Genomic DNA, 57,374 nt, shown 5'->3' with positions numbered 1-57,374 from the left:
CATATTTCAATTTGCTGAACATGTGGATGAAATTGGCAAGCAGGAAATAAAGGGATCTCAAGCCCAGAATCGCGAATATATTGGAAGTATAAAGGATAAATGGATCATCCGGGGCTATGGCAAAAATCGCCGGAATGGAATCCACCGCAAAAATCAAATCTGTGAATTCTATCACTGCCAACACCACCAAGAGTGGTGTCGCCATCTTCACTCCGTCTTTGATCACGAAAAACTTATCTCCATGATAATCCGGCGTCACTTTGAAATACTTATAAATCAATCGAGCCCCGGGGTTTTTGGTGTAGTCTTTTTCTCCTTCCTGTTCTTTGCCTGCAAACCAGGATTTGTACCCCGCATAGACTAGAAATATCCCAAACACTGTCAATACTACATTGATTTTGACGCTTCGCTCCAGAATGGTCATCTCAGGCAGGTAGGTCATTCCGATGATCCCCACGCCAGCAAAAATGAAAATCGCACGCATCACCAATGCGCCAAGGATTCCCCAAAAGAGCACCTTGTGGTGATATTCTCTCGGCACATTGAAAAAACCAAACACCAGAATAAATACGAAGAGATTATCGACAGAAAGTGCTTTCTCAATCCAATAAGCCGACTGAAACTGAGAAAACTTCTCCAGTCCAACCTGATCCACTGTGACGATGTAGATGAAAATACTGAAAATCATGGAAAGCCCAATCCAGAATACCGACCATATGGCGGCTTCCTTATTGGAAATGATATGGCTCTTTTTGTTGAAAATGCCCAGATCAAGGAGGAGCATAAACGCTACCAATAGGGCAAACCCGATAAGAATACCGGGATGGTTGATTAATGAATCCATAGGATTTGGATGAATAATTTTGGTTGGTAAATGAATGTTTCAGGCCGCTTGGCCGAATTTTAAAGGATTGCTTTGCACGCGAATCCCTAATCTACCATGTCTCAAAAAATGCCTCCAAGAGCAGAATTGTATTGAAAAAGGAAGCTGTTGGATTAAGGTTTAGCTTGTTTTCAAAAAGAGAGCTTTCCTTCACCTTGAAATTAAACTGAAAATCAGCTGCCAATCCCTGTAACTCCATCCCAAAATAAATTTGGGAAATACCCGTCAAAGAAGTGTTTCGCTGATGCAGTTCGGGAAAAGCATCCTGACTTATAGAGCCGGAATTTTGATCGGAAACATGATAATCCGGAATTGGAGGGAAACGGCAAATCAATGAAAGTCCTACAACCCAGCTTAAAAATAAAAGCGTAAAGAGTGCCTGCTTTTTCATGGATTAATTAAGACGGATCAAAGGTAAAACAATTGAAAGGCTTATTTAAAATAGGCTCGAAAATCTTTTATGCAAGTTGGGTTGGGAAATAGCGATCGAAATCCTCCGCAATCAAGTCTCCAAAATGTGCCTTTGCCAGTCGGTTGGCACGTAGTTCTGTCCAATAGCATTGATGCCTGCCAGCAAATGCTGGGATTTGATTGATGAAAGGCATTAAATTGAACAAACTTGGAAGGCCAATCTTGAAATAGAATCCCAATAAGCCAGATTTCAGAAGCTTTTTTCGATCTCCATCGAGTCCAAATTTATAATCCAAAAAATGTCCGTATTCATGTTGGATGATTCGCTTTTTTGAATTTTCAGGAATTTTGGAATGGATAAAAATCCCGATCCCGGGCAGGCAAATTCCAGTTCCCTGAAGAATCCAAGTGGTTTCGAAAACCCGAATTCCATTTAATTTTGGGATATTTTTGATTTCTTGAGTCAATTGATAAAATGAAAATTGTTGATTATGTGCATCCGTGAACTCGCATGTAGCCATTGAAATATTGATTGGGGGACAGCTATGCTAAGCTATAGACTATAGACCATAGACCATAGACCATGGACGAGGATCCGCAACTTACTGGGCCAATTTTCAAACATCGTACATCCTTGCGGATACTCATAAAATAAAATTAGGGTTGACAGTATTTGCATTCGGACGGCATTTTGCTTCAATTTGATGCCTTAAAAGTTCATCAAAACTTTTTCTTCTCTTCAAATGAAAAAAATCCTCTCCGTACTTGTCCTTCTATCCTGCATTTCCTGCGGAAAAAAAAATCGCCCTCAAGTAATTGAACATTGGCTGACTGACCCTGTAGCGAATGTGCTTTTTGAAAAGCAAGAAGATGTGGACAAAACCAATGAAAGTGAACTGGTCATTGCTGTAGATGCTGAGACAAGCTTTCAGTCAATGGATGGTTTTGGCTTTACACTGAGCCAAGGCAGCGCCAAGCACTTGTTGGGAATGGGCGAAGCAGCGCGTGCAGCATTACTTAAAGAACTATTTGGCAATGGAGAGAAAGATATCCGAATCTCTTATTTGCGACTTTCTGTGGCCGCTTCTGACTTGAATGACTTCCCTTTTTCCTATAATGATCTCGAGGATTCACTTGCGACAGATTCTACATTGACCCAATTCTCTCTGGGACCGGATACTTTAGACGTATTGCCAGTTTTGAAACAAATCCTGAAAATCAATCCCAATATCAAGCTGATGGCCTCACCATGGTCGCCGCCCAAGTGGATGAAAGACAATAAGGATACCCGGGGAGGTTCACTTTTAGAGGAATTCGAGGGGATTTATGCTTGCTACTTGGTCCAGTACATTAAGGCCATGAAGGAAAAAGGCTTTGAAATCGATGCCCTAACCATTCAAAACGAGCCGCTTCATCCGGGAAATAATCCATCACTTTTGATGTTTGCTGATCAGCAAGCAAGGTTCATCGGTGTTCATTTAGGCCCGGCATTCGCCGAAAATGGAATCAAAACCAAAATCCTGATCTATGATCATAATGCAGATCGTCCGGATTACCCCATTGCAGTCCTGAATGATTCACTGGCAAACCCATTTATCGACGGCTCGGCTTTTCACCTCTATGCCGGAGAAATTGCCGCATTGAGCAGGGTCCATCAGGCCTATCCCGACAAAAACATCTATTTCACCGAGCAGTGGATCGGAGCTCCGGGAAATCTGGAAGGAGATATGCCTTGGCATGTCAAAAATCTGATCATCGGTGCCACACGAAATTGGGCAAAAACTGTCCTGGAATGGAACCTGACTTCAAACCCAGAGCTTACTCCATTTACAGATCGCGGGGGCTGTGATCGATGCTTAGGAGCTGTAACAGTTGATGGCGATTCAGTCACGCGTAACCCTGCATATTATGTTATAGCGCATGCCAGCAAGTTTGTGGATCCGGGATCGGTGCGAATTGACAGCAATCTTTTTGAAGGACTTCATAATGTGGCTTTCCTCAGGCCTGATGGAAAAAAGGTGTTGATTGCCCTGAATGACGCAAAAAAACCAATCAGCTTTCAAGTGAAGGACAAGGGAAAAACCTTTTTTGCCGAACTCAACCCAGGTGCAACGGGAACTTGGATTTGGTGATTTTTTTTCACCGCGGAGACGCAGAGGCCGCAGAGATTTTGGACATTTTCCCAATTGGTTCAAGTTTTCAAACTTGAACCAACAATTATGCAGTCTTTGGACTGCTTTTTAATATCACCTGAATATTTAGTGAAATATTTATACTGAAAAAGGTATTAAAACAAAAAAATCATAAAACCACAAAGCCTCAGGGCGCCACATAGCAAGACCTAGAGGTAATTAAGTCATACTTATTTTCTTTGTGTTTCCCTTTGTGTTAAAAATCAAGAAAGTGCTATGTGACTCTATGCTACTATGTGGTAAAACAAAACTAAAACCCTTTGACCAGTTGAGAAAATTAAGATCATTAATCAGGGTCAGCAATCTTTCTTTTTAAATCTTTGCGCCTTGTTGACTTCGTGGCAAAAAATCCCCTTTAGCTATTCAGTAGTTTATTTTAGGCTCAATCCACATCAACCCCAAACTCAGCAGCAACCCAATCAACCAAATCCAATTAGATACCTTGACATAAATTTGGTGATTTTCAACACTTTCGATGTCCGAATTGTAAGTCAATGGCCTGATCAAAGCCTGTGCATGGAGACTGGGAAATTCTTCCTGAGAATAAACAAAAACCGACAAATCCTCCCCGAAATCCACCCAACCTACAGAATCAACCTGAACGCTTCCTTTGGCCAAAAAGGGATTGGTCAGCTGTCTGATCAAGTTGACCGAGTCTTTGCCGAAGTAAATCCATTCCGGTAAACTGTCTCTTTTGTTGAGCTGAAAATCGGATGAAATTCCGGATAAAACCGGTGCAGACACCTTCCAGGATTGCTGTTCTGACGGCTCCAATTCCCCGAAAACCTCACCCCAAATGGACTCATATTCTTTCTCTTTCCTCTGAAGAAAAAGCGGAAAAGTTGCCTGATACAAACTGATTGCGATTTGCATCTCTCCTACCCGCTGAACTGCAATTGCATCCTTTCCAAATACTTTCTGCCGGGATTTTTCCAGCCACGAATATGGGGCCGCTTCTAGCTGATTGTCCAAAACTCTGCTTTCGCCCTGCCCGCTACGCTGCAACTGAAAATCAGTTCCGAATAAACGGTTAACCCGACTGATCGTCTCTAATGGTTCAGTCAAATTCATCACCACCAAAGCCCCAACCGAGTTTTTCGCCCAGTCTTGAATTGCTTTAATTTCCAACTGACTCGGATCAATCAGTTGAATTTGGAGAGAGTCAACTGAAGTTTCTCCACCTTCCAAAATCATCCCGCGGGAAAGCCGAATTTCCTGACTCACCTTCTCGCCTTTGCTTTCCAGCCACTGACTCAGCACCCTTACTTCCTGACCCGGAAAGGCAAACTGAAAATGGTATTTTTTTGGTGTAGCCGGGCCAATAAAGTATCTCAAAACAGCCAGCGAATCTCCGTCGAACAAAAGTGGCACCTCAGTCCTTCCCAATCCGGCAGTCTCAAAATCGAGTTCTCCTTCATTCCAACCCTTCTTCAAATCTGTACTTGCCAAGGTTGTTTCTCCCTGCTTGACCTGAAGTTTCGCACTGTCTCCTTCGGAAAAAAACCGATAATTCATCCGCTGCTTTTCACCTTTTCGGACAAAACCTTTCCAACTCAACTCAGAGATTTCGCGATTCTTTTCCGGCAAAATCCATCTTGGATTAAGATCGTGGATTGGATACAAATTTTCTTTCGAAAAGCCTTTTCCCAATAGCAGCACCCGGCTTCCATCCGGTTGGAAATCAGCGATTGCTTTGGTTTTTGTTATCCCCAAACTATCCTTCCAATATTGGATTTCTGCTTGTTCCACTTCCTCTGAATAAACCAAAACCACAGCTTTATCGGAAGAAATCTTTCGACTGGGTTGAAGGAGAAAAAGACTCAAAAACAGTCCAAAAAGAAGCAATAGCCCAGTTTTGATCAGGATTTTCTGTGCAGAAACTCCACTTTCCCAATTCAGAAAAATCGGAATTCCTCCACTCAAAAGTGTCATTCCCAAAATCAGAAACAGGAAAGGCCAAGGTACCAAAGGAGCAAACTGTATCATTTTAATTTCCTCCAAAATGCGTCTTTCAATGAGTTCGGAGCCAAATAGGATGCCCCGGTATTTTTATAGCTGCCGGCAAAAGGATAAAGCTTTTCTGCCAGAACCGCTCTCCCTTGCACGTCCAACTTGCCCGACTCCAACTCCTGTAAATGCAACAGCAACTTTAAGTCTTTCAATCCGGTATATTCCATCCGCCGACTCCAAATCTCCCCAAGTTCACGGACAGTTTGGCGATCAGCAGCGGAAAGCTCGGACTTTACAAGTATGCCAAGAACCTTTGCGGCATATGGCTCGATTTGTTTTTCCAATTCAATCAATTCCCTTTTCATCCGGGCATCCAAGTCTTTCAATTCTCCGGTCAGGCGCTTTTCCTTCTCCTTAATCGGTGGCGGGTCATAGCTAGTCCGCTTTACATAGACTCTGGATTTTTGCTGCACAGTCTTCAGGTATTCCAAGGCTTTAAGCTGAAATGGAAGTGACTTCTCCGGCTCGAAAAGCCGCAAATAGAGTTCCGCTTGCCACATTTGCTCCAAAGCCGCTTTCAGGGCGCCTTTTGTCGATTGCTCAAAATAGGTATTGACCTCCTCCGAATCATGGGAATGCATGTACTCGCTCAGCAAGCTTTCGATCCCTGTGCCAGTGGTAGTTTCGGCCACTTCTTCTTCCGCATGGGAATGCCCTGCATGGGATTCGCCTGCCTCGATTTCGTTTTCACCTTCCTGATCATGAAGGTGCATGTAACCACTCAGTAGGTTTCCTTCTTCGACTTCCATACTTCCACCACCTGCACTTGATTCAAATTCTTCCCCCATGTACTGCCCGTAGCGCAGGCGAAGCAACTTTTGGTCATACCCTATTTCGTTGGAAGTATAGCCAAATTCCTTGGCTGTCTTCTTTGACTTTTCGGCAATCAACTTTTCGGTATCGATGATAATTTGCCGCTGACTGCGGAAGTATTCCGGTAAAAATTGGACCACCATCCCTTCCAAAGCCGCATCACTTTGGTCGTTTTCATCCACGTACTTGATGAAATAGGTGTCTGTTCGGGAAATATTCGCCTCGGGCTGCTTGTTGTCCACGGCTACCCAATAGTAATAGAGTTCATCTCCGGGCCGAAAATCCAAGGCTTTCAGATCCAACAGATAGCTAGCCTCTTTTTCTTTGAAAGCTTGGGTCAAAACCGGAAAGCGACTTTCTCGGAACTTGACATTTTCTCCTTTTCCACGAGCCAAAGTGGCGACAAGAAACACCTCATTCACCTGAAAATCATCGCTGATTTTAGCCTTTAGATTAAGTGATGTTGGGTTTTTTGGAAAATGGTAGCGGTAGACCTCCTTTTCCGCAGGAATGATTTGAGGGCTCTGATCTTCAATAGCCTCCAAGGTGTAAAAGTCACTTTCAAACACCTTCAAGCTATCCCGAAAGGCTTGAATCGAATAAATACCGGAACTGACCAACTGCTCAATCAACTCGAAACTTTTATTTTTTGGAGCAAACGGAAGCTTTTCTCCTACGGAATTAACCAGAAAAACTTCCAAATCAGACGCTTCTTCAAAACCTATGTTCCAGGTGAGCAAAGATCCTTTTACAGCTTTGGCCTCGAGTGCTTGTTGAGTGGAAACCGGAAGTTTGGTATACGCCGGTGGCTGGATTCTTAGCTGGGTACGATTTAAAAAGATGCCTTTTTCATTTGTGGCAACTGTGATAAATTCAATTTTTTCAAGGGTATTTTCTTGAATTACAGCACTTGAAAAATCAAATAGATTAAATCCTACATAAGCGGATATAGTTATAGCAAAACCAAGTATATACGGCATCAAACCACGCTGCACCACCCAAAGTTGAGGAGGGATCTGTCTGGAAATCCGATCAATCTGAAGTTGATCCGCAATGCTGAAGCTGGGCTTTTGCAAGAGTTCCAGGCTAAACTCCAATCCTTTGACTTCCTCATGCAATAGCTGAAGCGCCAAGTTTCTTCGACTATTGAAAGCCCCCAAAAGCCAGGCAAAACCAAGGGTTGCCACTGAAGCGAATCCTCCTGACCACACAAAATCCGAAGTGAAAACCCAAGCCAAAAAACCAATTCCAAGCCCCAAAACCAAGGCTTTGGCCAAGGCATTGAGCTGCAACTGCAACTCCAAAAAGCGTATGGATTGTTGAAGCTTTTTCACAGGTTGTTTCGATAGGCTAGGTAGCGCTCCAGACCAAATAAGGCCAGAAACAAAATCAACAGGATGAAATTCGAATTGGGCAAAATGGCCGTTTTGGATTCGGGGATTTTGATAAACCGCTGCGCCAACTGACTATTCGAAAGTCTTGCTTCCTTGGGATGAATACCCAAGAAGTCCACCAAAGGTTCGAGTATCAGGCCGGGCAAAAGTCCTTTTTCGATCACCTCATCCCAATTCATTCCAGCCCTATGCGCCAGAACGTTGACATTCCCGGGAAATATTTCCCGTACTGATTCGGAGATCAGATAGAGTTTATCTTTTGAAAAAGATTCTGGGATTTGATCCATCAAAACCACTAATTCACCATCCTCCACTTTAGAAAAAGACAAGCCATACACTTCCTCAATCGCTTCCAATGCCGCCAAAAACTGCGCTTGTGTTTCCTGATTTTCAGACAAAATCCGAAACTTAACCGAGCCTGAATAAACCGGATTTTTAACCGGAATTTCTGCCGGATCTGAAATCAACTGAAGTAATCCTCTTTCATTTACACCAAGAAATCGCCCGGAACCCAAGGCGATCCGAGCACTTGAATTTCTTCGATTATCCAAAGTCTGACTATGCAAAACCGGAATTTCGGGGACATAAAGCAATTCATTCCCAAATTCAGCGGAAAGCCCGGATGCATAAATATGAAGCGAGTCCAATCTTTTGGGCAATTGATCCAAAGCATGCTGAATCAAAGTTGGTTCAGCTTTTCCATCGGGTAAAACTCCCGCTTCATAGACCGGCAAGTTTTCAGCAAACCAATAAACCTGCTCCCCTTTTGTCAGCGCTTGTTCCAATTCAAACCGAAACTCGGCCTCGACACTCGGATTTGGAATAACCAAGTGTACTACCGGTTTTCCTTCATTTTTTCCCAAATAATCAAACCAAAACCCAACCGCAAGTAAAACCAAAACCAGGAAAAGAAGCATCCGAACCAGCAGCAAAAGCAATTGTTCCAACTTGATGGATCGGCTGGATTGAGACTCCTCTGTACTTAACCAATTCATTGCAGCCCAGTCCAAAACTTTTCCCCGTCGCCCATTCCACAAATGGATCAGTACCGGAATACTCAGTCCTAACAAACCCCAAAGAAATATAGGCTGCAGAGCTTCCATCAGGAGATTTTCTTAAGGTTGAGGATTTTTCGGGCTACCGTAGCCAAAGGCGTCTGCATAGATTCACGCAGTAAATGCACCTGAGGCTGTTGGAATTTGACATCCAGATGATTCAAGTAACCTTGGAAATTCTTTTGAAATTCAGCCTTCAATACCTGCCCATCCCGAACCAATTCCCGACCGCTTTCCAGATCCCGAAACACCAGATTTCCTTGCAGGTTAAAGTTCAGCTCCTGCTCGCCGAGAAGCTGAACAAGCATGAGTTCTTTGCGGGGATGACGGAAACTCTCCACCAAATTTTCCCACTCTTCATTTTTCTGAAGAAAGTCCGACACCCAGACGATCAACTCCCGATTTCGATCGATCGGTAGAGTTGGTTGGGGCACATCCAAAGGCCATGAACCACTGGCTTTTTCCTGCTCCAGGTAATACAAAATCCGATGAAAGCTCTTCGGAGTCGGAGCTACTTTTTGGGAAAATTCTCCTTCTTTCAGCGTATAATAACTCAGGGAATCCCCTTGCAAATAGCCCAAATAGGCCAGAGAGGCCAAGAGGTTTTTTGCATATTCGAGACGGGAAAAACCGCCATCCGAGTAATTCATCGAACCTGACAAATCCAAAATCAGACTGATGTGAAGATTGCTATCCGTTGTGGATTCCTTCACCATGTATTTACCGGAGCGGGAAAAATACTTCCAGTCAATCCGCTTGGGATCATCGCCCGGCTGATAGTGCCGATATTGCTCAAACTCGCTCCCCACTCCCACCCGGATGCCTGAGTGTATCCCCTGCCGCAGCTGTTCACTGATCAGGCGTGCGGAAAGACGCAGGTCCTTGAGTTTGATGATCTCCAGATTACTTGGCATGAATCGGAACCTGTTCGACGATTTTTGAAATGATGAAATCCGTGTCCAATTGCTCGGCCTCGGCTTTGAAATGAAGCGAAATTCGGTGTCTTAAAACCGGATAAACCAAGTATTGGATGTCCTCGGGAATCACCGAAAAGCGTCCTTTTACCAGTGCTCTCGCTTTGGCACAAAGGATCAGGGCCTGTCCTGCCCGGGTTCCTGCACCCCATTCCACATAAGATTTAACCTCCGCTACCTGAGTACTTTCCAAACGAGTCGCCCGGATCAATCGGGTAATGTAACCCAAAAGCGCAGAGTCCAAATGAACCTCACGTGTCAGTTGCTGAAGTTTAATGATCTCCTCAGCTGTGATCATTTTGTTGATTTGAGCTTTGTAGGTGCCCGTAGTCTTTTCAAGAACTTCCAGCTCTTCCTGCTCGCTCGGATAGCCAAGCTTGATGTAGAGTAAAAAACGATCCAACTGAGCTTCGGGAAGCGGATAGGTTCCGCTTTGCTCGATGGGATTTTGCGTGGCAATGATCAAAAAAGGATTGGGCAAGCTGTAGTTTTTGCCTCCATAGGTCACCACTTTCTCCTGCATGGCTTCCAGCAAGGCAGCCTGAGTTTTGGGAGGAGTCCGGTTGATCTCATCAGCCAAGACCATATTGGCGAAGATGGGCCCTTGGGTAAACTGAAAGAACTTCTTTCCTGTACTGTGATCTTCCTCCAGAATTTCTGTTCCGAGAATGTCGCCCGGCATCAGGTCCGGTGTGAACTGAATTCGGCGAAACTGAAGTTCCATCACCTCGGACATGGTTTTCACCATAAGCGTTTTGGCCAAACCCGGAACCCCTTCCAGCAGGCAATGTCCACCGGCAAGCAGGGTTATGATCACCTCATCCAAGACTTCCTCTTGACCGACGATCACTTTGGCGATTTCTTTTTTGAGCAGTGGAAGCTTGTCCACCAAAAGTTGGTATTGTTTCAGTTCAGTTTCCAAGAGGTATTAGGTTAAAGCGTACACCACGATGTTGACACCAAAGCGGGTGTTGTCGATTTTGAGGAAGCGTTTGTTTCGAAAGTCGTAATCCCACTCGCAGCCGTAGTCTTTGTTGCTGTAGAGCACTCCGATTCGGCCGTTGAATTGGATGGCTTTGAGGTAATCATGCACCAGGTCATCTCCCCAGCCATTCAACTCGAAAGAGGTAGTGGGTGGCCCGTCTTCAAAGTTGAAAAAGCAGCGGTAGATCCAATGGTCATTGGGGATTTTTTGAAGTGCATCGGGACCAAAAGTCCGGCTCATCTCTTCTTCGAAGGATTTGGCAAAAAGCCCGTCAATGTCATGATTACAGTCATCGACGAATACAAATCCGCCCTGTTCGACATAAGTTTTGAAGTTTTTCCGCTCTTGCTGAGAAAACTCCACCAGCTTGTGTCCACTCAGGTAGCAAAAGGGACTTTTGAAAATCTCTTCGCTGCTGAGCTCCACAATTTTCTCCTTTTCATCCACCGGGATCGTCGTGTACTCCACCAGGCTGTTGATAAGATTGGAAGGCATGCGCTGATCCGTATCCCAATTGCCGGAGTTGTATTTGAGGCGGGTGAAGAAGAAGTTGGTTGCTTTCATTTGGTCAACAGTCCACGGTCGACAGACCACAGCTGATTTTCTTTCATTTTAAATAACAAATCCACAGACCAAGATTTCAGGAATTCACTCCGATAGTGAAAATCCGTCGTCCGTGGTCTGTGGACTGTTGACAAAACTTAAACAGCGTCCGACAAACTGGTAAACGTAAAGTCCCTGATTTTCATCGGTGGTACCATGTTTCCACTGGTTCGCTCCGGCTTACCCATTGACTCTATGTTGTTGAGCATGATGATGGGGCTTTCGTTGAAACGGAAGTTTTTCACCGGGAACTTGATCTGACCATTTTCGATGTAGAAAGTACCGTCACGGGTCAGTCCTGTGTAGAGCAAGGTCTGTGGATCTACTGCTCGGATGTACCAGAATCGGGTTACCAAGATTCCTCTTTCCGTATTTCGGATCATTTCAGGAAGTGATTCATTGCCTCCGGCAAAAATAAATCCCTGAGGTCTCGCCACTGGCTGAACGCCCTGCTTTTCTGCCCAATAACGGGAGTAAAACATGTTTTTCACTGCTCCATTTTCCACCCAAGTGGTTTTTTCCAAAGGAAATCCTTCGCCCGACCAAGGTGCTGAAGGAATCTCAGGATGTGCTGGATCAGAATAGATGTTTACTCGCTCGTCGAAAAGCTTTTCACCCAACTTAGTTCCTCCACCTTTTTTGCTCAGAAAACTTCTGCCTTCGTCAGCACTTCGGGCATCCATTCCAGAAGCCAAAAGTCGAAGCAAATCGTTTGCTGCCATCGGCTCCAGAATGACGGTATATTTCCCGGGCTCGATGGCTTGGGCATTGACCGAAGCCATTGCTTTTTGCGCAGCGAGATTGGTCACCTCGCCGGCTTTCAGCAAAGATGCATCATTGAAGTCGCGACCCGCGTAGCCGGAACCCGTCCCATCCGAAGAGCGAACGGTCACTGTGAAGTCCACGCTGGTGCTTTGGTTGTACCCAAAAAGCCCTTTGCTATTTCCCGTAGCCACAAATCCGGAGAAATCCTCCAGGTACCCCGCGGCCGTCAGGTTATTGTCCACGCAGGGCTTGATGCTGTCCACTGCCAACTGTGCCCGGTAATCCGGGTTGATGGAGTCCGTTGCTTTCGCAAAAGTGCGGGAAGCGCCATAATTCTGAGGACCGAGCATTGGCATGTATTCCGGGTTTTCCGGCGCCAAAACTGCAATTTCTTCTGCCCGGGAAACGGCCTTTTTCAATGACTCGTCATCCAGCTCGTTGATGCTGGTAGAGCCTGATTTTTTCCCATAAACAGAAGTGATGCTGAGGCTGATTTCATCAGATTCACCACTGGTGTTTACTGTATTTCTTGCATAGCGGATGTTGCCAGTGCGTCCACCACGGATGCTGACCTCGGTTTCATCGGCTTTCGCATAAGACAAAACTTTATCTATAATCGCTTTTGCTTCTTCTTGAGTTAGTATAGCCATTGTAATGATGTTGAGGATTAGATGCTTCTACCTGTATTGATGACATTGACTCCGTCGAAACGGGTAGTTGGGCTGCCGTGGGATACCGCGGAAACCTGAGAAGGCTGGCCTTTGCCGTCAAAGAAAGAACCAAAGAGACGGTAGTCGTCCTTGTCACAAACCTGTGAGCATGAATTCCAGAATTCCTGGGTATTGGACTGGTAAGCCACATCTTCGAGCATTCCGGCGATTTGGCCGTTTTTGATTTCGTAGAAAACCTGACCTCCAAACTGGAAGTTGTAGCGTTGCTGATCGATCGAATACGAACCACGGCCAAGGATGTAAATCCCCTTTTCGATGTCCTTGATCATGTCCTGAGGACTCAACTTTTCAGTTCCCGGCTTCAGGGACACGTTAGGCATACGCTGAAACTGTACCGAAGACCAATTGTCTGCAAAGCAGCAACCGTGTGATTCTTTTTCATCGATGATTTTGGCCTGATCACGGATCGCCTGATAGTTGACCAAGACTCCGTTTTTGATCAGATCCCATTCCTTGGCTTTTACACCTTCATCATCCCAACCCACGTTTCCGAGGGAGTTAGGCTGGATTTTGTCCGCTACGATATTGACTTTGTCCGAACCATACTGGAAATCGCCAGACTTCCACTTGTCCAAAGTCGCAAAGCTGGTACCGGCATAGTTGGCTTCATAGCCCAATACACGGTCGAGTTCCAATGGGTGACCGACAGATTCGTGAATAGTCAGACCCAGGTGATCCGGATCCAGCATCAGGTCATATTTGCCAGGTAGTACAGATTTCGCAGTCAGTTTTTCTTTGGCATGTTTGGCAGCTGTCACGGCATCTTCTACCATGTCGTAGCTGTTTTTGTAACTGTTGAAACCAGCCGGGTTCATGTATTTGTCAGCAGCGAGGCCGTCCAGATACTCAAATCCCATTCCCATCGGAGCACTGAGTGCCTGACGGGATCGGAAGTTTCCTTCGGCTTTGTTGACCGCCGTGACGGTGAAGTTAGGCCAAATGCGGTGAATGTCCTGATCGATGTATGATCCGTCTGTAGAGGCAAAATATTTCTGCTCATTGATCATGAAAAGCGCAGAATTGACAAAGGCAGCGCCATTGTCCAAAGCTGCATTATTCACAGAAAGTAACAGGTCAATTTTGTCTTTGACAGGCACTTCCATCGCGTTTTTCTTGATCGGAGTTTTCCAACTCACTTCGCCATAGGCTTGAACCGGTGCCAAAACTACCGGCTCGCTTTGGAGTTTGGAGTTGGCTTTTGCAATTGCTACGGCAGTTTCTGCGCATTTTTTGATTCCGTCAGGCGTGACATCGGAAGTGGCTGAGAAGCCCCATGTTCCGTTGGCAATGACTCGGATACCGACGCCGAAAGATTCGGCATTGGTGATTCCCTGCACGTTTTTTTCACGGGTAAAAAGATACTGCTGCAGGTATCGCCCGATTCGGACATCGGTATAGGTGGCACCCAGTGACTTGGTCGTGTTCAATGCCACATCTGCCAGGAGCTTTTTTGCGGCAGCATCTATTCCCGGCTCAAGCATATGCTCGGCAGAAACAGGCTGGCTAAAGGCCACCAGACCGGGAGTCATCATTGCCCCCAATCCAAGCCCTGAAAGGTGGATAAAATCTCTTCGCTTCAATTTATCGCTTGTTTAATGGTTAGTTTATATTCTCTAGATCTAAATGTAAACCTATTCTCCAATCCATTCAACGGGAATGTTACAATGGCGGTAAAAGGGTTTAATTGGTGGGGAATATTCGGTTTGGGAAGGACTTTTCGACCCTTGAGGGTTTTCGAAAGTCAAGAATTCGGACAATTTTTATAGAAATTTTGAAATGAAGGGTATCGGGTTGAAGGACGATTTGGTTCAAGTTTTTAAACTTGGACCTGATGAAATGCAAACTCCTGACTGCTGTTCAAATGTGCCTTTCAGCTCTTGCAGTCTGAAGACTGCATTTTCTTAAGCACAAGTCTGAAGACTTGCGCTAGTAGAGGATTTAGTTTGGTTAAAACTCAATAAATCCTCAAAAGCAGTCCCGATGAAATTTGATACCCAGTTGACCTACGGATGTAATTTCGATCTTGATCGTTAATTACTATACTTCTGCCATTGTATAATCCATATTCCGCTCCAATCGTGGCACTTAAGATGAAATCCTCCGAAATTTCGGCTAAGCGATACTGGACATTCGCTTTCCCAAAAAAATGGGAATAATTCAGAATAAAGCGAGAGGGAGAAAATCCATGAATCACTCTGAAATTCCCAAAACCCAGTTCCGGCCGAACCATCCACCGATCGCCAAGGGCTAAGTCATAAAACACAAACAATCCACCTTCCCGAAATCGTGCCTCATTAAAAAAGCCTCCTAAAAACTGGTTCTCAAGTACATCAGCTCGATTTCCACTAACATAAAAACCTAATCCTGGATATCCTGAAACTCCAAAGTCAAAATTAATCCGATACCCCAAATTCACCTGATATGCATCTCCGAGAAAGTTGCCCTGCTTAAAATTCCGACCAAGAAGCTCCACACTGAAATCCGAAAAGAAGATATCCTTGTCGAATTTTTTCCACTGCTTCCCTTCTTGGGAATAGCAAACGCTTAGACCCAGAAAAATGAATGTCGGTACGAGTAAAATCCACTTTTTCATTTCTCCACCAAAATCAACTCACCCAAATCAATTACTCCCTTGGCAGTTCTTAAGGAAGGATCAAGCATTAAAGAATTGTCCGTGAAGATTTGATCAAACCTATTGATTTCAAAGAAAAATGGTTCTCGAACCGTCATGCTGTAAGAAGTATTGATGTTTTTGGATGGTAAAACGACTCTGAATTCTCCTTGACTTCCGGTGGTAAATGAATAAACTAGCGAAGATCCTGAATATAGATTGAGTCTTAAGTTAGCGATTGGATCTCCAGTTTTGGTGAGCGTTTTACCTTGAAAAGTATCGAAACTGTCATGGATAAATTCCTGACATCCTTGAGCTACAAACAAGAAAAAAATGAAAATCAGAAGATTTTTGATTCGGTTATTCCTAGCCTCATTCATGTGGTTTTATTTTTAAAAGTCTAGATCAAAAACGAAAACATTGGATTGAATGCTACAAGTCAGGGTGATCCCAAAAATGCCAATAAGATGTCTTTTCGCAACTTTCACTCCTCCCCTCTCCAAGTATCCAAATTAAGCTGTTGCTTGATTAGCAGCTTGGTGTAATGCCGATTTCTTCTCCCCTTTTTTGCATCCGCCCGTTTTTCATTCCGCTTGTCCACGACGATTCGTTCCAAATCGTTAAGATCTGTAAAAGTTTCAATCTGGTTAGGAGAAGTTCGCTTTGGCATTTTTGATTATTTTGAATTTAATCAAAGACCATGGGTTTGTGTTTTATGTTTTATAAAAAAAATAAATTTTCATCCCTATCCCATACTACAAAATGAATGTCAGACCTAGACCAAAACAAATTCTCCACAGTTTGTTTTTTAACTTAAAACAAAATTCAACCTCAGTAAAACCCATTTTTATGAAAAATTTTAATCCATCCCTCTGGATTCTTACGCTGGTTTGGGTAGCTTTTTCTCAAAACCTGCACGCTCAAACCAAAACCCTTTTGATCAACAATGTGGAGATTTTCAATGGATCAGATGAAAAAACAATCCTCGGGAACATTCTGATCGAAGGGAACACCATCTCCAGGATTTCCACCTCTCCCATTCCGACCAACAAGAGCACCAACGTACAGATCATTGATGGCAAAGGAAAATTTCTGATGCCGGGCCTCATTGATGCTCACTATAACGCCATGTTTTCAAGCCTTTCCCAGATCGCATTGTTGACCTCAAATATTGGTTTTGTCAACTTGGTGGCCGGTAAAAATGCCGAAAACTTGTTGATGAAGAGGACAAAGGGGTCTTAAGTCCGGAAAGCCGTGCTAAGCAATTGGAAATGTACCAAGGAACGGATACAGCATTTGAGTTGGCCAAAAAGTACAACATGAAAATAGCCTACCCCATTTTAGCGGTAGGAATCGCGAAGTTTTACCCCCGATTTCCGGTAAATAATCTTTTTCTGGTTCCTGCTTTTGAAACTCCTGTTAGTTTCTTCATTTAAGTTTCTATTTTTAGTAATGAACCAGAAAAAGCTTTGGATATCCTCCGTATTTTCGATATCAATTCTTACCCTGCTTTTTTGGCTTTTTTGGGTGCTGAAGCCTATTCAACCGCCTACGGCAAGTTCTCATCAACCTTATCAGATTCAGGAAAGTGCTCTTGACACCCTCAAACCAACCGTATTAATCCAGAAAGAAATCAAGGAAGGAATAGACAGTATAGATTTTGACAAGCGGGTAAGGGCATTAGCCCATGACAGTATCCCAAAGCCTTGGCAAGTGTTTTCTATTTATCCTGAAAAAGGAGCCTTGTTGCCTTTTTATCGAATAATTGCGATGTATGGAAATTTTTACTCGAAGCATATGGGGATTTTGGGAAGGGTCTCCGAAGAGGAACTCTTTGAGCTCTTTGATGAAGAACTTAAGGCTTGGAATCAGGCGGATTCACTGACACCATCGCTGCCTGCTGTTCATTACATTGCCATCACAGCTCAGAAAAATCCGGGGAAGGAAGGTTGGTACCGCTTGAGAATGCCTGAATCACAAATTCAAAGAGCCATTCAACTGGGCAGATCCTTGGATGGAATTACCTTTTTGGATGTGCAGGTTGGGCATAGTACGCTGGAGCGGGAAATTCCAACCTTAGAGAAATTTCTACTTAATACGGACGTTCATCTGGGGATCGATCCGGAATGGTCCATGAAAGATGGAAGTGTGCCCGGGACAAAAATCGGCACTCTGGATGCAGCAGACCTTAATTTTGCAATAGAGTACCTTTCCAATTTGGTCAAAGAAAACGGTTTACCCCCGAAAATCATGGTGGTGCATCGATTCACACGTAACATGATAACCAATTACCAGGACATCAAAGCCACCCCGCAGGTCCAGGTCGTCATCAACATGGATGGGTTTGGATTTCCCGCCAAAAAAGTGGACAGTTACAGAAGATTTGTGGGGGGAATGCCTGTTCAGTTTACCGGTATGAAGTTATTTTATATCAATGACAAACTCACGCTACCCTATCGCTTGATGACACCGAAGGAAATCTTAAAGCTTTACCCCAAGCCCATTTACATTCAATACCAATAAACAGCCCCCAAATACCATGAAAAACCGGATCCTGATTGTTTTCCTGATGCTTTGGGCAGCTATTGGACAGGGACAGGAAGTAACAATCCCGGCGATTCCGGCACTGAGTTATCATAATGTCCGATCTTATTCAAATCAAAATCCAGCCTATTTTATCAGTCCGGAGCGTTTTGAGGAACAAATGAAAAGGCTTAAGGAGTCGGGTTACCGGACGATACTTCCGCATGAAGTAGAGGCGGTTTTTTATGAAGGGAAGCAAATTTCCGGAAAATCGGTTTTGATCAGTTTTGATGATACACGCGCTGATCATTACCTGGCTGCAGCGCCGATTTTGGAGAAATATGGATATCGGGGTACCTTTTACATCATGACGGTCTCCATAGGAAAAGCTGGATACATGAGCAAGGAACAAATCCGAGAATTATCAGATCGAGGTCATGCGATTGGCCTTCATACCTGGGATCATCAGGACCTGAGAAAACTGGCGGCTGATCAATGGAAAATACAGATCGACAAGCCCAAAGCTTTGTTGGAAGAAATTACTAAAAAGGAAGTTACTTCTTTGGCATATCCTTTTGGGCTTTGGAATACCGAAGTAATCCGCCAAATCAGGGAACGAGGACTTCGATCAGCCTATCAATTGGGAGGAAAACTTGACTCCAAAGATCCAGTTTATTCTTTGCCTAGAATATTGGTTGTAGGCAATTGGTCAGGAGATCGATTGGTGAAGGAGATGGAGAGTAGGTTTTGAATTCGGGGCAGTTAAGAAGACTTCAACTAGATATTATCATATACTATAAATCTATTTTACTTTGTATGATAATTCTTCATCCAACACTTTGCGCAACTTCAGGCCGGCTTTAAACTGCTTCCGGAGGGGACAGAGCGTTGGATTAAGGTGGGCTGACGAGAATTAATTGACATATCAAAGCTGTTGTATTAAAATAAAGTTAGGCGATCAACAAACTTACTAGATCAAAAAATTGGCTACCTCCACTCGGAGATAGCCAATAAATCAAACAAACTACGAACTTGACTTTACTTGATTTTGGTAAAAGCACCTTGCCTACCTTAAGTCGGGGTCAGTTGTAAATGGAATTTATTCTTTAAACGAAATCACGGGCATCAAGCCTGAAAATTAAAGGTGATGCTTTATTCACTTGGAGGTAATAAAACTTGGTCGATTGCGTGGATCACCCCATTTGTTGCATGAATATTCAAAGCAGCTCCAATCAAGCCACTTTCATTGATCTGCAAATTCGCCAAATCGACTGTCAAATTCTGACCTGTTAACAGTGTTGGCAAGCTGGCATTCTGACGCAAGTCCTGTGAAAATGCTCTTGCGGGCACTACATGATATTGGAGTACATTCGTGAGTAAATCAACCGGAATTTCATCTACCCCATTCACGCCCAATACTTCATACAATGCTCCGAATGCAGCATCTGTTGGAGCAAAAACCGTCAGATTATCTCCCGAACTACCACTTACAGCTTCTACCAAATTGGCACGAACTAATGCTGCAACCAGCTGGGTAAATTCAGGCTGTGCTCCCTGATTTGCAGCAATTGCTATCTCAGCAATATTTTGAGTTGGAGAAGTGATAACATAATCCAGGACGTGTATAATTCCATTGTCTGCGGTAATGTCTGTTTGTATAATTTGCGCATTACCATTAATCCATAAATTACCTGCAGGATCTGCACTTACATAAAACTGTTTTTCGTTTAGCGCAGTAACAGGACCAGGATTAACATCGGAGGATCTAACAGCCCCACCTACCACGTGATAGGTAAGGATATCAGCTAAATCTTGGCTCGCCAATAATTGTGTCGCAGTGAGATTGTTTGCACTCAGGAAATTTTCAAAAGCTTCATTTGTCGGGGCAAATACCGTCAACGGGCCGGGTTGTGATAACGCTTCTACCAAGCCGGCTTGACTTACGGCTGATACGAGAATTGAAAAGTCCGGATTTCCAGATGCGATGTCAACTATGTTTTCACTCTCGTCTTTAGGAGGATCAACATCATCTTGACAGGAAGAAAAACTCAGAACGGATCCGAGTGCAACAAGAAGAGATAATGATCTCCACGGGTTGAATTTTGAATTCATCATGGTAGTAATAGTTAGGTTAATAAATATGTTGGTACTGGAATATAACTTTATAAAAAAAGTTTTGGTTATGTGAATTGAAAAAATTCATCCAATAATACTATGCTTTCTATGAATATTTAAAATCAAAAAATTGATCAAAACAGGCCTAACTCTATTTCAACAACTTAGAAATGAGTTTTAACTAATACTATCCGGTTATGAACGATAAATAAACCTTTTTTCAAAAAAAAAATTATTTCTCTCTAAAAGCTGAAACTTTATAATGCAGGAAGCATCTTTTATAACCGGATACTATTGTTCCCGTTAGGTAATTGTATGCCGGAATCAGTAATCAAATAAAGGACTTTCCGACATTTTTAATAATCATAACTATGGACATTAAATTCACAGAATCCGAACTTCAATTTTTGTCGAAATCATACGGAGACGAAAATATTCAGCTTGAATTCACCGATACTAATGAGTTTTCAATTCATCATCCGAAAGCAAAAATCCCCTGTGAAATTATAGCCTTTACTTCCCGATCTATCCGGATTCAATACAAGTTGGGTTTTTTCAAAAATCTGCTGGTTAATATGTTTGTGAATTTTGAGCTTGAAGGAATAATTTGGGACAAAAGGGAAAAGTATTTTGATATTCATCCCTTTTCCTTCCTTCCGGAGAAAGAGAGACTGGCAACGAAGGATTTTAGAATTGATGCGATTTCTCTTGAGCCCGGTTCCTTTGAGATTACCTTGGGGATCATGCCTGAAAAAGGTATGAATGACCAATTTTGATTGTGATTTTTTTGTGCAGGAAAAATCGTAATTTCTTCAGAGAGCTTCAAATATTACAACTATCGCTCAACGTTGCCAAAGCCTCGTATTTCGTATTTCGTACTTATCCAGAAAGATTGCTTCGCTCCTTCGTCGCTCCCGATGACGTTTTTTCCTCTAAAAAAAGCCCTCCAAATTTCTTCAGAGGGCTCGTATTCCTACTTCAAATTTCGTATCTGCAAAAAGATTGCTTCTCCAGATGAAAAATCGGGATCGCAAAGACGCTATACTTTCGGCACTTTCCAGCCATTGTGATAATTGGCTTTCATCAGGGCATTGGCTTCTGAATCGGTAAACATGTTTTTACCCGCATCCCAATAGACTTTCTTGCCTGTCTTGTAAGCAATATTTCCCATTTGGGCATTGATCGCAGCAACCGAACCGGTTTGAATCGCGCACTTTAGCAGTTTGGGATCATTGGCAGTCATCGCTTCCACAAAGTTCACAGCGTGAAGATCAAGCGCGGATGGACCCTGAGGTCGAGTATGTGGCACCTCCTCAATCTTGTTTTTACGTTGACCATCCACATTTTCAGTTTCGGGAATCACTTTCCAGCCTCCCCGGTTTACGACCAACGTCGCATTGTTGCCGATAAAGGCTATTCCTTCCGTGGTGCCGTAGTTGCCACCATCGATACCGGTGGCATGTTCCCACAACATATTGAATCCTTCGTATTCATACACCGTCTGTAGCGTATCAGGAGTTTCGGACGCGTCATCCGGATAGGCAAATTTCCCACCGGAGGCCATCACTGACTTAGGTGCGCTGACTCCCATTGCATACAGTGCGATGTCAATTTCATGTACGCCCCAATCTGTCATCAGTCCACCTGCATAGTCCCAAAACCAGCGGAAGTTGAAATGAAAGCGGTTAGCATTGAATTCCCTTTTGGGTGCTGGCCCGAGCCACATGTCATAATCGACTCCAGCCGGTGCAGTGCTGTTAGGAACTACCGGTACGGGCTTCATCCAACCTTGATATGCCCAGCATTTTACCAGACGAATCTGACCGAGTTTTCCCGATTTTACATATTGGATGGCTTCGTCATACTGGGAACCTGAACGCTGCCACTGTCCTACTTGGACGATTTTGCCGTAGCGCTCCTGGGCTTTCACCATGATTTGGCACTCTTCAATGGTATTTGCTATCGGCTTCTCGACATAAACATGCTTTCCTGCAGACACCGCATCCACCATATTCAGGCAATGCCAGAGGTCTGGAGTACCTACAATCACCACGTCGATATCCTTGTCTTCGAGCATTTTTCGGTAGTCCTTGTATTGCTTGGGACGGGTACCGCGCAATTTGAAAACATCCTCTGAGCGCTGATCGAGTACACTTTGATCCACATCACAAAGAGCCACACAGTTGACTTGAGGGATTTTAAGATTCGCATTCATGTTGGACCAGCCCATTCCTTTACAGCCAATGAGGCCATAATTGATTTGGTCATTGGGCCCAATGGTTCGGGTAAATTTTCCAAAATCTGCTGCGGTCAGGATTGAAGGCATGCTCAATCCAGCTCCCAGCAGCATAGTGTTTTGTATAAATCGTCTTCTTGAAGTCATTTGGTTATTTAGTTATTGGGTTGAGAGTTATTTATTAGTCCATAGTCTGGTAGTCCATGGACCATGGTCTATCAATTATGGACTGCACAAAATCAAAGTGGTCTTACCCATATATTTCTGAATCGTACCGGATTGCCGTGATCCTGCAATTTGATGGGCAATGCATCTGCATGAGCTTTATAATTTGGAATTCCGATATACTCGGTTGGGCCTCGGAGGATCACATTGTTTTGAACCAATACTCCGTTGATCAACACTGTGACAGTAGCAGGGGAAGTCACCATTCCATTTTTGTCAAAGCGAGGAGCTTTGAAGATGATGTCATAGTAGTTCCACTCGCCTGGTGCCCGCAGCGGATTCACCAAAGGAGGATGTTGCTTGTAGATACTTCCAGCCTGTCCGTTGGTGTAGGTTTTACTTTCGTAGGAGTCCAATATCTGAACTTCATACATTCCCATCAGGAAAAAACCGGAATTTCCACGGCCCTGACCTTCACCTACAATCTCAGTAGGTGCGGACCATTCAATGTGATATTGGGCATCACCGAAAGCAAGCTTAGACTGAATGTCTCCTTTTCCTTTGGCTACGACCAGTTCTCCTTTTTCGACCGTCCACTGTGCAGGACTTGAACCGTCTTTTGCACTTACAAAACCATTCAGATTTGAACCGTCAAACAGGACAATCGCATCAGATGGTGGTGCGGTGTTGTTGGCACCGGGAGTGATTTTCGGAGGAACAGGCGTGTAAAATTCTGTGGCCTGAGGTGGTAATTTTGGCGGGGTTTGCTCCTGTGCCAGGGATAAAGAACTTACAGAAAGCCCCATAGCGAGTAAAGCGAAAGCATGTAGTTGCTTAGTCATACAATAGATTATTTTAGGTAATGAATGTTATCCCGATAAATTACAGGAAAAAAGCCGTGAATCGGAAAGCCGTTGATGGATTTTTGCTGGAAAAGCCCAATTCCTTTTTTACTTTTCAGAAAATAAGCCACCATGCAAAAAACCGTTCTATCACTGATTTTCACTCTTTTTCTCGGTCAACTCGCCTTCGCTCAGGAGGAATATTATTTTCCCGGGGAAAAATTTGATCCTGCCATCCCCTCACCTTCTCAGTTTCTGGGCTACCCTGTGGGTGACTGGCATACACGCTATGACCTGATAGTGAAGTATTTCGAAAAGCTGGATCAACTCAGTCCTCTCGCCCAACTTCAGACTATAGGCTATACTCATGAGCATCGCCCAAAAGTCATCCTGACGATTGCCTCCGCAGCCAACATGGGAAATCTGGAGCAAATCCGTCTCAGGCAAATCCAATTGGCAGATCCAAGCCAGCCAAAACCCGATGTCAACGCCATGCCCTCCATCGTTCATTTAGGCTATGGCGTCCATGGAAATGAACCTTCTTCGGCAGAGGCTGCAATGCTGACAGCCTATTGGTTTTTGGCTTCCCAATCTGATCTGGCCAAAAATCTTCGGGAAAATATGGTCCTGCACATCGATCCCACTTTAAATCCTGACGGTCGAGACCGCCACAGTCTTTGGGCCAATTCCAACAAAGGCTTCCCTCCTGTGGCAAGTCCTTTGGACAGAGAACACAATGAAGCTTGGCCGGGCGGCAGAACCAACCACTACTGGTTTGACCTCAACCGGGATTGGTTGCCACTTGCGCATCCTGAATCAAGGGTAAAAGTAGATTGGTATCATCAGTGGTATCCCAATGTCACCACAGACTTCCATGAAATGGGCACCAACAGCACTTTTTTCTTTGAGCCAACCAAGCCTTTTGGTTCTGAAAACCCTGCAGTACCCAGAAAAAATTACGAGGACCTCAATCCGCGCTTTGCCAAGTATTTTGCCAAATACATGGATCAGATCGGAGCCTTATACTGGACCAAAGAGGTCTTCGACAACAGCTATCCGGGCTACGGATCGACCTATCCCGACATTCATGGAGGATTGGGATTGGTATTTGAGACGGCAAGTTCGAGAGGTCATGTCCAAAACAGTCAACGGGGTGACATTACCTTTGCCTTTACCATCAGAAATCACGTGGTTAACTCCTTGGCAACCATGGAAGCGGCCTTGGATAATCGGGTGTATATGCACGACTATTTGCGTGAATTCTTTGAAACTGCAGTCGCCGAAGGAGGAAAAGATGCTGCTAAAAGCTATGTCTTTGGAGATGAATTTGACGAAAGTAGAAATCGACTTTTCGTAAAGTTTTTGCTGGATCACAAGATCAAAGTCTATGAAAACTCAGCAGATGTGACTGTTTCCAATCAAACCTTCAAAAAAGGTAAATCTTGGGTTGTCCCGACTAATCAGCCCCAGTACAGAATGGTTCGTACCATGTTTGAATATGAAAAAAAGTTTGCCGACTCGGTATTTTATGATGCTTCGGCTTGGACCATGGCAGCAGCTTATGGGATGCCTTTTTCGGCAGCCACAGGTGCAAAATCAGGTTCAGAGATCAAAGCAGTTTCAAGCCCGAATTTCACTTTTCCTGAGGGAAAAGCTTACGCTTACCTGATCGACTGGTCTGACTTCTATGCCCCAAAAATGCTTTTTGAAATGCAGAAAGCGGGAATTCATGTAGAGTCGGTGCATCGCCCTTTTTCCTCCCAAACTCAAGACGGAGTAGTAAGTTTCTCTTCAGGTACCCTGATGATTCCTATGGGTTTCCAAAAACTGAAAGCAGAAGAGCTAGCTACAAAATTGAAAGAACTGGCTGCTAAAAACGGACAAAAAATCTATGCCGTTCAGACGGGTTTGAACGTGACTGGAATCGATTTGGGCTCGAATTCTGTTTCTGCCATTCAGGCACCAAAAGTCCTGATGCCTGTGGGTACAGGAATCAATTCACTGGAAGCAGGTGAAATCTGGAATCTGATGGATCAGCACTTGGGTATGCCGATTACCAAGGTAAATATGGAGCAATTTGGACGGGTAAATCTCCACGAATACAATACCCTGATCCTGCCTTCCGGCAATTACAATTCACTTTCCGAGTCTCAGGTCAATCACCTGAAAGACTGGATTAACCGGGGAGGGACGGTCATTTCCTTGAAAAACGCCTCACTTTGGCTAAACCAAAAAGGCATCACGAAAGAAGTAGCTGTGGAATTGAAGGATGAACCCAAGGACCCGGATTCGCTTCCATTCAATACCCGAAATGATTTCGAAGGTGCCAAAGAAGTCGGTGGAAGTATTTATTTGGCCGAACTGGATTTGACTCACCCGATTGCCTATGGCTATCATCGCAAAAACCTGCCAGTGTATCGCAATACGGATATCTTTATCAAGCCATCTGCTGACAAGTACCTGACTCCGGTAAAATATACTGCCAACCCGCATTTGGGCGGATACATCTCCAAAACCAATCTGGAAAAGCTGAAGTTAAGTGCAGGGGTCATTATCTCTTCAGTGGGTCAAGGCAGAGTGGTTCATTTCTTTGACAGTCCAAATTTCCGGGGAACTTGGTTTGGGACGAATAAACTGTTTTTGAATGCCATTTTCCATGGGGACAATATGGATTGATGAATTTGAAGTTTGAGATTTGAAATTTGAAAAAATAGCCGTTGAGCGGAAGTTCAGCGGCTTTTTTTCTTTAAAACAATAGAATTCCTCACCTTAAATTTTATTTGTACACTCAATCTTGCACTTTAATTGGATTCAACTAACAGATAGAATCATAAAGAGAATAAAAAAAACCTCAAAACGAATCGCTTTGAGGGTCCCTTGATCTTAAAGGCTTGCCTAAAGTTTGAATTGAATAGGCAATCTCATCTGGACAGCAACAGGTTTACCATCCAATTTTCCCGGAGTCCATTTCCCACTTTCCCTGACCATTCGGTGGGCTTCTTCATCACATCCTCCCCCGATTCCTCTGAGAATGGCAACTTCATCCACACTTCCGTCCTCCCGTACAATAAACGAAACTGCTACCATGCCTTCAATGCCTTTCTCTTTAGCCAAGGCAGGATACTTCATATTTTCCTGGAAGTATTTGATAAAAGACTCCATACTTCCGCCGGGGGGAACTGGCATATCCGGAACTACCTGATAAACCCCGTCAATTTTGGACATCGTCACTTGCGCTTCAAGCTTGGAAACAAATCCAAAAAACAGCAAGGTAATAAGCGAAAACAGAATTTTGATCTTCATAACGATTTGATGTATTGGATGAGTAATTTGGTTTAGAATTCAAATAAACAGCAAGTGATTTAGCTCAGTTTAAATCGGATAGGCAGTCGCATTCGGCAATTGACTATCCGATCTTTTTGCATTGCAGGCTCCCAGTTTGGAGAGTTTTGGACGACACGAAGTGCTTCTTCATCTGCACCACCTCCAATTCCTCTGAGGATTTCGGGATTGGAAACAGATCCATCGGAATTGACGACAAACACAACGATCACCGTTCCTTCAATGCCCATGCTTTTAGCCTCGGCAGGATAAGTGACGTTCGCTTTTAGATAATCATTCCAACCGGCCATGCCTCCGGGAGGATTGGGCTGAACTTCCGTTACGTCAAAGATTTCGTTTCCGTCTTTTGCGACGTTATTCACCCTTGCCAGAATATTGGATGGTCCGATACTTTGTTTGGCTTCAACTTGGGTGGGTCCTTCGATTTCCGGCTCTGTAGCAATGTCGCAAGATACCGACAGGATAATCAGGCATATTGCCGGAATCCATGCCATTCTGTTGATTTTCAATTCATTGATTTTCATAATTGTGTTATTTATTGGTTAAAATTTGAATGTAGTGTTCCACCCTCGGAATTTTCCGAGGTAAGAAGTATTTTAGAAATTGATTTTTGATTTTTTCCTGAGCTTGGAGGTTATTTAGCTTTGTAGCCAACTACAGTTACATGTTTCCCAAACCTATCCGCAATTGCTTTTTCGTTTTGTTGACTTAGTGAAGCGACACCTGGATCTCCAGCTAAAACAAACCGAATCGGTAGACTTAATTGAGTGGTAACGGCTTGACCACCTTTTATTGCTGGCTCCCAATCTGGTCCTTCAGCTATGATTCTGACAGCCTCCTGATCACAGCCCCCGCCAATTCCTCTTATGATTTCTACATTTGCTACTGTCCCATCCTCTTTTACCTTAAAACCGACAATAACAGTACCTTGGGTATTAGCTTCTCTGGCAGTTTGTGGATATTTGATATTTTTTGATAGGTAGCGATTCCATTCTTCAATTCCTTCGGAGGGTGTTGGGAATTGGTCTACCTTGTCATGAACCATAAAGCCCGCCTCTGAAAGTTGGAATTTTACTTCGGGTTTTAAAGTGATTTTAAATTCAGTCTTATCAGAAACCAAAATCTCTTTGGTTTCCAAATCGATGAAAGTCACCACAAGTACAGCGTCGGATGAAGGAACCGTTAGCCAAAAATTTCCATCCATGTTGGTGACAGTACCCGAAGTAGTACCTTTAATTAAAATTGAAGCGCCTCTTACGATTTTGTCATCCTGATCTACTACGCTTCCCTTAATTTTGATTCCTTCACTGATTTTTTGGGCAAAAGAATCCGAAAAAATCGCCATAGAGCCAAAAAGCAACAAACAGAAATATGATAATCTAATTAACAGTAAAGCTTTCATTGGAATTTTGGTTTAGTTTAAAGTTAGTTTTCAGTGATTGCTGAAAAGTTTTTTCAAGCAAACAATTGGTTTAATCAGAGAACGCCTATTTATTTTATGATATTCACTATTTGTTTTAGGTCTTTCTTGCACATTTTCAAAAATCGGTTGGGAGTTTTCCAATGAATTCAGATTCCATCAGCTGTTTCCAGGGAAGAAATTAATTAAGATAAGCAGTCACTTGAATTTCCTGCAATTGGACTACTTGAGTCGGAATGTTCTTCTCTGTTAATTTTGCTGTCTCACTTGCCGAATTAGTCGAGGAGGCCAATTTAAACCGAATCGGTAATCTCATTCGGGTATTTACTAGCTTCCCTCTTTGCCTTCCAGGCTCCCATCTAGGAGCATTTTGGACAACACGCATTGCCTCTTCGTCTGCCCCTCCTCCAATACCCCGAAGAATTTCCACATCATGGATAGACCCATCAGTTTTGATCACAAATACGACGATTACTGTCCCCTCAATCCCCATTCTTCTAGCCTGAAAGGGATATTGAAGATTTTTAGCCAAATACTGATTCCATCCGCTCATACCCCCCGGAGGATTGGGCTGCTGCTCCACTACGTCAAATATTTGATCAGCAACTAAAGGTTTATAAACTGGATTTTCAAATGACAATTCCTCCAGATTTTGAACATCATCCGGAACTTCTATCACTTGATCGAAATCAATCAAAGTAGAGAGTTGAGGTTCCAAGTCTTGCCTTTCGCAGGAAAATACCAACACCAGCAAGCCTATAACAGGTATAAGCGTCAGAAAGCGAAGTTTTTGCCAATGCGCAGATTGAGATTTTCCCAACATTATGATCCGCTTCTTGGTCTGAAACTGATTGAAATTATTCATAAACTGCCAGCCCGGCTTGGCTGTGATCAGCTTCAGCAAAAGTGTGGCATACTCCTTAGGACCATAAGAAAATGTAACACCCTGATCTGCCTGATATTCATGCACCTCACGAAGCGAATTCTCGAAAAGGTAAATCAGCGGGTTGAACCAAAAGAACACTTTGGCGAAGTTCACCAACAACAAATCCCAGCTGTGACGTAGTCTGACATGCATGGATTCATGGAGGATGATCTGTTTTTGCTCAGTGTTCTCCGGATCAAAATCCGGCATCAGAATGTAATCGAAAAATGAGGCGGGTACAAACTCAGGATGGATTGCGATGTAATGCTTGTTGTAGTAGATTTTTTTGGCATTTCCGATTTGTCTTTGGGACACCATAAAGCCAAAAATCAATCTGGCAGCCGTAAAAACTACTCCTACCAAATAAACACCAATCAATAGTTGACTCCAGGAAAACCAGCGGCTCCCGACTACAGCGACCTGATCTCCCACCTGAAAGACCGGCAAAGTCATTTCTGTAATTTCTGGCCCCAGATCAAAAAACTCAAGTCTAAGCAAAGGGATAAACCCTGACAGGATCAGAAGGCCAAGAAGGATTGACCTATTCCAGGAGAAAAAGGTCAATCCACTCAGCAACACCCTATAGATTACCAAGGAAATTCCCAGACAAATGGAAACTTCTACCAGATAAATCAATAGCGCGTTCATTACTTCTTGGTGTTATCCATGTTGTCAATCATTTTCTTCAGTTCTTTCACTTCCTTTTCGGAAATGCTTTTTTCCTTGACCATGAATGACAGGAAATTACCAACTGACCCACCAAAAAAGTGCGTCACCAATCTGTTAAAGCTCTTTTTGCTGTAATCTTCCTGATTGACAGCTGGCTTGTAAATATTTACCGTACCGTACATCCGATGGGTGAGATAACCTTTTCGTTCGATGTTTTTAATCGTAGACGCTAAGGTGGTGTAGGGTGGCTTTGGATCTGACAATTGATCCAACACATCTCTGATCAACAATTCTCCCTGATTCCAGAAGATTGACATGATCTGTTCTTCGTTTTGGTTAAGTTCTTCCATAATTGAAAGGTAAAAAAGAGGAATATATTTTCCTACGTTTTTTTCGTATTTCTACGACTTAGGTTTTACAATTTCAATTTGAAGCGTTTTGAGCAGGATTTTACCTGAATTTTTTTTTAAAAAAAATCAGACTTCCTTCACGGATCTAAAAAGCCTTGGATGGCATTACAGCCTAAAATGACAAATCAGACCAAGTCCTATTCTCAGCAAAAGAGCTTGATCTGATCTTAAAACAAATTCCTATGCGCCCTTGGGATAGTACTTTTTTTTCCAGCTGTATGCCACTCTGACCAAGAGGATCAAAGCCGGTACTTCTACCAAAGGACCGATCACTCCCGCAAAAGCCTGTCCCGAACTCAATCCAAAGACTGCTATCGCCACAGCTATTGCCAACTCGAAGTTGTTTCCGGCAGCAGTGAAGGAAACCGCCGCATTTTGATCATAAGGGGCTCCCATGGCTTTGCTAAAAAAGAATCCCAGGACAAACATGATCAGAAAATAAATCACTAGTGGGATAGCTATCCTGACTACATCCATGGGAATGGTCACGATCAACTCTCCTTTTAGGGAAAACATAACCAGTATCGTGAATAGCAAAGCAATCAGCGTAATTGGGCCGATTTTAGGCAAAAAGACGGTTGTATACCACTCTTCACTTTTCAACTTTGGTAAAATCAGTCGACTCAGCAATCCCGCGAGAAATGGAATTCCAAGGTAAATCGCCACACTTTCGGCAATAACCCCAATCGAAATATTCACAATAGCCCCTTCAAATCCGAAATAAGGAGGCAGAACCGTAATGAACAGCCAAGCATAAAAGCTATAGCCAAAAACCTGGAAGATGCTGTTGAGTGCTACCAGTCCAGCACCGTATTCCGAACTTCCCTCAGCCAGATCATTCCATACCAAAACCATCGCAATGCATCTGGCCAAGCCAATCAGGATCAACCCAACCATATATTCCGGATAATCACTCAGGAACGTAATCGCCAGAACGAACATTAGAATCGGCCCGACAATCCAGTTTAGGATCAGAGAAATGCTCAAAATTTTGACATTTTTGAAGACCTTCGGAAGCAGTCTATAATCCACTTTTGCCAAAGGCGGATACATCATCAGAATCAAGCCAATCGCGATGGGAATATTGGTCGTTCCCGAACTCATCGAATCGATTACATTGCTGGACTGTGGGAAAAAATATCCCAACCCAACTCCAATAGCCATGGCCAAAAAAATCCAAAGCGTCAGGTATTGGTCCAGAAATCCCAGTTTCTTTTTAGCAACTGTCATAGCCTTTCCTTCACTTTTTGGAAGATCAAAAACAGCTCCGCTCCTATCTGATGGGAACGTTCGGTGTACATTTTCTCCTCCAAATCTGTCCCGTCAAATGCCTTGGGATCTTCAAAACGCAATGGAATACGTTTCTCTGTTCCCGGAATAAATGGACAATTCTCATCCGCATGATCACAGGTCATCACTGCTGCAAAACCCGTGGTCGGATTGATCGGATCATCATAGACTTTTGAAAAAGTGACGATGGGCTCGGATTCCTCTCCATGAAAAACAAAATAAACGGGATTAGCCTCTCCCTTTTGAACTAACTTGAATCCGTCGCGCCGGATTGCTGCCACTGCACGTTCATTGAATGCGGTCACTTCTACCCCACCGGAATAACACTGCGCCTCGATCCCGAAATAGTCTGCGGCTGTTTGACTCCAGATTTGAGAAAACTGGCTCCTGCGACTGTTGTGGGTACAGATGAAATTTAATCGGACCGCTTCCTTTGCTTTGATTTTACCCAAAATATAATCCACCATGGACTCGATTACAGGCATTCGCTCTGCAGGGATTTGAGAAGTCGGCAGGGAGGAAATAGTTTCCTCCAATGCCGGATAAAAAGAGTTTTGCATAAGTACCCAATGGGATTTTTAACAGCAACCTGAACCGGGTGTACAAGAAGATTCTGAAGCAGAGAGAGTCGATAATCTAACTTTCGGTTTTTGGGCAGGAATACCACACTTGTCTTTGGCAAGGCAGTCTGTCATTTTATTGGTTAGGGTAAAAACTCCTCCGCTAAATTCCAGACCGTATTTACCAATAGTGTCCCCTTGGTATTCAACCTCTACTTCTAAATCTTCCAAGCCTAGCACACGCTCAGAAAGCTGAATAATGTCGAGTAACTTTTTTGCGCCCAACCGATGATCGTAGTCTCCGTCTTCCCAAAGCTGGAAATTGACGGATTTCTCGTCGCGCAGAGTTCCGCCGCAGTCAATAAACCGCTTATTGATCTGTCCCACTTCGGTGATGTGAAAATGAGCAGGAACAGGGGTGCCGTCCGGCAGAAGGAACGTCAATTGACTCAATTGAGGAAGCTGAGATTTGATTTCTGAGAGTTTCATGATACTTAGTTTATTGCAATATTACGATGGATGAATTCAAATTTTTTTAGCAGCAATTATTGGATTCACAGGAATTATTCAACTGATCAAACAGTCCGTTGAAAAGTCCCTGTACCAGCTCCCACTTTTCAGAATTGATGCAGTAGCTGATCGAAACCCCTTCAATTGAACCTTTGATCAAACCTATTTCCTTCAGCTCCCGCAGATGCTGGGAAATTGTCGCCTGAGCGAGCCCAAGCTCCTGTACCAAAGTGCCATTGATGCAGCTTTTGGTTTTGGCCAAATACTGCAGAATAGCAATTCGAGCAGGGTGAGCAAAGGCTTTGGCAATGAGCGCCAACTCATTTTGTTCGGCAGTGAATAAATCTGTCTTTGTGATTCCCATGATTACATTGCAATATTACGATAAAAAGAATTTGCCAAACGAATTTGAAGGAGGTAATTTTTATTTTTTTTCCCAGGAATTATTTCCAACCTGAGGTTTGAACTTCAGACAATTTTTATCTCCGGTCTTCTGTCTTCCATTCTTAATCGTATTTCGCCTGAATCAGAATTGTCCGGGTCAAAACCGGAGAAACCACGAAATAACCCAAAACTTCAGGCTTTCCAGACATCACCCGGATATTGGTTTTTGGGTTTTGAGGAGGAGGACTAAAAAGTCCACCATCATTAAATAACAGATTGACAAGTTGATTCAAGTAGTCATAGGCATCCCTGTTGAGCCTAAAAAGCTCTAATCTGACTCGGTCTTTCTCTTTAAACGTATATCCTAATTCTAGTCCTTTTTCAAAAAAACCTAAGCCAAAGGTGTCGTCAAAAAGTAAATAATCCCCACGCTGATTTTTAAGGGTATCGTTTTCTATGACTCTGATCCTGTAATTATTATTTTCCTTAAAAGGAATTTTCCCGAATACTTTGACGTAAAAGCCTTCATCGCGGAAAGGGCGCTTTTCCTCAAACCTCCAAGTGACGCTATCGACTTTTGGTGGTTCGAGCATCACTCCTTCGGCCCGGTAAATGTTTTCTCTCCATCTTATATGCAACTGATAGGTTTCACCCACGACGGCCTTTTCCAAAGGATTCCTTGGCCTGTAAGATTTGGTACCGCCAAGGAATACAAAGGGTATCACTTTTTCAGTTCCAGGGATGGTTACAAAAACTTCAGCATCCGAAATCACCTCCACTTTAGTGGAGTCATAATAATCCTTGGAAAGGGTCATTTTCACCTCATTGAAGATCCCCTGATCTGTCCAATAGGCTTCAATTGTAGGAACCAACTCTGATTTGGTGCCTAGGTCCAAAATCACTTCCTCCTGACATGACCAAAACAAAACAGCGATAACTATTCCCGTTAGCCTTTTCATGGATGTATATTTTTTTTGAAAGTTATTCCTAATGCCAACGGGATAAATCTCGATTCGCAACTATTCATTTTGCTATACGGCGCCTGCAGCTTATTCGAGTTCATCAGAATTGGAAATTATAGGTAATGGATGGCAGAAAGGTAAATAGGTAAGTCATCACCACTCCCGGTCGGGATGAAGTGATTTCACCGTCTGTATTTGGATTGAAATTGATGTCATTATTATAAATCTGCCTGAATTCATACGCAAAAGGATTTTTTCGACCATAAAGATTATAAATACTGAAGTTCCAACTGCCCCGCCACTTCCGCCCTTTATCGGCATTTTTCCAAGTAACTGAGGCATCCACCCGATGGTAATCCGGAAACCGATCTAAATTTCGAAATTCAGAATACAGCGGGACTGACTGATTATCTACTTGGTAGGACCCAACAGGATAAGATACCGCCTGACCGGTCGTGTACACAAAAACCAACCCTGCAGACCAACTTGGAGAGAACTCATGATTCAACACCAAAGTCACATCATTTGGCCGATCAAATCGTGGATTGTATGCTTTGTTTTGACTCACTCCTTCTATCCTTCTCCAAGTTCGGGACCAGGTGTAAGCCAGCCAACCGGTAGTTTTACCGATGTTTTTTCGAAGTAAAAACTCCGTTCCATAGGCCCATCCTTCTCCTGACAACAATTCTGTTTCCACTTTGTCGGTAAATAGAACCTGCGCACCATTTCTCAAATCGATGACATTTTCAAGATTTTTATAATATCCTTCGACCGATAGCTCCCAACGATTTTGGTTAATATTATGAAACAGGCCAAGGGAGATCTGATCACTTTTTACGGGTTCAATATACCTTCCTGACAAAATCCATCGGTCAATCGGCAATCCAGCTGAGCTGTTTGAAGCAATTTGAATGTATTGGAAGTTTCGGTTGTAGGCTGTTTTGACAGTGAAATAGTCAGTGATTCGGTAGCGAAAAGCAAGGCGAGGTTCAAGCCCCTGATAAAATTGCATGTTTTCAAATCTGCCAAAGTTTAGGGAATCAATTATTTTGGCCTCCGGCGCGGGTTTCCCGGCTTCATACAGGTAATCTACACCCTTGCCCACTTGATTGAAAAGGCCCCACCTCAATCCCCCCTCCACACTCAGCTTGGGAGAAAGCTCATAATTGGCACTGATAAACAAGTTATTCAAAAGCCCGTTTTTTGGGTTGGTGGCAATAGGCTCTATCGCACTTTCCGGTGCGGGATCAAGATCAACCGGTGAAAAATGATAGTACTGAGAATGAAGCCCCCAATTCACTTGCAGTCTTGAATGAGGCAAGGCGGTCCAAATGGCTTTTATTCCGGATTCAGATAATTGGTTGGTCCATTCAAATCCGTTTTCCAGATCATCAAATTCCACACTATAGCTATATCGGGAATGATAGGCTTGAAGATCAAAAAAGAACTTTTCTGAACTTACCCTATTCCAATTCAATGCGCTCACCCAATTGGTCCACCCTAAACCAAAAGCCTCATCCAAACCTAAAAAATCGCTGCCTTGGTAACTGGAAATGGAAATTTTGTCTTTTTCTCCCAAAATAAAGGACAACTTTCCACTCAAATCATGGAAATTAAGTTTGTTGTTTCTGATATTCTCATCGGATGCAAGCCGAAGAAAAAGGTCTGCGTAAGTACGTCTACCACTGAGAATGAAGCTCGAATTTTTACCAAAAAGCGGTCCATCTACCGTCAATCTGGAAGAGATACTCCCTATTCCCCCTTCGCCCCGGATTTGCTGATTATTTCCTTCCCGCAGAGTGACATCGATCAAAGAAGCAGCTCGTCCACCAAATGAAGCTGGCATATTTCCTTTATATAAATCGACACTTTTCAGTCCGTCGGGGTTAAAAACCGAAAATATTCCAAAAAAATGTGAGGGATTATAGACCGGAGCTCCGTCTAGTTGTACCAAGTTTTGATCAGCTGATCCCCCTCTGACAAAAAGCCCTGTAGTCCCTTCTCCTGCAGTTTGTACCCCGGGTAGAAGCTGAAGGCTTCGTAGCAAATCCACCTCACCAAACAGCGCCGGTATATTTTTTATCGTTTCAATCGGTACGGTGGCCTTTCCCATCTCCATGTTTTTCAGCTGCTCGTCCGGTTTACGCTCCTGAATGATGATCTCATCCAGGGACATTTCTTCGGGTTTTAGAAAAAAACGAATGAGCTTTTCCGCGTCTTTGGGATTGATTATCCGGACCGAACGTGCAAAACCGACATAAGAAATCACCAATTTACTTGGAAGGGAAACCAGTGTTAATTCAAACTTCCCTTCCAAATCCGTAATGACTCCTTCATTACTTTTCCCCTCCCAATACACGCTTGCACCGATGAGTGGCTCAGAAGTACCAACATCCAAAACTTGCCCCGAAATCATTCTTTGGTCCTGAGAATAAGTCTGATAGCAGATGCTTGTCAGAAAAAACAGGGTCAGAACTCTGAAAAGGGACATACGGCAGGGATTGAAACAGAATATGCTAGGCGAACGAACTGAGAAAATTAATGTTTGTTAATTCTGCCAAAAGTTTCATTGACTGGCAGCGTTAACCAAAAACCGGACTTTTAAAGTAAGGTTTATTTCCTAATTTCAGGCCATGATATGGGCATATCCTGACATCAGACTCACCCTAGTACTGGCAGGAGTCTTTGTACTTCTATACTTTATTTATCTATCTCGCTTTTGGTCCATCAATCGAAGGCTGAAAGTGGAGAAGCAGCGGCTATTTACCAAACTGACCATTCGCACCGCGTATTTCATCCTGTTTTTGATTGCATTTGCAGGTCCTTCGATAGGTAATTCTTTCAAAGAAGTAAAAGAAGAGGGCAAAGATATTTTCATCGCGGTGGATCTTTCACAGTCGATGAATGCCACTGATATCGGACCAAGCCGCCTTCAACGAATCAAATTCGAGTTGAAAAATCTGATCAAAAGTTTCCCCTCAGACCGGATCGGTTTGATTATTTTCAGTTCTGAAGCTTTTTTGCAATGTCCCTTGACATTTGATCAGGCGGTCATTCAGCTATACATTGATGGATTGAATACAGGCTTGGTGCCAAATGCAGGAACGGACTTGGTGGCACCTTTGAAGATGGCCCTTGACAGATTTCTGAAAGATGAAAGCCAGGAAGTAAAAGCCAAATCAATTATTTTGATTTCAGATGGGGAAAATTTCGGTGATGACCTTGATGGCGTAATTTCGGATCTTTCAGATAACAATATAAAAGTATTCTCACTTGGAATTGGAACTCAAAAAGGAAGTCAGATCCCAAGAGGAAATGGGTTTGTAATTGATCCAAAAACAGGGACTCCCGCTATTACCAAACTTGAATCCCAGTCTTTGCGCTTGGCAGCTTCAGAGACTTCCGGGGAATATTTTGAAATTTCGGATGAGTCTCAACAACTCGGAGATCTGATTTCGACAATTGACCGCCTTGAAGGCGGAGTAGCAAATACCCGAATGGTCGAAGCCAGCTCAAACAAGTATTTTTACTTTCTTCTGGGTGCTTTGGCACTTGCGCTATTAGACATGATACTACCCATCAAAACGATCAAACTCTGATGAGCTGGAGCAAATGGATTTTAACAGTCTTCTTGATCATCCCAAGTTCTTGGACTTATGTAACTCGGCTCAACACCGCAATCAAGGTAGCGGAACGAAGTTATGCCGAAGCCAAGTACGAAGAGTCAGTGGCAAATCACTTGATCTTGATCAATGACTTCGAGTACAAATCCGCTGAATTAAGTTTTGATTTGGGATTGAGTCATCAGTATGCTGAAAAAGTCGATGAAGCCCAAACCTGGTACGATCAGGCTACTCAGAGCCCCAAAAAGATGTTGGTTTCATTTGCTTTCAATCAAAGTGGGGCAATCGCAGGTAACAAAAAAGAATACCAAGCTGCGCTCAGCAAATTCCAGTCAGCCTTAATCAAAGATCCGACTAACGAGCAAGCCCGATACAACTACGAAATGCTTTCCAGATGGCTTAAGCGAGACGAAGAGCGTAAAAATCAAGATAAAAATAAACCTGAACCATCAGAATTTGCAAAGCGAAAGAAAGCAGAGGCAGATCGATTGGTGGAACAATTCCGCTTCAATGACGCTTTAAAGGTTATGCAGGAAGCATTGGCGCAGGACACAACTGTGGCTGCCTATCAGGATTTTATAACCACACTTCAGGAGGTAGTAGAAATCGATGAGAAGTAAATTAATCGTATTCGTAATAGTATTTATCCATTTTTCCACTGGGGAAATCTTGGCACAAACTGCCGGTGATTTCTTTAATCGGGCAGCGCGATCCTATGTCAAAACGGAAAAGGAAGCAGCTTTAAAAGAAGTGAATGATGGTTTAGGTAAATTTCCAGACGACGCCAAACTGAAAGCGCTGAAAGAAAAGCTTGAGAAAGAGCAGGAGAACGAAAAACAGGAAAACCCGCAAGATCAAAAGCAACAAAACGATCAAAACCAAAGTCAGAAAAGCGAGGGCGAAAAAGGAGATAATCAATCTGAAGAAAAAGACGGAGAGCAGTCTGAAGAGGATAAAGCCAAAGAAGGTCAAAAAGGCAAAGACCCTTCTCAGAAAAGTGATGAGCCCGGTGAAAACGCAAATGATCAAATGGATGCCAATCTTGCTGACAGACAAAAACGAATGGAAGAAATGCGTGAAAAGCTTAAAAGCATGAACCTATCTCCAGAACAAGCCGCCCAGATCCTCGAATCACTCAATGCTGCCGAACTTCGGTATATTCAGGATACTAAGAAAAAACCGACTCAAAGACCTAAAAGAGGACTGCCGGATTGGTAAAATAAAAGTCCGGTGTCCGAGACCGATGTTTGGTGTGAGGCTGAGCGGAGTCAAAGCCAGTTTGATTAGAATTAATGTAAGTAGTTAAAAGTAAGGAGTAGGTCAGGAATCTATTTTTTGTTTTAAAAAAATCGAACAAAATATTGAAATATTCTTGCTCCTAAGGTGACCACATAGGAAGTCGGTCATCCGAAATTGGTCAATACAAAATATCGAACATCGAATGCTGAATATTGAATAATGAAGTAATCCCGCTGGACAGTTGAACATATCAGTCATCTAACATCCAACAATATTTAAACCCAAATAAACATGAGCAAAGAAGTATACATCGTCTCAGCTGTCCGAACTCCCCTTGGGAGCTTTGGAGGGAAGTTGTCCTCCATGACTGCCATCGAGCTAGGAAGTATTGCAATCAAAGGTGCAATCGCAAAATCCGGTGTTTCATCAGAAGCAGTGAATGAAGTATTCATGGGAAATGTGATTTCTGCAAACCTCGGTCAAGCTCCAGCACGACAAGCCGCTATCGGTGCAGGTATTGGCTACAATGTCCCTTGCACCACCATCAATAAAGTGTGCGCCTCAGGAATGAAAGCTGTAATGCTTGCTGCCCAATCCATTATGCTTGGCATCAATGATGTAGTCGTGGCCGGTGGCATGGAAAGCATGTCCAATGTCCCCTACTACATTCCAAAGGCCCGTTTTGGTTACAAATACGGAAATGCAGAAATGGTCGACGGGCTGGTGAAAGACGGACTGTTTGAAGTTTATTACAAGTTCCCGATGGGAAACTGTGCTGAAAATACCGCCAAGGAAATGAACATTACGCGGGAGCAACAGGACGCCTACGCCATCCAGTCCTACAAGCGTTCGGCTGAGGCTTGGGAAAAGGGCATGTTTAAAGACGAAATCGTTCCTGTGGAAATGCTCGGGAGAAAAGGAGAAACAATCCTGATCGACGAAGATGAAGAATTCCGCAATGTGATGTTTGACAAAATCCCTTCTTTAAAACCGGTTTTTGACAAAAACGGAACCGTGACTGCCGCCAATGCATCCACCATGAATGATGGTGCATCAGCTTTGGTTTTGGTTAGCAAGGAAAAAGCCGAAGAATTGGGGTTGAAACCTTTGGCAAAAATCCGAGGGTTTGCGGATGCAGCCACTGATCCGCTTTGGTTTACAACAGCACCAGCCTTGGCAATTCCAAAAGCATTGAAACATGCAGGCGTTTCAGCTGGGGAGGTTTCCTACTATGAAATCAATGAAGCTTTTGCAGCTGTTGCGATTGCCAATCAGCGGGAATTAAACTTGGACAACGATAAGATCAATGTCTTTGGAGGGGCAGTCTCCCTTGGACATCCGCTTGGAGCTTCCGGTGCTAGAATCATCACCACACTCAACTCAGTCCTACACCAAAAAGGCGGAACAATCGGTGTGGCCGGCATTTGCAACGGTGGCGGCGGAGCTTCGGCGATTGTAATTGAGAAGATGTAATAATTCAATATCCCTGATTCAAAAAAGCCTTCATTTTCAGAGAAATGAAGGCTTTTTGAGTTTAAGCAGAGTTTCAAAGTTTTCTGTTTAGACACAGAAAACTGCGACTGGCTCTAGAGACTACCTACACATCACTTCATAATAGGAAATCCACTCGTAAACTCCATATCCAACTTTTCCTTTCCACCGATCACAAACATGGCTTCCACACCGGGAAGATTTTCTGCCAAAACTTTAGCTTTTTCAGGGCCCATTGCCATAAATGCCGTAGCTAGCGCATCTGCCTGCGTGGCTGAAGGGGCCAGTACTGACACGGAAACCATCGAATGACTGACCGGAAATCCGGTTTTCGGATCGAGAATATGTGGTCTCCTGTTTCCTGCTTCGTCAATGTAAAACTTGCGGTAATTCCCCGAACTGCTGATCGATCGATTGTCCAGTTCTACCTTGGTCAGCATCGAACTGGTCACGCCCATTTCGGCCTGGGCAGGATCTTCGATTCCGATGGTCCAGGTCGTACCTCTTGAATTTTGGCCTTTGGCTTTCATTTCGCCGCCGATTTCGACCATGTAATCCGAAATCTGATTTTTCTCTACCACTTCAACTAACTTATCGATGGCATAGCCTTCACCCAGACCTGTGATGTCCAGCATCACGCCAGTTTTGGCTGAAAAATAACCTGAGTCAGTCGCCAAAATCATCTTTTCGAAACCAATCACATTAATCAATGCGCTGACTTTGAGCGAATCCATTGCCTCCCGTTGTTCGAAAGAAAAGCCCCATGATTTCAACAAAGGATAAAGTGTCGGCTCAAAATATCCTTCCGACATCCGATGGTACTTTGCCGTAGAATCCAACATATCTCTGAATGTAAATGAGGGATTGCGCAATTCACCGCTTCGGTTAAAATCTGAAATCTCCGAGTCCTGAACGTAGGAATTTGAGGCTTTATTAATCAAAGCAAAAACCGAATCGAACTCAGGCTGAAGGTCCTTGCCTAGGTCTGCCAGCTGAATTCGGTAATAGGTTCCAAATATTTCTCCTTCATAGGTTTTGAAGGATTTTTCCTTTTCTCCGCAGGAGGTAATAAAAGCAAACGCAATCAGTAAATAGCTAAGTGAGAATCGCATAATCAAAGGGTTGGGTTGAAAGAGCATTCCCTCTCTCTGTTAGAATAGATATTTTGCTCAAAAATAGTCAAATTGAATTCCTTCACCGTTAATTTCCCCAGAAGTAATAAATCCTGAGATTGGATTCCGATCTTTAACCTTTCGAATCCTTATAATATGAAACGAATAGCAAGCAAAGCCCATTTTCTTCCTGCAATAATTCTTTTAATCTTAGGACCCTTTTCATTCAGCTTTGCTCAGGACACAATACGGACTTATTATGATGAAGAGTCGCTTCACATCAAAGAGATTCTGACCAAAATCAATGGAAAAGCAGAAGGTCAAGTCCGGCTTTTTGACCCAAACGGAAAGCTAATTCTCATCGGAAATCTCAAAAATGATCAGCGAAACGGTCCTTTTTATGACCTTGATTCTGATACAGGAGATACACTTCGGATTGTTAATTTTAAAAATAACCTCAGGGAAGGACAAGCGCTAAGCTACTTTCCCGGGGGCATTCTAAGCCAGGAATCCACCTTCGTCAATAATCAACTCGAGGGGATGGTCACCTCCTATTATGAAGACGGCAAAATCAGAGACCAAACAACCTTTAGAAACAATAAACCGAACGGACTGTCGGAATCATTTTTTCCCAATGGAAAAACTAAAACCAAAATCAATTTTCAAGCTGGTCAATTTGATGGACCCTATGAGGAATTTGATGAAAACGGGCAATTGGTATTCAGTACCAATTATGCACGCGGGGTGATCAATGGAAAGGAAGTCCAATACTTTCCCAACGGAAAGGTGAAAGCTAGCCGTGAGTTCCGCTTTGGCGAATTGACCGGTGCCTATGAATTAAACTATGCTGATGGCAAGCCCGAGCGAAGGGGTACCTATAAAAACGGTTCACCGGAAGGTGCCATGACGGAATTTTATCAGGACGGTACGATCAGAATGAAGGCTGTTTACCAGAAAGGAATTCCTGTTCAGCCCATCTTATATTTTCATCCCAATGGAGTGGTAAGACAAAGGACTACTTACAATAATCAGGGTTATAAAATTTTAGAAGAAAATTTCTATCCAAATGATAACGTTTTTTCTACTGTTCGATTCTTGAATGATCTTGAAGAAGGCGAAGTAAAGATTTATAGAGAAAATGGCAGTCTATTGGAAATCAGAAACTACACGAAAGGAAGACTCAATGGAATTCGGACACTTTTTGACGAATCAGGTCAGTTGGTCGAAACTGAACTTTGGGAAAAGGGAAATAAAATCAATAAATAAAACCCAAGATTAAGGCGGTGGAAAGCCATTTTTCTATTTTTGCCGAAACGATTTTCAAATGAGCAACGCCATCAAGGAAACCCATTTCAATTTCCCCGGTCAAATAGGTTTTTACAAAGGAAAAGTTCGGGATGTCTACATCTTCGATAAGGAATTGGTTGTAGTGGCATCTGACCGGATCTCTGCATTCGATGTAGTTCTTCCAAGACCAATTCCTTTCAAGGGTCAGGTTCTGAATCAGATTGCGGCAGGATTCCTAAAAGCCACTTCCGACATCGTGCCAAATTGGGTGACTGCCACTCCTGATCCAAGTGTCACGATTGGCAAGCGTTGCGAGCCTTTCAAAGTGGAAATGGTCATCAGAGGATATCTAGCCGGACATGCCGCCAGAGAATATAAAGCAGGAAAGCGAATACTTTGTGGCGTTGCGATGGCAGAGGGATTGCGCGAAAATGATCCATTTCCGGAACCCATCATCACCCCAACCACAAAAGCCTCGGAAGGACATGATGAGGATATTTCCAGAGAAGATATTCTGGCCAAAGGCATCGTTAGCGAGGCTGATTACCTAATTTTGGAAAAATACACCCGTGCACTGTTCCAACGCGGTCAGGAGATGGCCCAAGCCAAAGGACTGATCTTAGTGGACACTAAATATGAGTTTGGGAAATTTGGAGAAGATATCCTTTTAATTGACGAAATTCACACACCCGATTCCTCAAGATATTTCTATGCGGAAGGCTATGCTGAAAATCAGAAAAACGGAATTCCACAAAAGCAATTGTCTAAGGAATTTGTCCGACAGTGGCTGATCGCAAATGGATTTCAGGGAAAAGAGGGACAAAGCGTTCCGGAAATGTCGGACGAAATTGTAGAAAGCATCTCGGATCGTTATATTGAGCTTTTCGAACAGATCACCGGCGAAAAATTCGTAAAAGCAGACGTAAAAAACATCGAATCCAGAATAGAAAAAGCAATTATGGCTCATTTGGGGCAATAAATACAAAGTGTAAAACTTATAAAAACAAGCCTATCTGCCATAGGCAGGCATGTGGCAAGCTTTAAAAAGAATCTTCATAAGGATATGAGATTCCATGAGACCAATAAAAATCAAATTATAAACAGATGAAATATACTATCGATAAAAAAGAGCAGTACGTTGTACTTTCTCCATTGGAAGAAAAAATTGATTCGCTACTGGCTCCAAAATTAAAATCAGAATTGCTGACAATTCATGCTGAAGGTCATACCAATATTGTATTGGATATGAGTCAGGTGAAATATGTGGATTCCAGCGGTTTGAGTGCATTGCTCGTAGGAGACCGAGAGTTCGGTAGAAATGGTGGCATTTTCGTTATTTCAGGCGTTCAGGATCACGTAATGAAGCTTCTTAAAATCTCCATGCTGGACAAGAAACTTAACTTGGTCAATACATTAGAGGAAGCCGGAGAGGCCATTTTCATGCATGAAATTGAGGGAGGAGAAGACGAAGAAGAGGCTTGATCCCAGAATTTGAAGTCACCATTTTAGGTAACACTTCTTCCATCCCAGTACATGGAAGAAATCACACTGCCCAAGTCATACGATTTGGGCAGGAGTGTTTATTGCTGGATTGTGGCGAAGGCACACAGATTCAAATGCGGAAGTTCAAAGTAAAATCTTCCAAAATTTCACACATTTTCATCTCCCATTTACACGGAGATCATTACTTGGGTTTGATGGGTATTTTGTCCAGTTATAACCTATCCAAGAGAACCAAGGCACTTACCATCTTCGGGCCCAAAGGCTTGGACGAAATTATCACCACCCAATTTCGTTGGAGTAATACTAGACTTTCCTATCCGCTCCACTTTGTTGAAACCAATTCTGATGGGTTAAATCTTCTACTAGACCATCCCAGATTTACAGTTCACAGTTTCCCGTTGACACATCGTCTACCAACAACAGGTTTTTTGATTCGGGAAAAAGAAGGGCTTCGGAACCTCCTAAAAGAAAAGCTTCAGGAGAAAAAAATCCCTCTTGCAGCAATACAAAATCTCAGAACCGGAAAAGATTTTTTGGATGAAAAGGGGAATCTTTATTCGCTCAAAGATTACACCCATCCCCTTCCCCCCCTGCGAAGTTATGCCTTCTGTTCCGACACTTGTTTTGAACCAAAACTCGCCAACTACATCGACAGCCCAACTTTGCTTTACCATGAATCCACTTTCATGGAGCTTGATGCAGAACGTGCCAAGGTCACCTTTCACAGTACTGCAAAACAGGCAGCGGAGATCGCAAATCTACTAAAAGCAAAAACATTGCTTTTAGGTCATTTTTCCTCTCGCTATATTAATTTAGAAGAAATGCTAAATGAAGCAAAAACCGTATTTATCCAATCAGAGTTGAGTGAGGAAGGAATAACATACCCTATTTTGCCTTGAGTTATGAATTTATTGCAGCAAAGTCGAAAGACTAACCTATTTATCATCCTCGGATCGATTTTTCTCACCAATGCGATTTTGGCAGAAATTATCGGAGTAAAGATTTTTTCAGGTGAAAAAACCCTGGGTTTCGAGCCTGTAAACTGGACCTTTTTCGGGGAGCATGTGCTGGATTTTAATCTTACGGCAGGTGCTGTCATCTGGCCGGTTGTGTTTATCACTACGGATATCATCAATGAATATTTTGGAAAAAAAGGAGTTCGGAAAATCAGTTTTATCACAGCAGGATTAATTGCTTATGTTTTCGTGGTGATCAGCATTGTCACTGTTTTGGTACCGGCAGACTTTTGGTTAGATGTCAATTCTCAAACTCCAACAGGAGAGGGATTTGACATCAATTATGCGTTTAACACCATTTTCCGTCAGGGCTTGGGAATCATCATAGGCTCCTTAACTGCATTCCTGTTGGGGCAATTGATCGATGTATTTGTTTTTCAAAAGCTTCGGGCAGTGACGGGACCTAAGATGATTTGGCTTCGGGCAACAGGTTCGACTTTGGTGTCACAGTTTTTTGATTCCTTCGTAGTACTGGGGATTGCATTTTATGTTTTCGGCAATTGGAGCATCAGTCAGATCATAGCCGTGGGATTGATTAATTATTTTTACAAGTTTACGGTTGCCATTCTTTTGACCCCACTCCTGTATGTAGGACACGGATTGATAGATCGGTATTTGGGAAAGGAATTGGCGGAAAATATGGCTAAGGAGGCAAGTATGGATCGGTCGTTTTTATAAATTGGAAGATTGGAAGATTGCAAGCGTTCATCTTTCATTGAAATCATAAAAATCAGATTTTTAAAAGGATAAGTTTAAATTAGCCTTATGAAGACTCTCGCATTAAATATTTCATATGAGGATTTGCTTGAATCTCTAAAAAAGCTCTCCAGAAAAGACAAAAAAAAAATTCATTCTTTTTTAGAATCTGAACTTTCAAAGCATGAGGTAAATGAACCTACAGAAACTTATTTGCTTTCAGAGGAATCGCTATTAAAAGATTGGTTGTCCCAGGAGGAGGAACAAGCATGGAAAGATTTGTAAAAGGCGATATAGTTGCCGTTAACTTTCCGTTTTCTGACCTAAGCTCTTCCAAACGAAGACCTGCATTAGTCCTTGCTTACGTAGAAAATGGAGATTATTCACTAAGTCAAATTACATCAAAAACCACGAAGGACAGTTGGGCTTTAGAATTGCCGGAATCAGAAATAATTGAAGGTGAATTATTCAAATCAAGTAATATTCGGCCAAATAGACTTTTTACAGCAGACCAATCAATTATTCTTTATAAAGTTGGACAGATCACTTTATCGATGAGAAAAAAGGTTGTTGATGCAGTTATTGCTTTAATTTCTTAGAGATAATTTTATTTTAGGCAGAACAAAACCACCATACTGACTTCCGAAATCGATTGAAACCAAATTTATTTCGTTTTTAGTACTTCAATTATTAAGAATATTCTAAAAACTTTTGGAACAGGGTTGGAATTCCGGATTAATGATCCTACTTTTGCATCGTCAATTTTGACAAAGTCTATTTTTCGTGCCGTGATTCCTTACTGTCGCTTGTCTGGGATTTAGGATAACATGGCAAGAAAAAGTAAGGAAAACATTCATGGAAATCACAACACAATTCTCAGACCTGGGGATTTCGGTAGAAATCTTGCGGGCAGTGGAAGAAATGGGTTATACAACCCCTTCCCCAATTCAATTACAGGCTATTCCTTTCGTATTGGAAGGACGCGATCTTATCGGTCAGGCTCAAACCGGAACCGGTAAAACTGCTGCTTTTGCAATTCCAATCATCGACCTTGTCGATTCCGAATTGAACAAGCCACAGGCAATCATCCTTTGCCCTACTCGCGAACTCGCGGTTCAGGTAGAAGGAGAAATCCAAAAATTATCCAAGTATCATAGAGGCATCAATTCTGTTGCGATATACGGTGGAGAATCTATTGATAGACAAATCAGGGTCCTCAGAAAAGGAGTTCAGATCGTAGTAGGTACTCCTGGACGTGTGCAAGACCACATCAACAGAGGAACTCTAAAGCTTGACAGCATCGGAATCATCGTATTGGATGAGGCTGACGAAATGTTGGACATGGGCTTCAGAGATGACATCGAGGCGATCCTATCGGAAATGCCTGCGGAAAGACAAACCGTCTTCTTCTCGGCAACGATGGCTAAGCCAATCTTGGATTTGACAAGAAAATACCAAACTAATCCTGAAATCATCAAAGTCGCTAAAAACGAGCTGACTGTTTCTAAAATCGAGCAGGTTTACTATGAAGTAAAGCCTTCTTTGAAAATGGAATTGATGACTCGCTTGATGAACATCAACAATTACGCACTAAGCGTAGTGTTCTGTAACACCAAGCGAATGACGGATGAGGTGACTGAAAGCTTGGGTGCCAGAGGCATCTTGGCCGAAGCACTTCACGGTGACCTTTCACAGGCACAACGCGATAAAGTAATGGGTAAATTCCGTAAGGGACTTTGCTCAGTATTGGTAGCAACAGACGTGGCTGCCCGTGGTATTGACGTGGACAATGTAGAAGCAGTATTCAATTACGATCTTCCATTGGACGAGGAATATTACGTACACAGAATTGGCCGTACAGGTCGTGCCGGTAAGTCAGGTACCGCGATTACGTTTATCACAGGTCGAAGAGAAACAATGAAACTCAGAGATTTGGAGCGTTTCACAAAGGCTACCATCAATAAAATGACTCCTCCTTCTGTAACGGAGCTAGTTGAGCTGAAAAAAGCACAATTGGTGAAGGATGTATATAGAGTATTGGCAGTTGAGGAAGATAATCAGCTTTTCGAAGCGACTATCGGACAGATGCTAGCTGAAGGTTTGACCATCGAACAGATTGCATTGGGCTTGATCAAGATGAACATGGGTGAAACCGTGAAAGAATTGAAAGAGCAGGATTTCGGAATCGATACCTACGGTGGTGGAGATCGCAGAAGAGAAGGATCAAGAGACGGAGGTCGTGATGGCGGACGTGGTGGTGATCGTTTCGGACGTGGAGAAAGAAGCGGTTCTGATCGTTTTGGAAGAGGTGAAAGAGAAAGCGGGGGTCGCTTCGAAAGAGGTGGAGAGCGCAGAGAAAGATTCGGTGACCGTAGAGAAGGTGGAGCAAGAGAAAGCGCACCGAGAGACGGAGAAAGAAGATTTGCTCCAAGAGAAGAAAGAACACGTGATGCGAATATGACTCGTCTGTTTCTGAACTTAGGTAACAAAGACAGAATCCGTCCAAATGATATCGTAGGTGCTATCGCAGGTGAAACCGGCGTACCGGGCAAAAGCATCGGTGGCATCGACATCTTTGACAACTTCTCCTTTGTGGATGTTCCTCAGAAAGATGCGGAGCACGTGATCAAAGTGATGAAGAACAACACGATCAAAGGCAAGACCGTAAGCATGGAAATCTCAAAAGGATAAATTATTATTGGTTAATTTGGTTTAAAGGCACATTTCTTTAGGGAAATGTGCTTTTTTTGTGTCTCTCCCCCTCAGTTACAACATGCAGCTTTTTTTCCAAGACAAAATAGAATCACCACTCACCCATCTCGACGAGGAGGAATCAAGGCATTTAGTCAAAGTGCTTCGAAAAAAACAAGGCGACCAAATCAGACTGACCAATGGGAAAGGGATGGTTTTTGACTGCGAGATTTTGGAAGCAAATCCGAAAAAAACCAATCTCAAAGTCTTGAATTCTTCTGAAATTCCTGAAGATAAATTTCACATTCACTTGGCTATTGCCCCAACTAAAAGTCCTGACAGAATGGAATGGATGGTGGAAAAAATTACCGAAATCGGATTTCATGAACTGACACTTTTAGAAACCATGAATTCTGAGCGCGGCTTTTTAAAAACAGATCGGCTGAACAAAAAAATAATTTCAGCTTGCAAACAAAGTCTAAAATACCGGATCCCTGTATTGAATCAGACCAAAAAATTGACAGCGCTATTCAAGACCCAGGAGTTTGAGGGATTTCAGAAATTCATAGCTTATGTGGATCAGGACCATGAAAGTCATCTCTTTGATGTGGCTGTACCTGAAGGAAAATACCTGATTTTGATTGGCCCTGAGGGAGATTTTGACCCAAAAGAAATCAAAGAAGCAATTGAATCAGGCTTTCTGCCTGTTTCTTTGGGGAAAAGCCGACTTCGAACTGAAACCGCCGGTTTGGTATCTATCCAAATGTTACAGGTACTAAATCGCTAATTTTTGCGTTTTCGAAGTATTCGCATGAAGTATTCCTTGAAGTACCCGAGCAAATTTTTAAATTGAATTTGAATTCAACTCAAACAGGGTTCAAAACCTTAAGAGGTTACCATTAATTACAAACTGCTGTGCCGTACAAAGAGCGAGAAATAGAGAAAAAATACCATTCCATTGGGGAAGTTGCTGAAATGTTCAAAGTAGCCCCATCATTGATCCGCTATTGGGAAGGTGAGTTTGATATTATTCGTCCGAAAAAAGACAAAAAAGGAAATCGCCGCTATACGAAGGAAGATATCCAAAAAATCAAATACGTTTACCATTTGGTGAAAGAAAAAGGATATACCCTTCAAGGTGCCCAAGAAGTGATTGCATCAGGCAAAGATCAAGGTTTTGACAAAGTTGCAGCAGTTCAAAAACTTCAGGAAATCAAGGACTTTTTAATCAATCTGAGGAATGAACTTAAAATCAGAAACGAACCTTGAAAATCTCCGCTATCATTTAGCACTTTCTCTAGCCCCTAAGGTCGGCCCGGGAGTGTTCAAGGCCATTATAGCTTACAGCGGGTCCGCCAAAGCGTTTTTTCACCTGAACAAAGGGAAAGCATCCAAAATCCCCCGAGTCGGGGAAAAGCTTTTGGAGATCCGGCAGCAAGCCGAGTCACTCCTTCAAAAGGCAGATGAATTAATAAACCTGAGCAAAAAAAAAGGATTTAACATCCACAGCTCCTCAGAACAGGAATTTCCTTCCCGACTGAAAATGCAAGAAGATGGACCTGTAGTACTTTTTACACAGGGGAAAGGCGACTTGGAATTTGAGCGAAGTGTAGGAATCGTAGGTACACGAAGTGCCACTACCTATGGAAAGTCCATTACCCGGAAAATCGTCGAGGATCTCCTCCCCTATCAGCCAGTGATTATTTCCGGTTTAGCCTATGGCATCGATATCGAAGCGCATCGGGCAGCACTACAGGTTGGTCTCCCAACAATCGCTGTGATGGGTTCTCCGATTACTCAAATCTATCCGGCAATACATAAGAAAACAGCGGAGCAACTTCAGGAAACGGGAATCCTGATGAGTGAATATGCGCCCGGAAGCACGATGGTTCCCGGAAATTTCCCCGCAAGAAATCGGATAATCGCCAGCCTTTCTGATGCTTTAATTGTGGTAGAAGCGGCGGAAAAGGGTGGTGCTCTAATTACTGCTGAGATTGCCTATTCCTACAACAAAGATGTGTTTGCTGTTCCTGGAAACCTACAATCACCATTTTCCGAAGGGTGCAATCATCTCATCCGAAAAATGAAAGCATCGATCTATACAGGTCCAGGGGACATAGCTGAGGCTTTATTTTGGAGCAAACCAGGAGAGGAAAAGGTCAAAAAACCTGTATTGGATTTGGCAGGTAGAGATGAAGAGGATACGGCCATTTTGAGGCTGCTCTTGGAAAAAGGCGAATCGGAAATTGACCAAATCAGTTATCAGACGGAAATTCCGCTTGGAATGCTTTCATCCAGATTACTCTCTCTTGAATTTGAGGGAATTGTAAAATCCTTACCCGGGAAAAAATATAAATTATTGGTTTAAAAGTGTAGAACTTATCCTTCAAAAATATCTTCCAAATTTAGCTGAAATCCTTCAATGCAGGCAGATTCAACAATATCTCCTGAGACAAATAATTTAGAGGATCGATATTTTCCATCAACGAGTGAATAGATTAAAAGAGTTTGTTCATTTATCCGCAACTTTATATAGCCTAATCTTTCTTACTGGCAGGATTGCGGATAATCAAATTAATCTATCTCCCCTTCAGCCTTCGAATCACTTTCGGGTAATACCACAAATAAAACCCACTTAGACTCATCAAAATCAATCCCAAAGCTGTCAAGGTAGAATAAGTCAGTTTGGTTGCCTCGTCTCCTCCAAGGTAAAAATCAACAATACTTCCATCATGCACCTTTTCAATCCAGTCAGAATGCCGGGTCTCAATAGAAAGAACCTCTCCCGAGAGTCCATCCAATTGAACTTCGGTGAAATGGGTTTTGAAGGTCACTTTGGCCACACCCTTGTCGGGCCGGATATCGATTCGATCCACTTCGATGGACGCTCCGAGTTTTTCCATTTCCAGCTCCGCAATGTTTACCATTTCAGTCGGAGAAATCCATTCGCCCTGTTCAACTTTTGTTTTTAAGGTCGGAGGAAGCAGTTCGGCTTTCTTTTTCCATGCTAATAGGATCGAAGTAATCCCGATTATAAAAAAGAATAAAATCAAAGGAAGCCCCAGCCACTTGTGGAGACTACGGATCCAGCGAAGTGCTTTTACTTTAGGTTGAATGATTGGATCAGACATTAATCAGGAATTAAACACAAACTTCGTAAGCTTCATAGATTCAGCGAGTTCTGACTTATTCAATCCTAAAGAATACCCCTCTTTTTCAAGGGTTTCAATCATCACTTCTGTTGCCATATTTCCAACTAATTCGTCTTTGGCCATCGGACATCCTCCAAAACCCTTTAATGCTCCATCAAATCTTTTACATCCACCTTTCAGCCCTGCCAACACTTTCTCCGGGATAGACTCAACCCTGCTGTGAAGATGTGCGCCAAATTCAATTTGTGGAAAAGCCTGAATTTGAACCTCAAAAAGTTTGGTAATCAATTCAGAAGTCGCCACCCCGATCGTATCAGATAAGGAAATGGTCTCAACTTGAAGTTGTGCTAGCATTTCCACAAATTCGGCAACCAATTCTGGTGAGTAAGGATCTCCATATGGATTACCAAAACCCATGCTGAGGTAGACCACCTGCTTTTTCCTTTTTGCTTCGCAAAGATTCTGGATCGCCTCCACCGTTTTCAAAGCCTCCTCTATCGAGGCGTTGGTATTTCGCTGCTGAAAAGTCTCAGATACCGAAAGTGGGAATCCCAAAAAGTCAATTTCCTGAAATTGAAGCGCATCTTCTGCCCCTCTTACGTTCGCTACAATAGCCAAAAGTCTAGACTTCGCATCGTGTAAATCCAGCAATTCCAATACCTCCGCAGTATCCCGCATTTGTGGAATTGCCTTAGGACTGACAAAGCTGCCGAAGTCAATAGTGTCAAAACCCACTTCAAGCAATTGATTAATGTATGCGGCTTTAATAGCAGTATCTATAAATCCCGGAATTCCTTGCATTGCATCCCGCGGGCATTCAATCAGTTTAATCATGCCCGAAGATAATTAGAATCAGCAAAAAGGGATTGGGATTGGGAAGAGTGGTTAAAAATGCTTTGTTAATTCAATACTAGGTCAGTCTAAATAAGATTGCAATCACAAGAGAATTCTTTCCACTTTTCTTGATTCCATTTCATCCAACCAGCCAAACAATGCTTCGATAGCTATTTGGGAACCGGACAAACTTCTACATGCCAGCCTTGGCAAAATTCCGGGTGTAAAGGAAGGAATAGAAAACATTACTGTATGCTTTAAGGCTTCCCAAATGGGGATTTATGGGGTTTTTATTCCATAAAACGTGACACAATTCCACTTTGAAGTCTGTCTGACTTCTTCTTAAAGTGAGCCTATCTGTAAAGAAGTGGTGTTTTACCGTCTTAGTTGAAAAATGGTTGACCTATTGCCTATAGAAGTATTAGTACCATCAATTCTTTTACTTAAAAAAACCAAATTATGAAAATCAAATCATCACTTCTTATAGGTACTGCATGTATTGCGGTATTTGCTTGCGAAACTAATAAGTATACAGAGCAAGACAGAATTACTTCAACAAAGAATCTAAATTCATTTGTTGACAGTGTGGAAATGGCTGTAAAGGCTTCTCCAACGCACGATTGGAGTGTTATCGATTCTAGATTTGATAGTCTTGAGTCTAGAGCTGACAAAGTCTACAAAGACCTGAAAGCTGAAAGCACCGAAGTTGATCTTATTGAGACCCGCTACGATACAGTAATTGAGAATGCTAAGCGTACGGAGGAGAATTTCCAAAAAACGGCTGAGATGCACCTTCAGAATGTAGAAAAGTGGTGGGAAACTACGTCTAAAGAACCTACTGCCAAAAGAGCAATAACAATTGCTAACATCGAATCTACCACAAAAGAAAGTTTGAATTGGTTGGAAAAAAACTTCAATAACCTGAAGGAAGAATCCAGAGAGAAGTATAACAAGTTCATCTCTGAAATGGGTAAAATTTAAATTCAACAATCAATTCAAAGCCCGCCAAAATTATTTGGCGGGCTTTTTTTGTTAAAACACCTCTTTGGCAATCTTGTAAGTAGCTTCTGCCTTACTCATCGTGTAGAAATGAAGCGAAGGCACGCCGGCTGCAATCAGTTCCTTTGACTGCTGAATAGCCCACTCAATCCCTACAGTTTTCACATCAGCATTGGTTTTACATTTTTCAAGCTCATCCATCAATTCATCGGGGAAGTCCAAAAAGAAAGTCCTTGGCAGCATGGTGATTTGTCCCAAAGTCGTGATCGGCTTGATACCCGGAATGATGGGAACATCAATTCCCGCTGCCCGGACTCTTCGTACAAAATCGAAAAACTTTTGATTATCGAAAAACATCTGAGTCACAATGTATTCAGCCCCTTTATCGATTTTTTCTTTTAGGTACTTCAGGTCGAATTTCATACTCGGAGCTTCGAAGTGCTTCTCAGGATACCCTGAAACGCCTACACAAAAGTCAGTATGAAAGCTGTTTTCGGTTTCCTCATGTAGGTAATGTCCATTATTCATGCGTACAATTTGCTCCACCAATTCACTGGCATAATTGTGCCCATTAGGTTCCGCAATAAACCTACCTTCCGATTTTGGTGCATCACCCCGGAGTGCAAGGACATTTTCCACACCTATAAAATTGAGATCAATCAGGGCGTTTTCCGTCTCTTCCTTGGAAAATCCTCCACAGAGAATATGAGGAACCGCATCGACTTGAAAGCGGTTCATGATCGCTGCACAAATACCTACGGTACCGGGGCGCTTTTTGGTACTTACCTTCTCCAAAAGTCCATTTGGATGCTTTTTGTAAATAAACTCTTCCCGATGGTAAGTCACATCCACAAAAGGTGGCTTGAATTCCATTAATGGTTCAATTCCTTCAAGGAGTTCTTTCAGGCTTTGCCCCTTCAATGGAGGCAGAATCTCAAATGAAAAAAGCGTGGAAGTGGTATTTTTTAAATGTTCTGTTATTTTCATTGAATAGAAATTGCTAATGTTTGAATAGGTGAATAGGCCAAATTTGGAGATAATAAGCGCTCTGCTTGCTTTATGGTTATGCCCTTTCGTCGGGCATAGCTGGCCACCTGATCTTCTCCGATTTTGCCCAAACCGAAGTATTTACTTTCAGGATGTCCAAAATAAAATCCGGAAACTGAGCTAGTCGGATACATTGCAAAGCTGGAGGTCAATGTGATTCCAATGGCATTTTCCAAATCTAATAGTTGAGATATCGTACTCTTTTCGGAATGCTCCGGACAAGCCGCATAGCCCGGGGCCGGACGGATTCCGGGGTATTCTTCACGAATCAAAGAATCATTATCCAAGCTTTCCGATGTGGAATAGCCCCAATAATCTTTCCTGACCTGCTCATGTACATATTCTGCGGCAGCTTCTGCCAATCTATCCGCCAAAGCCTTAAACAAGATATCGTTGTAATCATCCCCTGCAGCCTGAAACTCTGCGAGCTTGCTTTCCATTCCAAGCCCTGAAGTCACGGCAAAACAGCCCAGATAATCGGTTTTTTCAGGGTGAATATAGTCTGCGAGTGATCGGTTGGGAACACCCCTGCCCTTTTTGCCTTGTTGCCTCAAGAAGTGAAGTTTTGCGATTTCTTTTTTGCTGTCATTTGGATCCAAAATTACCGCATCATCTTCGAGTCGATTCACCGGGAATAGTCCAAAAACCGCTTTTGCAGTAAGCCACTTTTCTACAATCAACTTATCCAGCATTTCCTGCGCATCAGCAAAGAGTTTCTTCGCTTCATGTCCTACAATGGGATCTTCAAGGATTTTCGGGTATTTGCCACTAAGCATCCAAGTGCTAAAGAACGGAGTCCAGTCGATGTATTTTCTCAAAACAGAAAGATCCAAATCCTCCAGAATTGTTTTGCCAAGTACCTTAGGCTTTACCGGCTCAAACGCAGTCCAATCAATTCCTACTGGATTAGACTTGGCCTCTTCATAGCTCACCAATTGCTTAATCAATTGCTTCGCCTCATGTTCTTCACGGAGTTGTTTATACGTTTCTTTGATTTGCAATTGATAAGCTTCTTTGGTCTCCTCAGATATAGCTTCACCTGCAATCGGCACGGACTTACTTGCATCTGTCACGTGAATGACAATTCCTGAATACATCGGATCAATTTTCACTGCCGTGTGAATTCTGGAAGTGGTAGCACCACCGATCAACAAGGGAATCTTCAAGCCCTGACGCTCCATTTCAGAAGCGACATTGACCATCTCATCCAAAGATGGAGTGATCAGACCACTCAATCCGATGATATCTACCTTATTTTTAATAGCCTGATCGATGATTTTCTGAGCATCAACCATCACACCCAAATCAATAATTTGGTAACTATTGCAGGCCAAAACGACGCCTACGATATTTTTTCCGATATCGTGCACATCACCTTTGACAGTAGCAAGCAGGATTTTTTTAAGTGAAGAAGCTTCCTGCCCCTCTTCCGGTAGCGGCATAAAGGGCTCCAGATAAGCAACTGCCTTCTTCATTACCCGAGCGGATTTTACTACCTGAGGAAGAAACATTTTACCCTCCCCAAATAGATCCCCGACGACATTCATCCCATCCATCAAGGGACCTTCAATAACTTTTAAGGGATTGACCAATTCCAGGCGCGCGGCTTCGGTGTCCTCCACAATAAAGTCCAAAATCCCTTTAACAAGGGCATGCTCAATCCGCTTACCTACAGGATCTGAACGCCAAGCTTCGTTGACTACTTCCTTTTTGTCTGCTGCTTTAACAGTTTCAGCAAAATCCAATAATCGCTCGGTCGCATCTTCCTTTCGGTCAAAAAGCACATCTTCAACTCGATCCAGTAAGTCTTTCGGAATATCATCATAAACTTCAAGCATGGTCGGATTGACAATTCCCATGCTCATGCCATGATGGATCGCATGGTAAAGAAATGCCGCATGCATAGCCTCTCGGACACGGTCATTCCCTCGAAAAGAAAATGAAACGTTACTCACTCCCCCACTGACTTTGGCTCCCGGCAGGTTTTCTTTGATCCATTTTGTGGCAAGGAAAAAATCAAGCGCATTTTTTCTGTGCTCTTCCATACCCGTCGCTACAGGAAAAATATTTGGATCGAATATGATGTCCTGACGATTGAATTTGACCTGATCGACCAGAATACGGTAGCTTCGCTCACAGATTTGAATTCTCCGCTCATAGGTATCCGCCTGGCCTTTTTCATCGAAGGCCATCACGACTACAGCCGCTCCGAACTTCTTGATCGTTTTGGCCTGTTGGATAAACTCTGCTTCTCCATTTTTCAAGGAAATCGAATTGACAATACCTTTTCCTTGTACACACTTTAATCCCGCCAGAATGATACTCCACTTGGAGCTGTCAATCATGATCGGAATACGGCTGATTTCAGGTTCGGAAGCAATCAAATTCAGGAATTTGACCATGGCAAACTCCCCATCCAACATGCCCTCATCCATGCACACATCGAGGACTTGCGCTCCACCTCTCACTTGATCCAGTGCAATATCCAGTGCTTCGTCATATTTTCCGTTGAGAATGAGACGGGCAAATTTCTTCGAACCGGTAATATTGGTCCGTTCACCAATATTGACAAAATTGATATTTGGTGTAAAAACCAAAGGCTCCAGGCCTGAGAGTTTCATGTAGTCTTTGTTAAACATTGCTCTCCTCCTCCTCTGTAACTTCTTCAAATTTTCTAGGCTGAAACTGTGCAGCCATGTCTGCCAAGGCTCGGATATGCTCAGGAGTAGTACCACAGCATCCGCCAAGGATATTCAACATACCTTCCTTTAAGAAGTCTCGTACTTGATCCGCCATTTCATTGGCCCCTTGATCGTAGGCACCAAACTCATTCGGTAAGCCTGCATTGGGATAGGCAGAAACATAAAAAGGGGCATTTTGAGCTAATACTTTCAAGTACGGCCT

General features: G+C 43.0%; 56 protein-coding genes (2 of these 56 cut by a window edge). 22 read left to right on the top strand and 34 right to left on the bottom strand.

All coding sequences use genetic code 11. The annotated features are described in order from the left end of the window. The 3 genes from Q8M62_RS07825 to Q8M62_RS07815 all read right to left on the bottom strand — a co-directional run. Window positions 1-844, bottom strand: partial view of a TerC/Alx family metal homeostasis membrane protein gene (locus Q8M62_RS07825; protein ID WP_304900945.1) — the 5' portion only. The gene continues 158 nt to the left of window position 1, outside the view; only the first 844 of its 1,002 coding nucleotides appear in the window; its start codon is at window positions 842-844; the stop codon falls past the left edge of the window. 91 nt (window positions 845-935) lie between these two features. Further along, a complete protein-coding gene (locus tag Q8M62_RS07820) occupies window positions 936-1,274 on the bottom strand; it encodes a hypothetical protein (protein WP_304900946.1) in 339 nt (112 codons plus the stop codon). Between the two features lie 67 nt (window positions 1,275-1,341). Then, complete coding sequence (locus tag Q8M62_RS07815; protein WP_304900947.1) at window positions 1,342-1,815, bottom strand: hypothetical protein; 474 nt, start codon at window positions 1,813-1,815, stop codon at window positions 1,342-1,344. 222 nt (window positions 1,816-2,037) lie between these two features. Between Q8M62_RS07815 and Q8M62_RS07810 the strand changes: the two genes are divergently transcribed. Continuing rightward, window positions 2,038-3,426, top strand: coding sequence for a glycoside hydrolase family 30 beta sandwich domain-containing protein (locus Q8M62_RS07810; RefSeq protein WP_304900948.1), 1,389 nt, complete (start codon window positions 2,038-2,040; stop codon window positions 3,424-3,426). A 423-nt stretch (window positions 3,427-3,849) separates the two neighbouring features. Here the strand turns inward: Q8M62_RS07810 and Q8M62_RS07805 are convergent, their stop codons facing one another. From Q8M62_RS07805 to Q8M62_RS07755, 11 genes are all read right to left on the bottom strand, one after another. Continuing rightward, window positions 3,850-5,472: a hypothetical protein gene (locus tag Q8M62_RS07805; protein WP_304900949.1), complete on the bottom strand. Its 1,623-nt coding sequence runs from the start codon at window positions 5,470-5,472 to the stop codon at window positions 3,850-3,852. After that, window positions 5,469-7,643, bottom strand: a complete 2,175-nt coding sequence (locus Q8M62_RS07800; RefSeq protein WP_304900950.1) for a hypothetical protein — start codon at window positions 7,641-7,643, stop codon at window positions 5,469-5,471. The genes Q8M62_RS07805 and Q8M62_RS07800 overlap by 4 nt, the downstream gene beginning before the upstream one ends. Further along, window positions 7,640-8,806, bottom strand: a complete 1,167-nt coding sequence (locus Q8M62_RS07795; protein WP_304900951.1) for a BatA domain-containing protein — start codon at window positions 8,804-8,806, stop codon at window positions 7,640-7,642. The genes Q8M62_RS07800 and Q8M62_RS07795 overlap by 4 nt, the downstream gene beginning before the upstream one ends. Continuing rightward, on the bottom strand, window positions 8,806-9,672 hold the full coding sequence (locus Q8M62_RS07790; protein WP_304900952.1) for a DUF58 domain-containing protein: 867 nt from the start codon (window positions 9,670-9,672) through the stop codon (window positions 8,806-8,808). Before Q8M62_RS07790 ends, Q8M62_RS07795 begins: the two co-directional genes overlap by 1 nt. Then, entirely contained in the window at window positions 9,662-10,654 is a 993-nt protein-coding gene (locus tag Q8M62_RS07785) for a MoxR family ATPase (protein ID WP_304900953.1), read from the bottom strand. Before Q8M62_RS07785 ends, Q8M62_RS07790 begins: the two co-directional genes overlap by 11 nt. 6 nt (window positions 10,655-10,660) lie before the next feature. Further along, complete coding sequence (locus Q8M62_RS07780; protein ID WP_092732450.1) at window positions 10,661-11,281, bottom strand: DUF4159 domain-containing protein; 621 nt, start codon at window positions 11,279-11,281, stop codon at window positions 10,661-10,663. 137 nt (window positions 11,282-11,418) lie between these two features. After that, the gene (locus Q8M62_RS07775; RefSeq protein ID WP_304900954.1) at window positions 11,419-12,735 is read right to left on the bottom strand and encodes a TldD/PmbA family protein; all 1,317 of its coding nucleotides are present in this window, start codon (window positions 12,733-12,735) and stop codon (window positions 11,419-11,421) included. Between the two features lie 17 nt (window positions 12,736-12,752). Further along, on the bottom strand, window positions 12,753-14,396 hold the full coding sequence (locus Q8M62_RS07770; RefSeq protein WP_304900955.1) for a TldD/PmbA family protein: 1,644 nt from the start codon (window positions 14,394-14,396) through the stop codon (window positions 12,753-12,755). A gap of 374 nt (window positions 14,397-14,770) precedes the next feature. Further along, entirely contained in the window at window positions 14,771-15,409 is a 639-nt protein-coding gene (locus Q8M62_RS07765) for a hypothetical protein (RefSeq protein ID WP_304900956.1), read from the bottom strand. Next, window positions 15,406-15,807: a hypothetical protein gene (locus Q8M62_RS07760; protein WP_304900957.1), complete on the bottom strand. Its 402-nt coding sequence runs from the start codon at window positions 15,805-15,807 to the stop codon at window positions 15,406-15,408. The genes Q8M62_RS07765 and Q8M62_RS07760 overlap by 4 nt, the downstream gene beginning before the upstream one ends. 104 nt (window positions 15,808-15,911) lie before the next feature. Beyond that, the gene (locus tag Q8M62_RS07755; protein WP_304900958.1) at window positions 15,912-16,097 is read right to left on the bottom strand and encodes a hypothetical protein; all 186 of its coding nucleotides are present in this window, start codon (window positions 16,095-16,097) and stop codon (window positions 15,912-15,914) included. A 179-nt stretch (window positions 16,098-16,276) separates the two neighbouring features. Between Q8M62_RS07755 and Q8M62_RS07750 the strand changes: the two genes are divergently transcribed. Genes Q8M62_RS07750 through Q8M62_RS07735 form a run of 4 tightly spaced genes read left to right on the top strand, consistent with a single transcriptional unit; the run spans window position 16,277 to window position 18,701 of the window. Then, window positions 16,277-16,669, top strand: a complete 393-nt coding sequence (locus Q8M62_RS07750; RefSeq protein ID WP_304900959.1) for a hypothetical protein — start codon at window positions 16,277-16,279, stop codon at window positions 16,667-16,669. A 29-nt stretch (window positions 16,670-16,698) separates the two neighbouring features. Beyond that, window positions 16,699-16,863, top strand: coding sequence for a hypothetical protein (locus Q8M62_RS07745; protein ID WP_304900960.1), 165 nt, complete (start codon window positions 16,699-16,701; stop codon window positions 16,861-16,863). 16 nt (window positions 16,864-16,879) lie between these two features. Next, window positions 16,880-17,950 carry a hypothetical protein gene (locus Q8M62_RS07740; RefSeq protein ID WP_304900961.1) on the top strand — a complete coding sequence of 357 codons (1,071 nt, stop codon included), beginning with the start codon at window positions 16,880-16,882 and terminating at the stop codon, window positions 17,948-17,950. A 16-nt stretch (window positions 17,951-17,966) separates the two neighbouring features. Continuing rightward, complete coding sequence (locus Q8M62_RS07735; protein WP_304900962.1) at window positions 17,967-18,701, top strand: polysaccharide deacetylase family protein; 735 nt, start codon at window positions 17,967-17,969, stop codon at window positions 18,699-18,701. Window positions 18,702-19,102: 401 nt separating this feature from the next. Here Q8M62_RS07735 and Q8M62_RS07730 read toward each other — a convergent pair whose 3' ends face one another. Further along, window positions 19,103-20,065, bottom strand: a complete 963-nt coding sequence (locus Q8M62_RS07730) for a fasciclin domain-containing protein (RefSeq protein ID WP_370690556.1) — start codon at window positions 20,063-20,065, stop codon at window positions 19,103-19,105. A gap of 371 nt (window positions 20,066-20,436) precedes the next feature. Between Q8M62_RS07730 and Q8M62_RS07725 the strand changes: the two genes are divergently transcribed. After that, window positions 20,437-20,841 carry a hypothetical protein gene (locus Q8M62_RS07725; RefSeq protein ID WP_304900963.1) on the top strand — a complete coding sequence of 135 codons (405 nt, stop codon included), beginning with the start codon at window positions 20,437-20,439 and terminating at the stop codon, window positions 20,839-20,841. A gap of 263 nt (window positions 20,842-21,104) precedes the next feature. Here the strand turns inward: Q8M62_RS07725 and Q8M62_RS07720 are convergent, their stop codons facing one another. Both Q8M62_RS07720 and Q8M62_RS07715 read right to left on the bottom strand, forming a co-directional pair. Then, window positions 21,105-22,448: a Gfo/Idh/MocA family protein gene (locus Q8M62_RS07720; protein WP_304900964.1), complete on the bottom strand. Its 1,344-nt coding sequence runs from the start codon at window positions 22,446-22,448 to the stop codon at window positions 21,105-21,107. 92 nt (window positions 22,449-22,540) lie between these two features. After that, window positions 22,541-23,308, bottom strand: a complete 768-nt coding sequence (locus tag Q8M62_RS07715) for a DUF1080 domain-containing protein (RefSeq protein WP_304900965.1) — start codon at window positions 23,306-23,308, stop codon at window positions 22,541-22,543. Between the two features lie 132 nt (window positions 23,309-23,440). On the opposite strand from Q8M62_RS07715, the gene Q8M62_RS07710 reads away from it, so the two are divergent. After that, window positions 23,441-25,984, top strand: coding sequence for a M14 family zinc carboxypeptidase (locus Q8M62_RS07710; protein WP_304900966.1), 2,544 nt, complete (start codon window positions 23,441-23,443; stop codon window positions 25,982-25,984). Window positions 25,985-26,203: 219 nt separating this feature from the next. On the opposite strand, the gene Q8M62_RS07705 is transcribed toward Q8M62_RS07710, so the two are convergent. The 11 genes from Q8M62_RS07705 to Q8M62_RS07655 form a co-directional block, all read right to left on the bottom strand. Further along, window positions 26,204-26,611, bottom strand: coding sequence for an energy transducer TonB (locus Q8M62_RS07705; RefSeq protein ID WP_304900967.1), 408 nt, complete (start codon window positions 26,609-26,611; stop codon window positions 26,204-26,206). 59 nt (window positions 26,612-26,670) lie between these two features. Further along, the gene (locus Q8M62_RS07700; protein ID WP_304900968.1) at window positions 26,671-27,174 is read right to left on the bottom strand and encodes an energy transducer TonB; all 504 of its coding nucleotides are present in this window, start codon (window positions 27,172-27,174) and stop codon (window positions 26,671-26,673) included. A 110-nt stretch (window positions 27,175-27,284) separates the two neighbouring features. Next, window positions 27,285-28,052, bottom strand: a complete 768-nt coding sequence (locus tag Q8M62_RS07695) for an energy transducer TonB (RefSeq protein ID WP_304900969.1) — start codon at window positions 28,050-28,052, stop codon at window positions 27,285-27,287. 199 nt (window positions 28,053-28,251) lie between these two features. Then, on the bottom strand, window positions 28,252-29,643 hold the full coding sequence (locus Q8M62_RS07690; protein WP_304900970.1) for a M56 family metallopeptidase: 1,392 nt from the start codon (window positions 29,641-29,643) through the stop codon (window positions 28,252-28,254). Then, on the bottom strand, window positions 29,643-30,014 hold the full coding sequence (locus Q8M62_RS07685; RefSeq protein WP_304900971.1) for a BlaI/MecI/CopY family transcriptional regulator: 372 nt from the start codon (window positions 30,012-30,014) through the stop codon (window positions 29,643-29,645). The genes Q8M62_RS07690 and Q8M62_RS07685 overlap by 1 nt, the downstream gene beginning before the upstream one ends. A 240-nt stretch (window positions 30,015-30,254) precedes the next feature. After that, window positions 30,255-31,304 (bottom strand): ACR3 family arsenite efflux transporter, encoded by a 1,050-nt coding sequence (gene arsB, locus Q8M62_RS07680; protein WP_304900972.1) that lies wholly within the window; start codon window positions 31,302-31,304, stop codon window positions 30,255-30,257. Next, the gene (locus Q8M62_RS07675; protein WP_304900973.1) at window positions 31,301-31,924 is read right to left on the bottom strand and encodes a protein-tyrosine-phosphatase; all 624 of its coding nucleotides are present in this window, start codon (window positions 31,922-31,924) and stop codon (window positions 31,301-31,303) included. The genes arsB and Q8M62_RS07675 overlap by 4 nt, the downstream gene beginning before the upstream one ends. An 18-nt stretch (window positions 31,925-31,942) precedes the next feature. Continuing rightward, window positions 31,943-32,413 carry a DUF6428 family protein gene (locus Q8M62_RS07670; protein WP_304900974.1) on the bottom strand — a complete coding sequence of 157 codons (471 nt, stop codon included), beginning with the start codon at window positions 32,411-32,413 and terminating at the stop codon, window positions 31,943-31,945. Between the two features lie 46 nt (window positions 32,414-32,459). After that, on the bottom strand, window positions 32,460-32,798 hold the full coding sequence (locus Q8M62_RS07665) for a helix-turn-helix transcriptional regulator (RefSeq protein WP_304900975.1): 339 nt from the start codon (window positions 32,796-32,798) through the stop codon (window positions 32,460-32,462). A gap of 142 nt (window positions 32,799-32,940) precedes the next feature. Continuing rightward, a complete protein-coding gene (locus Q8M62_RS07660; RefSeq protein WP_304900976.1) occupies window positions 32,941-33,777 on the bottom strand; it encodes a DUF4249 domain-containing protein in 837 nt (278 codons plus the stop codon). A 103-nt stretch (window positions 33,778-33,880) separates the two neighbouring features. Then, window positions 33,881-36,271, bottom strand: a complete 2,391-nt coding sequence (locus tag Q8M62_RS07655) for a TonB-dependent receptor (RefSeq protein WP_304900977.1) — start codon at window positions 36,269-36,271, stop codon at window positions 33,881-33,883. Window positions 36,272-36,413: 142 nt separating this feature from the next. On the opposite strand from Q8M62_RS07655, the gene Q8M62_RS07650 reads away from it, so the two are divergent. The 4 genes from Q8M62_RS07650 (at window position 36,414) to Q8M62_RS07635 (ending at window position 40,115) form a co-directional block, all read left to right on the top strand. Further along, window positions 36,414-37,379, top strand: coding sequence for a VWA domain-containing protein (locus Q8M62_RS07650; protein WP_304900978.1), 966 nt, complete (start codon window positions 36,414-36,416; stop codon window positions 37,377-37,379). After that, window positions 37,379-38,023 carry a hypothetical protein gene (locus Q8M62_RS07645; protein ID WP_304900979.1) on the top strand — a complete coding sequence of 215 codons (645 nt, stop codon included), beginning with the start codon at window positions 37,379-37,381 and terminating at the stop codon, window positions 38,021-38,023. The genes Q8M62_RS07650 and Q8M62_RS07645 overlap by 1 nt, the downstream gene beginning before the upstream one ends. Then, the gene (locus tag Q8M62_RS07640; RefSeq protein WP_304900980.1) at window positions 38,013-38,621 is read left to right on the top strand and encodes a hypothetical protein; all 609 of its coding nucleotides are present in this window, start codon (window positions 38,013-38,015) and stop codon (window positions 38,619-38,621) included. Before Q8M62_RS07645 ends, Q8M62_RS07640 begins: the two co-directional genes overlap by 11 nt. A 312-nt stretch (window positions 38,622-38,933) precedes the next feature. Continuing rightward, window positions 38,934-40,115, top strand: a complete 1,182-nt coding sequence (locus Q8M62_RS07635; RefSeq protein WP_304900981.1) for an acetyl-CoA C-acyltransferase — start codon at window positions 38,934-38,936, stop codon at window positions 40,113-40,115. A 131-nt stretch (window positions 40,116-40,246) separates the two neighbouring features. On the opposite strand, the gene Q8M62_RS07630 is transcribed toward Q8M62_RS07635, so the two are convergent. After that, window positions 40,247-41,245 carry an FAD:protein FMN transferase gene (locus Q8M62_RS07630; RefSeq protein WP_304900982.1) on the bottom strand — a complete coding sequence of 333 codons (999 nt, stop codon included), beginning with the start codon at window positions 41,243-41,245 and terminating at the stop codon, window positions 40,247-40,249. A 156-nt stretch (window positions 41,246-41,401) separates the two neighbouring features. On the opposite strand from Q8M62_RS07630, the gene Q8M62_RS07625 reads away from it, so the two are divergent. The 10 genes from Q8M62_RS07625 to dprA all read left to right on the top strand — a co-directional run bounded on the left by Q8M62_RS07625 (window position 41,402) and on the right by dprA (window position 50,806). Continuing rightward, window positions 41,402-42,511, top strand: coding sequence for a toxin-antitoxin system YwqK family antitoxin (locus tag Q8M62_RS07625; RefSeq protein ID WP_304900983.1), 1,110 nt, complete (start codon window positions 41,402-41,404; stop codon window positions 42,509-42,511). A 58-nt stretch (window positions 42,512-42,569) separates the two neighbouring features. Beyond that, entirely contained in the window at window positions 42,570-43,511 is a 942-nt protein-coding gene (locus tag Q8M62_RS07620; protein WP_304900984.1) for a phosphoribosylaminoimidazolesuccinocarboxamide synthase, read from the top strand. Between the two features lie 125 nt (window positions 43,512-43,636). Continuing rightward, the gene (locus Q8M62_RS07615; protein WP_092732533.1) at window positions 43,637-44,014 is read left to right on the top strand and encodes an STAS domain-containing protein; all 378 of its coding nucleotides are present in this window, start codon (window positions 43,637-43,639) and stop codon (window positions 44,012-44,014) included. Further along, window positions 44,011-44,934, top strand: coding sequence for a ribonuclease Z (locus tag Q8M62_RS07610; RefSeq protein WP_304900985.1), 924 nt, complete (start codon window positions 44,011-44,013; stop codon window positions 44,932-44,934). The genes Q8M62_RS07615 and Q8M62_RS07610 overlap by 4 nt, the downstream gene beginning before the upstream one ends. Before the next feature lie 3 nt (window positions 44,935-44,937). Continuing rightward, on the top strand, window positions 44,938-45,729 hold the full coding sequence (locus Q8M62_RS07605) for a queuosine precursor transporter (RefSeq protein WP_304900986.1): 792 nt from the start codon (window positions 44,938-44,940) through the stop codon (window positions 45,727-45,729). Window positions 45,730-46,016: 287 nt separating this feature from the next. Then, the gene (locus Q8M62_RS07600) at window positions 46,017-46,346 is read left to right on the top strand and encodes a type II toxin-antitoxin system PemK/MazF family toxin (protein ID WP_304900987.1); all 330 of its coding nucleotides are present in this window, start codon (window positions 46,017-46,019) and stop codon (window positions 46,344-46,346) included. 256 nt (window positions 46,347-46,602) lie between these two features. Beyond that, on the top strand, window positions 46,603-48,438 hold the full coding sequence (locus tag Q8M62_RS07595; protein ID WP_304900988.1) for a DEAD/DEAH box helicase: 1,836 nt from the start codon (window positions 46,603-46,605) through the stop codon (window positions 48,436-48,438). 58 nt (window positions 48,439-48,496) lie between these two features. Further along, window positions 48,497-49,225 carry a 16S rRNA (uracil(1498)-N(3))-methyltransferase gene (locus Q8M62_RS07590; RefSeq protein WP_370690557.1) on the top strand — a complete coding sequence of 243 codons (729 nt, stop codon included), beginning with the start codon at window positions 48,497-48,499 and terminating at the stop codon, window positions 49,223-49,225. Window positions 49,226-49,353: 128 nt separating this feature from the next. Continuing rightward, window positions 49,354-49,707 (top strand): MerR family transcriptional regulator, encoded by a 354-nt coding sequence (locus Q8M62_RS07585; RefSeq protein WP_304900989.1) that lies wholly within the window; start codon window positions 49,354-49,356, stop codon window positions 49,705-49,707. Next, entirely contained in the window at window positions 49,679-50,806 is a 1,128-nt protein-coding gene (dprA, locus tag Q8M62_RS07580) for a DNA-processing protein DprA (protein ID WP_304900990.1), read from the top strand. The genes Q8M62_RS07585 and dprA overlap by 29 nt, the downstream gene beginning before the upstream one ends. 211 nt (window positions 50,807-51,017) lie before the next feature. Here dprA and Q8M62_RS07575 read toward each other — a convergent pair whose 3' ends face one another. Then, window positions 51,018-51,569 (bottom strand): PepSY-associated TM helix domain-containing protein, encoded by a 552-nt coding sequence (locus Q8M62_RS07575; RefSeq protein WP_304900991.1) that lies wholly within the window; start codon window positions 51,567-51,569, stop codon window positions 51,018-51,020. A gap of 3 nt (window positions 51,570-51,572) precedes the next feature. After that, the gene (locus Q8M62_RS07570; protein WP_304900992.1) at window positions 51,573-52,424 is read right to left on the bottom strand and encodes a hydroxymethylglutaryl-CoA lyase; all 852 of its coding nucleotides are present in this window, start codon (window positions 52,422-52,424) and stop codon (window positions 51,573-51,575) included. 459 nt (window positions 52,425-52,883) lie between these two features. Between Q8M62_RS07570 and Q8M62_RS07565 the strand changes: the two genes are divergently transcribed. Beyond that, entirely contained in the window at window positions 52,884-53,405 is a 522-nt protein-coding gene (locus Q8M62_RS07565) for a hypothetical protein (RefSeq protein WP_304900993.1), read from the top strand. 51 nt (window positions 53,406-53,456) lie between these two features. Here Q8M62_RS07565 and metF read toward each other — a convergent pair whose 3' ends face one another. The 3 genes in view from metF to Q8M62_RS07550 are tightly spaced (at most 10 nt apart) and all read right to left on the bottom strand, a layout consistent with a single transcriptional unit that may run on beyond the window. Then, window positions 53,457-54,410: a methylenetetrahydrofolate reductase [NAD(P)H] gene (gene metF, locus Q8M62_RS07560; RefSeq protein WP_304900994.1), complete on the bottom strand. Its 954-nt coding sequence runs from the start codon at window positions 54,408-54,410 to the stop codon at window positions 53,457-53,459. Further along, window positions 54,407-57,091 (bottom strand): methionine synthase, encoded by a 2,685-nt coding sequence (gene metH / locus Q8M62_RS07555; RefSeq protein ID WP_304900995.1) that lies wholly within the window; start codon window positions 57,089-57,091, stop codon window positions 54,407-54,409. The genes metF and metH overlap by 4 nt, the downstream gene beginning before the upstream one ends. 10 nt (window positions 57,092-57,101) lie before the next feature. Beyond that, on the bottom strand, window positions 57,102-57,374 hold the end of the coding sequence (locus Q8M62_RS07550; RefSeq protein WP_304900996.1) for a homocysteine S-methyltransferase family protein. Its footprint extends 783 nt past the window's final position; the window shows 273 of its 1,056 coding nt (coding positions 784-1,056); its start codon lies beyond the right edge, outside the window — the gene reads right to left on this strand; it ends in the stop codon at window positions 57,102-57,104.

The organism is Algoriphagus sp. (genome assembly GCF_030694375.1).
In the GTDB taxonomy this organism is placed as follows: domain Bacteria; phylum Bacteroidota; class Bacteroidia; order Cytophagales; family Cyclobacteriaceae; genus Algoriphagus.
Note: the sequence above shows the minus strand (reverse complement) of the source record. Positions and strands in the feature narration are given on the sequence as shown.

What these genes read in the sequence shown, in the direction of transcription:
- Q8M62_RS07820 (WP_304900946.1), bottom strand. Translation starts at nt 1,274, where the DNA reads ATGAAAAAGCAGGCACTCTTTACGCTTTTATTTTTAAGCTGGGTTGTA.
- Q8M62_RS07815 (WP_304900947.1), bottom strand. Translation starts at nt 1,815, where the DNA reads ATGGCTACATGCGAGTTCACGGATGCACATAATCAACAATTTTCATTT.
- Q8M62_RS07810 (WP_304900948.1), top strand. Translation starts at nt 2,038, where the DNA reads ATGAAAAAAATCCTCTCCGTACTTGTCCTTCTATCCTGCATTTCCTGC.
- Q8M62_RS07805 (WP_304900949.1), bottom strand. Translation starts at nt 5,472, where the DNA reads ATGATACAGTTTGCTCCTTTGGTACCTTGGCCTTTCCTGTTTCTGATT.
- Q8M62_RS07795 (WP_304900951.1), bottom strand. Translation starts at nt 8,806, where the DNA reads ATGGAAGCTCTGCAGCCTATATTTCTTTGGGGTTTGTTAGGACTGAGT.
- Q8M62_RS07790 (WP_304900952.1), bottom strand. Translation starts at nt 9,672, where the DNA reads ATGCCAAGTAATCTGGAGATCATCAAACTCAAGGACCTGCGTCTTTCC.
- Q8M62_RS07780 (WP_092732450.1), bottom strand. Translation starts at nt 11,281, where the DNA reads ATGAAAGCAACCAACTTCTTCTTCACCCGCCTCAAATACAACTCCGGC.
- Q8M62_RS07775 (WP_304900954.1), bottom strand. Translation starts at nt 12,735, where the DNA reads ATGGCTATACTAACTCAAGAAGAAGCAAAAGCGATTATAGATAAAGTT.
- Q8M62_RS07765 (WP_304900956.1), bottom strand. Translation starts at nt 15,409, where the DNA reads ATGAAAAAGTGGATTTTACTCGTACCGACATTCATTTTTCTGGGTCTA.
- Q8M62_RS07760 (WP_304900957.1), bottom strand. Translation starts at nt 15,807, where the DNA reads ATGAATGAGGCTAGGAATAACCGAATCAAAAATCTTCTGATTTTCATT.
- Q8M62_RS07755 (WP_304900958.1), bottom strand. Translation starts at nt 16,097, where the DNA reads ATGCCAAAGCGAACTTCTCCTAACCAGATTGAAACTTTTACAGATCTT.
- Q8M62_RS07750 (WP_304900959.1), top strand. Translation starts at nt 16,277, where the DNA reads ATGAAAAATTTTAATCCATCCCTCTGGATTCTTACGCTGGTTTGGGTA.
- Q8M62_RS07745 (WP_304900960.1), top strand. Translation starts at nt 16,699, where the DNA reads ATGTACCAAGGAACGGATACAGCATTTGAGTTGGCCAAAAAGTACAAC.
- Q8M62_RS07740 (WP_304900961.1), top strand. Translation starts at nt 16,880, where the DNA reads ATGAACCAGAAAAAGCTTTGGATATCCTCCGTATTTTCGATATCAATT.
- Q8M62_RS07735 (WP_304900962.1), top strand. Translation starts at nt 17,967, where the DNA reads ATGAAAAACCGGATCCTGATTGTTTTCCTGATGCTTTGGGCAGCTATT.
- Q8M62_RS07730 (WP_370690556.1), bottom strand. Translation starts at nt 20,065, where the DNA reads ATGATGAATTCAAAATTCAACCCGTGGAGATCATTATCTCTTCTTGTT.
- Q8M62_RS07725 (WP_304900963.1), top strand. Translation starts at nt 20,437, where the DNA reads ATGGACATTAAATTCACAGAATCCGAACTTCAATTTTTGTCGAAATCA.
- Q8M62_RS07720 (WP_304900964.1), bottom strand. Translation starts at nt 22,448, where the DNA reads ATGACTTCAAGAAGACGATTTATACAAAACACTATGCTGCTGGGAGCT.
- Q8M62_RS07715 (WP_304900965.1), bottom strand. Translation starts at nt 23,308, where the DNA reads ATGACTAAGCAACTACATGCTTTCGCTTTACTCGCTATGGGGCTTTCT.
- Q8M62_RS07710 (WP_304900966.1), top strand. Translation starts at nt 23,441, where the DNA reads ATGCAAAAAACCGTTCTATCACTGATTTTCACTCTTTTTCTCGGTCAA.
- Q8M62_RS07705 (WP_304900967.1), bottom strand. Translation starts at nt 26,611, where the DNA reads ATGAAGATCAAAATTCTGTTTTCGCTTATTACCTTGCTGTTTTTTGGA.
- Q8M62_RS07700 (WP_304900968.1), bottom strand. Translation starts at nt 27,174, where the DNA reads ATGAAAATCAATGAATTGAAAATCAACAGAATGGCATGGATTCCGGCA.
- Q8M62_RS07695 (WP_304900969.1), bottom strand. Translation starts at nt 28,052, where the DNA reads ATGAAAGCTTTACTGTTAATTAGATTATCATATTTCTGTTTGTTGCTT.
- Q8M62_RS07690 (WP_304900970.1), bottom strand. Translation starts at nt 29,643, where the DNA reads ATGAACGCGCTATTGATTTATCTGGTAGAAGTTTCCATTTGTCTGGGA.
- Q8M62_RS07685 (WP_304900971.1), bottom strand. Translation starts at nt 30,014, where the DNA reads ATGGAAGAACTTAACCAAAACGAAGAACAGATCATGTCAATCTTCTGG.
- arsB (WP_304900972.1), bottom strand. Translation starts at nt 31,304, where the DNA reads ATGACAGTTGCTAAAAAGAAACTGGGATTTCTGGACCAATACCTGACG.
- Q8M62_RS07675 (WP_304900973.1), bottom strand. Translation starts at nt 31,924, where the DNA reads ATGCAAAACTCTTTTTATCCGGCATTGGAGGAAACTATTTCCTCCCTG.
- Q8M62_RS07670 (WP_304900974.1), bottom strand. Translation starts at nt 32,413, where the DNA reads ATGAAACTCTCAGAAATCAAATCTCAGCTTCCTCAATTGAGTCAATTG.
- Q8M62_RS07665 (WP_304900975.1), bottom strand. Translation starts at nt 32,798, where the DNA reads ATGGGAATCACAAAGACAGATTTATTCACTGCCGAACAAAATGAGTTG.
- Q8M62_RS07660 (WP_304900976.1), bottom strand. Translation starts at nt 33,777, where the DNA reads ATGAAAAGGCTAACGGGAATAGTTATCGCTGTTTTGTTTTGGTCATGT.
- Q8M62_RS07655 (WP_304900977.1), bottom strand. Translation starts at nt 36,271, where the DNA reads ATGTCCCTTTTCAGAGTTCTGACCCTGTTTTTTCTGACAAGCATCTGC.
- Q8M62_RS07650 (WP_304900978.1), top strand. Translation starts at nt 36,414, where the DNA reads ATGATATGGGCATATCCTGACATCAGACTCACCCTAGTACTGGCAGGA.
- Q8M62_RS07645 (WP_304900979.1), top strand. Translation starts at nt 37,379, where the DNA reads ATGAGCTGGAGCAAATGGATTTTAACAGTCTTCTTGATCATCCCAAGT.
- Q8M62_RS07640 (WP_304900980.1), top strand. Translation starts at nt 38,013, where the DNA reads ATGAGAAGTAAATTAATCGTATTCGTAATAGTATTTATCCATTTTTCC.
- Q8M62_RS07635 (WP_304900981.1), top strand. Translation starts at nt 38,934, where the DNA reads ATGAGCAAAGAAGTATACATCGTCTCAGCTGTCCGAACTCCCCTTGGG.
- Q8M62_RS07630 (WP_304900982.1), bottom strand. Translation starts at nt 41,245, where the DNA reads ATGCGATTCTCACTTAGCTATTTACTGATTGCGTTTGCTTTTATTACC.
- Q8M62_RS07625 (WP_304900983.1), top strand. Translation starts at nt 41,402, where the DNA reads ATGAAACGAATAGCAAGCAAAGCCCATTTTCTTCCTGCAATAATTCTT.
- Q8M62_RS07620 (WP_304900984.1), top strand. Translation starts at nt 42,570, where the DNA reads ATGAGCAACGCCATCAAGGAAACCCATTTCAATTTCCCCGGTCAAATA.
- Q8M62_RS07615 (WP_092732533.1), top strand. Translation starts at nt 43,637, where the DNA reads ATGAAATATACTATCGATAAAAAAGAGCAGTACGTTGTACTTTCTCCA.
- Q8M62_RS07605 (WP_304900986.1), top strand. Translation starts at nt 44,938, where the DNA reads ATGAATTTATTGCAGCAAAGTCGAAAGACTAACCTATTTATCATCCTC.
- Q8M62_RS07600 (WP_304900987.1), top strand. Translation starts at nt 46,017, where the DNA reads ATGGAAAGATTTGTAAAAGGCGATATAGTTGCCGTTAACTTTCCGTTT.
- Q8M62_RS07595 (WP_304900988.1), top strand. Translation starts at nt 46,603, where the DNA reads ATGGAAATCACAACACAATTCTCAGACCTGGGGATTTCGGTAGAAATC.
- dprA (WP_304900990.1), top strand. Translation starts at nt 49,679, where the DNA reads ATGAACTTAAAATCAGAAACGAACCTTGAAAATCTCCGCTATCATTTA.
- Q8M62_RS07575 (WP_304900991.1), bottom strand. Translation starts at nt 51,569, where the DNA reads ATGTCTGATCCAATCATTCAACCTAAAGTAAAAGCACTTCGCTGGATC.
- Q8M62_RS07570 (WP_304900992.1), bottom strand. Translation starts at nt 52,424, where the DNA reads ATGATTAAACTGATTGAATGCCCGCGGGATGCAATGCAAGGAATTCCG.
- Q8M62_RS07565 (WP_304900993.1), top strand. Translation starts at nt 52,884, where the DNA reads ATGAAAATCAAATCATCACTTCTTATAGGTACTGCATGTATTGCGGTA.
- metF (WP_304900994.1), bottom strand. Translation starts at nt 54,410, where the DNA reads ATGAAAATAACAGAACATTTAAAAAATACCACTTCCACGCTTTTTTCA.
- metH (WP_304900995.1), bottom strand. Translation starts at nt 57,091, where the DNA reads ATGAAACTCTCAGGCCTGGAGCCTTTGGTTTTTACACCAAATATCAAT.